53 protein-coding genes and 2 pseudogenes are annotated in these 45,344 nt (G+C 35.1%); 50 read left to right on the top strand and 5 right to left on the bottom strand.

Annotated elements, in window-relative coordinates:
• Positions 1 to 95 precede the first annotated feature (95 nt).
• Entirely contained in the window at positions 96 to 1,727 is a 1,632-nt protein-coding gene (locus WFZ85_RS13680) for a hypothetical protein (protein WP_342696848.1), read from the bottom strand.
• Between the two features lie 336 nt (positions 1,728 to 2,063).
• Between WFZ85_RS13680 and WFZ85_RS13675 the strand changes: the two genes are divergently transcribed.
• The 8 genes from WFZ85_RS13675 to WFZ85_RS13640 all read left to right on the top strand — a co-directional run bounded on the left by WFZ85_RS13675 (position 2,064) and on the right by WFZ85_RS13640 (position 7,850).
• Positions 2,064 to 2,756, top strand: coding sequence for a tetratricopeptide repeat protein (locus WFZ85_RS13675; RefSeq protein WP_342696847.1), 693 nt, complete (start codon positions 2,064 to 2,066; stop codon positions 2,754 to 2,756).
• Between the two features lie 91 nt (positions 2,757 to 2,847).
• Positions 2,848 to 4,203, top strand: coding sequence for a UDP-N-acetylmuramate--L-alanine ligase (locus tag WFZ85_RS13670; protein WP_342696846.1), 1,356 nt, complete (start codon positions 2,848 to 2,850; stop codon positions 4,201 to 4,203).
• A 77-nt stretch (positions 4,204 to 4,280) separates the two neighbouring features.
• A complete protein-coding gene (gene radC, locus WFZ85_RS13665) occupies positions 4,281 to 4,970 on the top strand; it encodes a RadC family protein (protein WP_342696845.1) in 690 nt (229 codons plus the stop codon).
• A gap of 56 nt (positions 4,971 to 5,026) precedes the next feature.
• On the top strand, positions 5,027 to 5,530 hold the full coding sequence (parS, locus tag WFZ85_RS13660) for a type II RES/Xre toxin-antitoxin system antitoxin (RefSeq protein ID WP_342696844.1): 504 nt from the start codon (positions 5,027 to 5,029) through the stop codon (positions 5,528 to 5,530).
• Entirely contained in the window at positions 5,530 to 5,994 is a 465-nt protein-coding gene (locus WFZ85_RS13655) for an RES family NAD+ phosphorylase (protein WP_342696843.1), read from the top strand. The genes parS and WFZ85_RS13655 overlap by 1 nt, the downstream gene beginning before the upstream one ends.
• Before the next feature lies 1 nt (position 5,995).
• Entirely contained in the window at positions 5,996 to 6,688 is a 693-nt protein-coding gene (locus tag WFZ85_RS13650) for a YjjG family noncanonical pyrimidine nucleotidase (RefSeq protein ID WP_342696842.1), read from the top strand.
• On the top strand, positions 6,685 to 7,428 hold the full coding sequence (locus WFZ85_RS13645) for a hypothetical protein (protein ID WP_342696841.1): 744 nt from the start codon (positions 6,685 to 6,687) through the stop codon (positions 7,426 to 7,428). Before WFZ85_RS13650 ends, WFZ85_RS13645 begins: the two co-directional genes overlap by 4 nt.
• Before the next feature lie 53 nt (positions 7,429 to 7,481).
• The gene (locus WFZ85_RS13640; protein WP_342696840.1) at positions 7,482 to 7,850 is read left to right on the top strand and encodes a four helix bundle protein; all 369 of its coding nucleotides are present in this window, start codon (positions 7,482 to 7,484) and stop codon (positions 7,848 to 7,850) included.
• A gap of 189 nt (positions 7,851 to 8,039) precedes the next feature.
• Here the strand turns inward: WFZ85_RS13640 and WFZ85_RS13635 are convergent, their stop codons facing one another.
• Positions 8,040 to 9,317: a replication-associated recombination protein A gene (locus WFZ85_RS13635; RefSeq protein WP_342696849.1), complete on the bottom strand. Its 1,278-nt coding sequence runs from the start codon at positions 9,315 to 9,317 to the stop codon at positions 8,040 to 8,042.
• Positions 9,318 to 10,016: 699 nt separating this feature from the next.
• On the opposite strand from WFZ85_RS13635, the gene WFZ85_RS13630 reads away from it, so the two are divergent.
• Positions 10,017 to 10,793 (top strand): rhomboid family intramembrane serine protease, encoded by a 777-nt coding sequence (locus WFZ85_RS13630; protein ID WP_342696839.1) that lies wholly within the window; start codon positions 10,017 to 10,019, stop codon positions 10,791 to 10,793.
• 123 nt (positions 10,794 to 10,916) lie between these two features.
• Here WFZ85_RS13630 and rlmB read toward each other — a convergent pair whose 3' ends face one another.
• On the bottom strand, positions 10,917 to 11,651 hold the full coding sequence (rlmB, locus tag WFZ85_RS13625; RefSeq protein ID WP_342696838.1) for a 23S rRNA (guanosine(2251)-2'-O)-methyltransferase RlmB: 735 nt from the start codon (positions 11,649 to 11,651) through the stop codon (positions 10,917 to 10,919).
• 29 nt (positions 11,652 to 11,680) lie between these two features.
• The gene (locus tag WFZ85_RS13620; RefSeq protein ID WP_342696837.1) at positions 11,681 to 13,348 is read right to left on the bottom strand and encodes a BamA/TamA family outer membrane protein; all 1,668 of its coding nucleotides are present in this window, start codon (positions 13,346 to 13,348) and stop codon (positions 11,681 to 11,683) included.
• 268 nt (positions 13,349 to 13,616) lie between these two features.
• Between WFZ85_RS13620 and rpsL the strand changes: the two genes are divergently transcribed.
• The 35 genes and pseudogenes from rpsL to WFZ85_RS13445 all read left to right on the top strand — a co-directional run bounded on the left by rpsL (position 13,617) and on the right by WFZ85_RS13445 (position 34,072).
• Entirely contained in the window at positions 13,617 to 14,000 is a 384-nt protein-coding gene (gene rpsL / locus WFZ85_RS13615) for a 30S ribosomal protein S12 (protein ID WP_293874503.1), read from the top strand.
• 23 nt (positions 14,001 to 14,023) lie between these two features.
• A complete protein-coding gene (rpsG, locus tag WFZ85_RS13610) occupies positions 14,024 to 14,500 on the top strand; it encodes a 30S ribosomal protein S7 (RefSeq protein ID WP_342696836.1) in 477 nt (158 codons plus the stop codon).
• Positions 14,501 to 14,510: 10 nt separating this feature from the next.
• Positions 14,511 to 16,667: an elongation factor G gene (fusA, locus tag WFZ85_RS13605; RefSeq protein WP_342696835.1), complete on the top strand. Its 2,157-nt coding sequence runs from the start codon at positions 14,511 to 14,513 to the stop codon at positions 16,665 to 16,667.
• An 11-nt stretch (positions 16,668 to 16,678) separates the two neighbouring features.
• Complete coding sequence (gene rpsJ / locus WFZ85_RS13600; protein WP_026710316.1) at positions 16,679 to 16,984, top strand: 30S ribosomal protein S10; 306 nt, start codon at positions 16,679 to 16,681, stop codon at positions 16,982 to 16,984.
• 109 nt (positions 16,985 to 17,093) lie between these two features.
• On the top strand, positions 17,094 to 17,711 hold the full coding sequence (gene rplC, locus WFZ85_RS13595) for a 50S ribosomal protein L3 (RefSeq protein ID WP_342696834.1): 618 nt from the start codon (positions 17,094 to 17,096) through the stop codon (positions 17,709 to 17,711).
• Positions 17,711 to 18,340, top strand: a complete 630-nt coding sequence (gene rplD / locus WFZ85_RS13590; protein ID WP_342696833.1) for a 50S ribosomal protein L4 — start codon at positions 17,711 to 17,713, stop codon at positions 18,338 to 18,340. Before rplC ends, rplD begins: the two co-directional genes overlap by 1 nt.
• 6 nt (positions 18,341 to 18,346) lie before the next feature.
• A complete protein-coding gene (gene rplW, locus WFZ85_RS13585; protein WP_342696832.1) occupies positions 18,347 to 18,637 on the top strand; it encodes a 50S ribosomal protein L23 in 291 nt (96 codons plus the stop codon).
• A 6-nt stretch (positions 18,638 to 18,643) separates the two neighbouring features.
• Positions 18,644 to 19,468: a 50S ribosomal protein L2 gene (rplB, locus tag WFZ85_RS13580; protein ID WP_342696831.1), complete on the top strand. Its 825-nt coding sequence runs from the start codon at positions 18,644 to 18,646 to the stop codon at positions 19,466 to 19,468.
• 10 nt (positions 19,469 to 19,478) lie between these two features.
• Positions 19,479 to 19,757, top strand: coding sequence for a 30S ribosomal protein S19 (rpsS, locus tag WFZ85_RS13575; RefSeq protein WP_007136562.1), 279 nt, complete (start codon positions 19,479 to 19,481; stop codon positions 19,755 to 19,757).
• Between the two features lie 6 nt (positions 19,758 to 19,763).
• On the top strand, positions 19,764 to 20,174 hold the full coding sequence (gene rplV / locus WFZ85_RS13570) for a 50S ribosomal protein L22 (RefSeq protein ID WP_342696830.1): 411 nt from the start codon (positions 19,764 to 19,766) through the stop codon (positions 20,172 to 20,174).
• A gap of 8 nt (positions 20,175 to 20,182) precedes the next feature.
• Positions 20,183 to 20,944, top strand: coding sequence for a 30S ribosomal protein S3 (gene rpsC / locus WFZ85_RS13565; protein WP_116725063.1), 762 nt, complete (start codon positions 20,183 to 20,185; stop codon positions 20,942 to 20,944).
• Between the two features lie 19 nt (positions 20,945 to 20,963).
• On the top strand, positions 20,964 to 21,389 hold the full coding sequence (gene rplP / locus WFZ85_RS13560; protein ID WP_342696829.1) for a 50S ribosomal protein L16: 426 nt from the start codon (positions 20,964 to 20,966) through the stop codon (positions 21,387 to 21,389).
• A 13-nt stretch (positions 21,390 to 21,402) separates the two neighbouring features.
• Entirely contained in the window at positions 21,403 to 21,594 is a 192-nt protein-coding gene (gene rpmC, locus WFZ85_RS13555) for a 50S ribosomal protein L29 (RefSeq protein ID WP_342696828.1), read from the top strand.
• A gap of 16 nt (positions 21,595 to 21,610) precedes the next feature.
• On the top strand, positions 21,611 to 21,871 hold the full coding sequence (gene rpsQ, locus WFZ85_RS13550) for a 30S ribosomal protein S17 (RefSeq protein ID WP_121312857.1): 261 nt from the start codon (positions 21,611 to 21,613) through the stop codon (positions 21,869 to 21,871).
• 2 nt (positions 21,872 to 21,873) lie between these two features.
• The gene (gene rplN, locus WFZ85_RS13545; protein WP_007803649.1) at positions 21,874 to 22,242 is read left to right on the top strand and encodes a 50S ribosomal protein L14; all 369 of its coding nucleotides are present in this window, start codon (positions 21,874 to 21,876) and stop codon (positions 22,240 to 22,242) included.
• A 12-nt stretch (positions 22,243 to 22,254) separates the two neighbouring features.
• Positions 22,255 to 22,569: a 50S ribosomal protein L24 gene (gene rplX, locus WFZ85_RS13540; RefSeq protein ID WP_342696827.1), complete on the top strand. Its 315-nt coding sequence runs from the start codon at positions 22,255 to 22,257 to the stop codon at positions 22,567 to 22,569.
• Between the two features lie 2 nt (positions 22,570 to 22,571).
• On the top strand, positions 22,572 to 23,123 hold the full coding sequence (rplE, locus tag WFZ85_RS13535) for a 50S ribosomal protein L5 (protein ID WP_342696826.1): 552 nt from the start codon (positions 22,572 to 22,574) through the stop codon (positions 23,121 to 23,123).
• Between the two features lie 3 nt (positions 23,124 to 23,126).
• The gene (gene rpsN, locus WFZ85_RS13530) at positions 23,127 to 23,396 is read left to right on the top strand and encodes a 30S ribosomal protein S14 (RefSeq protein WP_342696825.1); all 270 of its coding nucleotides are present in this window, start codon (positions 23,127 to 23,129) and stop codon (positions 23,394 to 23,396) included.
• Positions 23,397 to 23,502: 106 nt separating this feature from the next.
• Positions 23,503 to 23,901, top strand: coding sequence for a 30S ribosomal protein S8 (gene rpsH, locus WFZ85_RS13525; protein WP_342696824.1), 399 nt, complete (start codon positions 23,503 to 23,505; stop codon positions 23,899 to 23,901).
• Positions 23,902 to 23,917: 16 nt separating this feature from the next.
• Positions 23,918 to 24,460: a 50S ribosomal protein L6 gene (rplF, locus tag WFZ85_RS13520; protein WP_342696823.1), complete on the top strand. Its 543-nt coding sequence runs from the start codon at positions 23,918 to 23,920 to the stop codon at positions 24,458 to 24,460.
• An 11-nt stretch (positions 24,461 to 24,471) separates the two neighbouring features.
• Positions 24,472 to 24,825, top strand: coding sequence for a 50S ribosomal protein L18 (gene rplR / locus WFZ85_RS13515; RefSeq protein ID WP_342696822.1), 354 nt, complete (start codon positions 24,472 to 24,474; stop codon positions 24,823 to 24,825).
• A gap of 6 nt (positions 24,826 to 24,831) precedes the next feature.
• Positions 24,832 to 25,356: a 30S ribosomal protein S5 gene (gene rpsE / locus WFZ85_RS13510; protein ID WP_342696821.1), complete on the top strand. Its 525-nt coding sequence runs from the start codon at positions 24,832 to 24,834 to the stop codon at positions 25,354 to 25,356.
• Positions 25,357 to 25,368: 12 nt separating this feature from the next.
• Positions 25,369 to 25,551 carry a 50S ribosomal protein L30 gene (gene rpmD / locus WFZ85_RS13505; protein ID WP_121312865.1) on the top strand — a complete coding sequence of 61 codons (183 nt, stop codon included), beginning with the start codon at positions 25,369 to 25,371 and terminating at the stop codon, positions 25,549 to 25,551.
• An 11-nt stretch (positions 25,552 to 25,562) separates the two neighbouring features.
• Positions 25,563 to 26,015: a 50S ribosomal protein L15 gene (gene rplO, locus WFZ85_RS13500; protein ID WP_342696820.1), complete on the top strand. Its 453-nt coding sequence runs from the start codon at positions 25,563 to 25,565 to the stop codon at positions 26,013 to 26,015.
• A 10-nt stretch (positions 26,016 to 26,025) separates the two neighbouring features.
• Positions 26,026 to 27,369 carry a preprotein translocase subunit SecY gene (gene secY / locus WFZ85_RS13495; protein ID WP_342696819.1) on the top strand — a complete coding sequence of 448 codons (1,344 nt, stop codon included), beginning with the start codon at positions 26,026 to 26,028 and terminating at the stop codon, positions 27,367 to 27,369.
• Positions 27,370 to 27,374: 5 nt separating this feature from the next.
• Positions 27,375 to 27,590: a translation initiation factor IF-1 gene (gene infA / locus WFZ85_RS13490; protein ID WP_007136545.1), complete on the top strand. Its 216-nt coding sequence runs from the start codon at positions 27,375 to 27,377 to the stop codon at positions 27,588 to 27,590.
• A gap of 11 nt (positions 27,591 to 27,601) precedes the next feature.
• Positions 27,602 to 27,718, top strand: a complete 117-nt coding sequence (ykgO, locus tag WFZ85_RS13485) for a type B 50S ribosomal protein L36 (RefSeq protein ID WP_081932050.1) — start codon at positions 27,602 to 27,604, stop codon at positions 27,716 to 27,718.
• Positions 27,719 to 27,720: 2 nt separating this feature from the next.
• Positions 27,721 to 28,095, top strand: a complete 375-nt coding sequence (rpsM, locus tag WFZ85_RS13480; protein WP_133533890.1) for a 30S ribosomal protein S13 — start codon at positions 27,721 to 27,723, stop codon at positions 28,093 to 28,095.
• An 8-nt stretch (positions 28,096 to 28,103) separates the two neighbouring features.
• A complete protein-coding gene (gene rpsK, locus WFZ85_RS13475; protein ID WP_342696818.1) occupies positions 28,104 to 28,487 on the top strand; it encodes a 30S ribosomal protein S11 in 384 nt (127 codons plus the stop codon).
• A gap of 82 nt (positions 28,488 to 28,569) precedes the next feature.
• Complete coding sequence (gene rpsD, locus WFZ85_RS13470) at positions 28,570 to 29,175, top strand: 30S ribosomal protein S4 (RefSeq protein ID WP_121312870.1); 606 nt, start codon at positions 28,570 to 28,572, stop codon at positions 29,173 to 29,175.
• 21 nt (positions 29,176 to 29,196) lie between these two features.
• A complete protein-coding gene (locus WFZ85_RS13465; protein ID WP_342696817.1) occupies positions 29,197 to 30,189 on the top strand; it encodes a DNA-directed RNA polymerase subunit alpha in 993 nt (330 codons plus the stop codon).
• 41 nt (positions 30,190 to 30,230) lie between these two features.
• Positions 30,231 to 30,671 (top strand): annotated as a pseudogene (gene rplQ / locus WFZ85_RS13460) (50S ribosomal protein L17); the annotation flags it as partial.
• A 311-nt stretch (positions 30,672 to 30,982) separates the two neighbouring features.
• A complete protein-coding gene (carA, locus tag WFZ85_RS13455) occupies positions 30,983 to 32,104 on the top strand; it encodes a glutamine-hydrolyzing carbamoyl-phosphate synthase small subunit (RefSeq protein ID WP_342696816.1) in 1,122 nt (373 codons plus the stop codon).
• Positions 32,105 to 32,341: 237 nt separating this feature from the next.
• Positions 32,342 to 33,634: a phosphopyruvate hydratase gene (eno, locus tag WFZ85_RS13450; protein ID WP_342696815.1), complete on the top strand. Its 1,293-nt coding sequence runs from the start codon at positions 32,342 to 32,344 to the stop codon at positions 33,632 to 33,634.
• A 282-nt stretch (positions 33,635 to 33,916) separates the two neighbouring features.
• Positions 33,917 to 34,072: a hypothetical protein gene (locus WFZ85_RS13445; RefSeq protein ID WP_342696814.1), complete on the top strand. Its 156-nt coding sequence runs from the start codon at positions 33,917 to 33,919 to the stop codon at positions 34,070 to 34,072.
• A gap of 62 nt (positions 34,073 to 34,134) precedes the next feature.
• Here the strand turns inward: WFZ85_RS13445 and WFZ85_RS13440 are convergent, their stop codons facing one another.
• Entirely contained in the window at positions 34,135 to 34,857 is a 723-nt protein-coding gene (locus WFZ85_RS13440; RefSeq protein ID WP_342696813.1) for a hypothetical protein, read from the bottom strand.
• Between the two features lie 644 nt (positions 34,858 to 35,501).
• Here WFZ85_RS13440 and WFZ85_RS13435 point away from each other — a divergent pair.
• From WFZ85_RS13435 to WFZ85_RS13410, 6 genes and pseudogenes are all read left to right on the top strand, one after another.
• On the top strand, positions 35,502 to 37,229 hold the full coding sequence (locus WFZ85_RS13435; RefSeq protein ID WP_342696812.1) for a T9SS type A sorting domain-containing protein: 1,728 nt from the start codon (positions 35,502 to 35,504) through the stop codon (positions 37,227 to 37,229).
• 34 nt (positions 37,230 to 37,263) lie between these two features.
• Positions 37,264 to 41,946 carry a DUF6443 domain-containing protein gene (locus tag WFZ85_RS13430; RefSeq protein WP_342696811.1) on the top strand — a complete coding sequence of 1,561 codons (4,683 nt, stop codon included), beginning with the start codon at positions 37,264 to 37,266 and terminating at the stop codon, positions 41,944 to 41,946.
• 111 nt (positions 41,947 to 42,057) lie between these two features.
• Positions 42,058 to 43,674 carry an RHS repeat domain-containing protein gene (locus WFZ85_RS13425; RefSeq protein ID WP_342696810.1) on the top strand — a complete coding sequence of 539 codons (1,617 nt, stop codon included), beginning with the start codon at positions 42,058 to 42,060 and terminating at the stop codon, positions 43,672 to 43,674.
• Positions 43,675 to 43,681: 7 nt separating this feature from the next.
• Positions 43,682 to 44,092 (top strand): hypothetical protein, encoded by a 411-nt coding sequence (locus WFZ85_RS13420; RefSeq protein WP_342696809.1) that lies wholly within the window; start codon positions 43,682 to 43,684, stop codon positions 44,090 to 44,092.
• Positions 44,093 to 44,462: 370 nt separating this feature from the next.
• Positions 44,463 to 44,690, top strand: coding sequence for a hypothetical protein (locus WFZ85_RS13415; protein ID WP_342696808.1), 228 nt, complete (start codon positions 44,463 to 44,465; stop codon positions 44,688 to 44,690).
• A 147-nt stretch (positions 44,691 to 44,837) separates the two neighbouring features.
• Positions 44,838 to 45,131, top strand: a pseudogene (locus tag WFZ85_RS13410) (transposase); the annotation flags it as partial.
• Between the last annotated feature and the right edge of the window lie 213 nt (positions 45,132 to 45,344).

Here is a 45,344-nt window from a genome sequence, read left to right as displayed (position 1 = left end):
AGTTTTACAACTTTGAATTATAACTAAAAAACTAACCTCCTTAAAATAGCTTCTAAAGAGGTTACTTTTTATAAATATTTTAAAATTTTAGTTTTTTATTGAGGTTGTGCAACAGTTACTGCTGTTAACGGAATGGAATAACTAAATGTTCCCGATGTTGTTGGAGTGCCATTAATTACAATTGTATCAGATGCCCATGTCGCTGTAACTCCAGCTGGTAAATTTGTTGGTGTTCCAATTCCTGTTGCACCTGTTGTTGTATGTGTTATGGCAACTGGCAAAGCAGTATTAATACACAAGGTTGGTGTACTTGATGCAGTTCCAACTGTACTGTTTGGCAAAACATTTACCGTTCGAACAATTTGTATTGATGGTCCATTACAACCATTGGCGGTTACTTGAATATTTACAGTTCCTGAAAAACCACTAGACCAAGTCATAACACCTGAAGAAGTAATACTTCCTGCTGCGGGGTTGCTTAAGCTCCAGTTTAATCCAGTATTGTTTGTAGCTGTTGTAGCATAGGTTGTAGTAGTTGTTCCATTGGTTAATTGACAAGTAGGTTCTGTTCCTGCTGCAATTGTTATGGCTGTTGGTATGCCAACATTTGGGTTTATGGTTAAACTTATTGCTTGCGTATTTCTGCATCCACCAGAGGTAATTATAGTGAGTGTTCCATTATAAGTACCTATGGATAAGGAAGTTGGAATAGCAATATTCGACATACTTCCAACACCCGAAGCAAAAGTTTGTGAAGTTGTTGTTTGATCTGCTAAACCTGCTGCGTTCGCAGTTGAGTCCCAATTAATACTATAAGATGTTGGGCTGTTTGTGGTAGCAGTGTAAGGCAAAGTTGTGGTTTGAGCTGAGGTACTAAAACAAACTGATGCAGCGATTCCTGTGGTAGTAATGGTTGGGGTTGCAGTACAGGGTCGTAATGCAATTAATATTGCGCCGTTTGGGTCATTTTCATTTCCAGAAAGCTCACCTAATCCTGTTCCTGTGCTACCAGCATTTGTTTTGATGCCCCAAGCAGCACCGACACCCATATCAGCTGCAGCATCAAAAGGGAAATCAAATAATTCTGTTAATGCTCCTGGCGAGGTTGTTGTCCAATTGCTTATGCTTCGATTGTCTCCAATCATCCCAAACATTATCACTGCCGCATTATCCGTTACTGTAGTAATTGCAGTTGCACTAAAATCGTCTGTATTAATATTATTTATTGTTCCTGGCAACACATCAAAAGGTCCGCCTGCAACTCCTCCAGTTACGGCAACTCCTGAAAAAGCAATGATACCACCTTCTATATCATCAGCATCAGCATCACCTACAAAAGTGAAATTAACAGCAGCAACATCAGTGACTGTAGCTACTTTATATAATATTGTGCCCCACCAGCTATCATTGCCTATATTACCAAATTCTTCACCAGCAACCAATGTCCAGCCTGTTAACGTGGCATTATTTAAAACAGCATTGTCGTTATCACTTTGCACAATGTTTGCTAACATGATATCACCTTCAGTAAGTCCGGTTGGTTTATTAATTGTAACATTTGTGGTTGTTGATGTTGCAGTCGTTGCTACGCCACGTTGAATTATTTGAGAAGAAGTATTGAAAATGCCTGAAAAAAACATCAATACCATCATCAAAATCAAAAAGTATTGAGATGGGTTTTGAAGTGAATTTTTTCTTGTATCTTGAGTATCGTAATATTTTTTCATCCTATTTCGTTTTTAAAAATATATGCAGTATTTATCTTAAAAAGAGTAATTAAAAAGTATCTTATTTTTTACAATATTTTAATTTTTATAGCTTATATACAATGAAAGTTATTAAAATTTACTGTACTAGGTTGGGCAATCAAACATACATTTATAGTGTAAAATTCATATATATTGGAACTGCAAACAAAAAAAATGGACTATCTTCATTTAAATCTGATGAACTACACTTTTAAGGTTTGGAGAGCTGTTATGTAAAAACTTTGTATCGCCTAGTCAAATTTTTTACCCTATATTTGTGCATTTCAACGATTTAAAATTTGTAATCAGACTTAAATGAAAAATTTTCTCTACAGTTTTTTTTTATTTCCCATGATGATTTATTCGCAACCCAACTTTGAAAAAGCCGAAAAATTATATTCTCAAAAAAAATATAACTTGGCAAAACCTCTTTTTGAAAACGTTGTAAAAGAAAATCCAAACCATCTTAAAGCTTTGGAATATCTTGGCGATATTGAAGGGCAGTTAAAAGCTTGGGAAAATGCCATGATTTACTATGGCAAACTTAAGAAACTGCAACCATCGGAAGCTAATTTTCACTACAAGTATGGCGGATGTCTTGGAATGAAGGCTAAGGAAGTAAATAAGTTTAAAGCATTGGGAATGATTAGTGATATAAAATTATCTTTCGAAAAAGCATTGGAACTCAATCCAAAACATATTGAAGCTCGATGGGCACTCATTCAATTATATATTGAACTGCCAGGAATTGTTGGTGGCAGCGAACGAAAAGCACAAATCTATGCCAATGAGTTACTCAAATTTTCAGCGGTAGATGGTTATCTAGCCAAAGGACATATTGCTGAGTATTTTGATCGATATAGAGAAGCCGAAAAAAATTATCAGAAAGCTATTCAAGTGGGTGGTTCAAAACACACTTACGAAAAGTTAGCAAATCTTTATAAGAATAAATTAAATCAACCTGAAAAGGCAAAAGATGTCATGGATACTTTTTCTAGGAAAGGATGATATATTTTTTTCAAACTTAGTTTATTGTTTTCTTGTTTTCTTTTTTATGTATTTTTGGAAAGAGTAATTTCATTATAGACAACCACACAAAATGCGTACACATTTCATAGCCATTGGCGGCGCAGCCATGCACAACTTAGCATTAGCATTACATAATAAAGGATATCAGGTTACCGGAAGCGATGACGCTATCTTCGAACCATCCAAATCACGATTGGAGAAAAAAGGGTTATTGCCTATTGAAATGGGTTGGTTTCCAGAAAAAATAACTGCTGACATTGAAGCAATTATACTTGGAATGCATGCCAAAGCTGATAATCCTGAATTAATCAAAGCCAAGGAATTAGGTTTAAAAATATATTCCTATCCTGAGTTTCTTTATGAGCAATCCAAAAATAAAACTCGCGTAGTCATTGGCGGTTCACATGGAAAAACTACCATTACTTCCATGATTTTACATGTGATGCATTATCATAACATCAAAGTTGATTATATGGTTGGCGCACAATTAGAAGGTTTTGATACCATGGTTCATCTTACCGAAGACAATGATTTTATTGTTCTCGAAGGCGATGAATATTTGTCATCTCCAATAGATAGACGACCAAAATTCCATTTGTATCAGCCTAATATTGCATTACTTTCTGGAATTGCATGGGATCACATCAATGTTTTTCCAACCTTTGAAAACTATGTAGAACAATTTGAAATATTTGTTAACCAAATTACTAAAGGTGGAATTCTCGTTTATAACGAAGAAGATACAACGGTTAAAAAAGTTGCCGAAGAAACTACTAATACCATTAGAAAAATACCCTATCAAACGCCAAGTTATTCTGTTGTAGATGGAACAACTTTATTAGACACACCCGAAGGACCAATGCCCATTGAAGTTTTTGGTGCACATAATTTAAATAATTTGGCTGGAGCCAAATGGATTTGCCAAAATATGGGCGTTGACGAAGCCGATTTTTACGAAGCCATTGCCAGTTTTAAAGGCGCTTCTAAACGGTTGGAAAAGATAGCCGAAGGTAAAGGAAAAGTCGCTTATAAAGATTTTGCCCATTCACCAAGTAAAGTTTCAGCAACAACCAAAGCTGTAAAAAATCAATATCCAAATAGAAAATTAGTAGCTTGTTTAGAACTTCACACTTACAGTAGTTTGAATGCCGAATTCCTTAAAGAATACGAAGGCGCACTCAATGCTGCAGATGTTGCCGTAGTTTTTTATTCTCCTGATGCGGTAAAGATTAAACAATTGGAGGAAGTAACCTATGATCAAATAGCACAATCGTTCAAGCGAGATGATTTGATTATTTATACCAATCCACAGGAATTTAAAGATTTTTTATTCGCTTATGATTTGAATAATTCTGCTTTGCTTTTAATGAGTTCAGGAAATTATGGCGGATTGAATTTTGATGAAGTGAAACAATTAGTCAATTAGTGAATTTGAAAATGTGTCAATTATTTTCGTTGAACGATTAACCTGAAAACTGCGACTGAAAACTGAAAACTAAAAGCATGGAACAAAATTTCTCTATAAAAAACTGGGCAGAAGACGATAAGCCTCGCGAAAAATTAATGCTGAAAGGAAAGTCTGCGTTGAGTGATGCCGAGTTGGTGGCCATTCTCATAGGTTCAGGAAGTAGAAACGAAAGTGCGGTGTCGCTAAGCAAACGAATTCTAGCAAGTGTTGATAACAATTTAAACGCTTTGGGTAAATTGTCATTAAAACAATTGATGGAATTCAAAGGAATCGGTGAGGCAAAAGCCATTTCAATAGCGGCTGCATTGGAATTAGGACGACGACGAAGAGCCGAAGAAACGTTGGAACTAAAAAAAATCACATCGAGCAAAGCAGTTTTTGAAATCATGCAACCCATTATTGGCGAACTACCACATGAAGAATTCTGGGTGTTGTATCTCAATAATTCTAACAAAGTAATTTATAAATCACAACTTTCCAAAGGCGGAATTACAGGAACAGTGGTTGATGTTCGATTGCTATTCAAAACAGCTTTAGAAAATAATGCGACTTCTATAATATTAACACACAATCATCCTTCGGGGAAATTGCAGGCTAGCGATGCCGATAAAGAAATTACCAAAAAACTAAAACTCGCTGGAGAACAACTAGATATAAAAGTTTTAGACCATATTATCATTACCGAAAACGGTTATTATAGCTTTCAAGACGAAGGTATTTTTTAAATAAATTTGGATTGCGATGACAAATGTCATATTTTAGCAGACAAATGTCAAAAGTTATGTCTAAAATAGTTTCCAATTCTGATGTTCACCTTGATAAAGTTGTGCGTTTATATGTTTCAAAGGTGGAGAAAGATTATAAAATAGCACCAATTGATAAGAATATCACCTATAAAAAATTTCTTTCCAACAGAATGTTAATTGTGCATTCCATTAGAAAAGGACTTCCTTATGAATTATACGATTTGATTAAAGAAAGAACACCTTTTAAAGAGGAGGAATGGGCTAAATTTCTCGGTGTTTCCACACGTACACTTCATAGAAATAAGTTAAAGAAAGATTTCTTTTTTGATGCAATTCCTTCAGAGAAAATTTTAGAATTGGCAGAAGTTACCGCTTTAGGGAGGGAAATTTTTGATGATGAAGAGCAGTTTTATTTATGGTTAAACACACCAAGTTTTGCATTGGGAAATTTAAAACCATTAGATCTATTGACAGATTCCTATGGTAAAGAAATGGTCATGACAGAATTGCATAAAATAGACCAAGCCATTTTTCTCTAATGGAAGTTTATAGGTTAATAAACAAAAAGCATCCAATAGAATTATCTGGAATTGGTGCTGCAAGATTTGGAGCAAGATGGAATTCAAAAGGAATCGAAATAGTGTACACTGCGCAAAGTAGAGCTTTAGCAATGGCGGAAGTTGCAGTACATTTAACATTGGCTACTCTACCAAGTAGTTTTCTAATGGTAACCATTCAAATTCCTGATGATATTGACGTAATTGATTGTAATCAAAAAAAATTAGAAATCGGTTGGAATGATTTTCCAGAAAATAATACAACACAGAGTATAGGTGATCAATTTATTCAAAAAAAAGAGTATTGTGTTATGAAAGTTCCTTCGGCAGTAGTTAAAGGAGATTTCAATTATTTGTTAAATCCATATCATCCCGATTTTAAAAGAATAAAGATTACGCATCATGAAAATTTCCCTTTTGATAAAAGAATTCTAAATAAAAAATAAGTTGGATCCAAATACTATTACAGACATTTTTTTTGACCTCGATCACACGCTTTGGGATTTTGACAAAAATTCTCATTTGGCATTTGACAAAATATTTAAACAAAGTCACCCAACCATTGACATCAATCAATTCATTTCGGTTTACGCACCCATTAATCAAGCTTGTTGGAAGTTATATCAAGTAGATAAAATTACTCACGAAGAGTTGCGGTATCGACGCTTGAAGCAATCATTTGATGCACTGAATTACCCAATTTCTGATGATGAAATTGACAGAATAGCAATAGATTATATTACTTTTTTACCCGATAATAATCAACTATTTGATGGCGCAATCGAAGTATTAGATTATTTGTATTCCAAGTATTCCTTACATATTATTACTAATGGTTTTGCCGAAGTTCAAAAGCGCAAAATGGAGTGTTCAGGATTAGATAGCTATTTTAAAACCGTTACTAATTCTGAAATGGCAGGTGTCAAAAAGCCGCACAAAAACATTTTTGAATTTGCGCTATCTTTAGCTAATGTCAAAAAAGAAAACGCCATCATGATTGGCGATTGCATAGATGCCGATGTAAGAGGTGCAATGCAGTTTGGTATGAAAGCAATTTTATTTGATGAAAAAGGAATTCACGATATTGATGAGGAAATTTTGGTTATTAAACATTTAATAGAATTAAAAAAAATAATATGAAAGCAAACAGCTATGTTTTGTTATTGATTGTGTTGGTAACTACAGCTTCGTTCTCTCAAAGTATCAATGATTACAAATATGTGATTGTACCCGCTAAGTTTGATTTTTTGAAAGAAAAAGACCAATTTAGATTGAGTACCAATACTAAATTGATGCTTCAAAAATATGGCTTTACATCCTATTTGAGTACAGATGATATTCCGGTGGAAATTAGGAATAATTCATGTTCATATGCAACAGCTTTTATCGAGGAAAACAACAATATGTTTGTAACTAAAATAAAAATTGTACTTAAAGATTGTCAACAAAGAATTCTGTTCGAAACTGAATTTGGAACAAGTCGTATAAAAAAACTAGCTCCAGCGTATACCGAAGCTTTGAGAATGGCTTCAAAATCTTTTGATTCCTTACACTATAAATACAACGGTTCAAGTAATACTACTGTGGTTGCCGACATTCCTGTTAGTAAACAAGCACCAAAAAATGCTACATCAACAACCGCTACTTTAATCAGTGATACAGAAACGTTCTATTTTGCGCAACCTACTGCTACTGGTTTCCAAGTAATCGATAATGAACCGAAGGTGATTATGAAACTGTACAACACCTCGCAAAAAAATGTTTTCCAAGCTGTGAAAGGCACTATAAATGGAACCGTACTTGCTAAAGATGGGCAATGGTTTTTTGAATATTATGAAAACGATACATTAGTTTCAGAAAGAATTAATCTGAAGTTTTAGTTTTCAGTCGCAGTCGCAGTATGCAGTCTAAGTATTCAATTAAATTACCTAGTATGGATTTTAGAGAATTAATAGCTTACAAAAAGGCATTTAAACTTGCCATGGAAATTTATCACATATCAAAAACATTTCCACCAGAAGAAAAATATTCGTTGACAGATCAAATTAGGCGTTCATCAAGAAGTGTTTGTGCCAATATTGCAGAGTCATACAGAAAAAGAAGATATATAAATCATTTTATAAGTAAGTTGACAGATAGTGATGCTGAAAATTCAGAGACACATGTTTGGTTGGATTTTGCTTTTAATTGCAATTATATCAATATCGAAACTTATGATACCCTGACTTCACAAAACATTGAAATAGGCAAACTAATCAATTATATGATTAATAACCCAAATAAATTTGGTGTAAGTTCATAAATTCATACTGATACTATCATTTTAACTGTGCACTGTGACTGAAAACTGCGACTGAAAACTGTGAATGAAAACTGCGACTGAAAACTGTGACTGAAAACTGCGACTGAAAACTGTGACTGAAAACTGTGACTGAAAACTGTGACTGAAAACTGTGACTGAAAACTGCGACCGAAAACTACAAACTGACCACTAATAGCCATACTTATCCTTCCATCTGTTTTTCAAAAAAGTTCGCATTTCGTTTTCGCGAGCATTATTTCCTGGTTTGTAAAATGCGGTATTTTTTAATTCGTCAGGTAAATACTCTTGCTCCGAAAAATTATTAGCGTAGTTATGCGAATATTGATACTCTTCGCCATAACCTAGTTCTTTCATCAACTTCGTTGGCGCATTGCGCAAATGAATAGGCACTGATAAATCGCCTGTTTGTTTTACTACTTGTTGTGCTTCACCAATTGCCATGTAACTCGCATTACTTTTGGGTGATGTGGCCAAATAAATCGCACATTGGCTCAAAAGAATTCTACTTTCAGGATAACCAATGGTAGCAACCGCCTGAAAAGTAGTATTAGCCATGATAAAAGCCGTTGGATTGGCGTTGCCAATATCTTCACTTGATAAAATCAACATACGTCGGGCAATGAATTTCACATCTTCGCCACCTTCAATCATCCGTGCCAGCCAATAAACAGCGCCATTTGGATCACTACCACGTATCGATTTTATAAAAGCAGATACAATATCATAATGTTGTTCGCCTGTTTTATCATAAAGTACCGTGTTTTGTTGTACCAATGCTAAAACTTTTTCATTGGTAATTATAATTTGACCGTCAGCACTCGCGTTCACAACGAGTTCAAAAATATTTAATAATTTGCGTCCATCGCCACCCGAAAGTCGCAGCAACGCTTCGGTTTCTTTTAGTTTAATTTTTTTACTGGAAATAATTGCATCTTCTTTCATCGCTCGTTGCAACAAAGCCAACAAATCTTCCTTCGAAAACGGATTGAGAATATACACCTGACAACGTGACAACAAAGCGGGAATAACCTCAAAACTTGGATTTTCGGTCGTGGCACCAATCAGTGTAACCCAACCTTTTTCTACCGCCGCCAAAAGCGAGTCTTGCTGCGATTTGCTAAACCGATGAATCTCATCAATAAATAAAATTGGGTTTTTTGCCGTGAATAAACCACCACTCAATTTAGCTTTTTCAATCACATCCCTAATGTCCTTGACACCACTATTAATGGCGCTCAGTTCATAAAAAGGACGATTACTTTGCTTAGCAATAATTTGGGCCAAAGTAGTTTTTCCCGTGCCCGGCGAACCCCAAAAAATCATAGACGGAATTACACCACGCCCAATTTGTTGTGTCAACGAGCCATTTTTGCCTACTAAATGCAGCTGGCTAATATAATCCTCTAATCGCGTCGGTCTGATGCGTTCAGCTAGTGGTGCTTCCATCGCGTAAAAATACATTTTTTTATTTTTTATAGTAGCGAATCTTCTGGGATTTATCACCCTATCATTTTCCCGCTATCCGCTTCAATCTCTTCGAGGATTTTCGCTATTATCGGGGCTAATAGACCATCTCTCGGCACTTTTATCAACGCGCTACTTTTCCTCGAAACAACCATTCGCTACCTATTAAAACTTTCGCAAACCTCCGCAACCTCCAAACACAACTGCAAGAGCCTTTCGTACGACTCCGCAACCTCCAAACAGATCTGCAAGAGCCTTTCGTACGACTCCGCAACCTCCAAACAGATCTGCAAGAGCCTTTCGTACGACTCCGCAACCTCCAAACACAACTGCAAGAGCCTTTCGTACGACTCCGCAACCTCCCTGCAAATTGCAAGAGCCTTTCGTACGACTCCGCAACCTCCAAACAGAACTGCAAGAGCCTTTCGTACGACTCCGCAACCTCTAAACACAACTGCAAGAGCCTTTCGTACGACTCCGCAACCTCCCTGCAAATTGCAAGAGCCTTTCGTACGACTCCGCAACCTCCAAACAGAACTGCAAGAGCCTTTCGTACGACTCCGCAACCTCCAAACAGAACCGCAAGAGCCTTTTGTAAAAAAGAAATAGTTAACTGCCAAAATAGCACTACTTTTATTTTGGCTAAATTTTTGACAACAAGGTAGCATCACACACAAAATTATGAACGATTACCACCATTTTAAGTTTACACCGTCGGTTTGGATTGTGCCATTGTTGCTGCTAATTGTGATTTGGGCTGTTTTCTTTTTTGAAAAAATAGTCAAAATTGATTTGACCTCTCATGGTATTTTGCCCAGAAATTTATCGGGTTTACAAGGTGTTTTATTTAGTCCTTTTTTACATGGTGATTTGAATCATATTGCTAACAATTCTTTTCCACTTTTTATACTCAGTATGGCGCTCATTTATTTTTATCGTGACATTTCGCTCAAGGTTTTGTGTTATGGCGTTTTAGTTTCAGGAATAATGACATGGGTAATTGGAAGAGATTCTTTTCATATTGGCGCTAGTAGTTTGATATATGTTTTGGTTTCTTTTATTTTTTTTAAAGGAATGATGACACAATATTACCGTTTGATGGCTTTATCTTTTACAGTGGTGATGATTTATGGCGGAATGATTTGGTATGTTTTTCCCGACGTAGATAAGCAAATTTCGTGGGAAGGACACTTGTCCGGATTGTTAACAGGCTTTGCTTTCGCGGGCTATTTTAAAACTCCCGATTATATTTCTTCTACACAATATCCATGGGAAAAACCCGATTTTAATCCAGCCGAAGATGCTTTTATGAAACGATTTGATGAGAATGGAAACTTTGTAAATCCACCGAAAGTTGTTGCTATCGAAAATGTTTTGGAAGAACCAGTTCCACCACAGGTGAATTATGTCTATGTTTATAAGGAAACGCCAAGCGATGGTAGAGAAGAAAAGGAATAGTCTTTTAGCCCCGATAGCAGCGAAAATCCTCGAAGAGATTGTAGCGGATAGCGGGAAAATGGTTAATAAATAAATCACAAAGGTGTTGCTCACAAGTAATGCGCTACTGTGAACTTGCAACTTTTAACTCCGTTGACGAACGGTTTCATAAAGAAATGCGCCACAAGCTACAGAAACATTCAGCGAACCGATGGTGCCAAATAGGGGTAATTTTGCCTTTTCATCCACGATTTTCAATACCGAAGGATTGATTCCTCGGTCTTCGCTGCCCATGATGATGGCAACTGGTTCATTGAGTGAAATATCATAGATGTTTTGGTCTGTTTTTTCGGTGGCAGCTATGGTTTTTATACCGCTTCCTTGCAGATAGAAAATGGCATCTTTGATGTGGTCAACTTTACAAATTGGCACGTTAAAAACGGCACCTGCTGAGGTTTTTACGGTATCGCCATTCACTGGTGCGGCACCTGTTTTTTGAACTATAATTCCGTCAACGCCGGTACACTCAGCAGTTCTGATGATGGCGCCAAAATTTCGAGCATCGCTCAATTGGTCGAGAATTAAGAATAACGGTATTTTGCCACTTTCTATAATGTTGTCGACCATCGTTTCGAGTTTTACAAACGATATGGGAGCAATGGTTGCCACTGCGCCTTGATGATTATTTGGGGTTAATCTATTTAGTTTTTCAACCGGAACGTAGGAGAAATTGATGCTGTTTTTTTTCATCACTTTCATTAATTCCTGCATTAATTCGCTTTGTGTATCGCTTTGAATAAAAACTTTGTCAATTTCTTTTTTAGCATTTATAGCTTCAATTATTGCTCTTATTCCGAATATTTGGTTTTCTTTTTCCATGGCGCAAAGGTATAGCTTTTGTGGTGAGATTAAAAATTAGCTTTGAAACTAATATGGATAATGGAGTTGGTTAATGTTATGGTTTGATTGCCTGTGCTGCCGTTGGCATAAACAATATTGAAAAGTCCGTTTTTAGTTAATAAACCAAACCCAAAACCTAATCCGAGGAGATTTTCTTGAGTGTTTGCGGTTTTGTCTTGTGCAAATCCATAGTCAATTATAGAGTGAACATAAATACTAGGTGCCAATACATACCTATATTCGGTTAAAATTGATCCAAAAACATTTCCTTGTAAACTGTTTTCGTTAAAGCCACGAATAGAATTGATACCACCAAATCGGTATAATTCGCTTACTATATAGTTATCACTTTGTAAATAATAGTTTTGCGACCTTATATTAATTATGTTTTTTTCATTTAAATAAAAATTATGCTTCAGAAACAAACTAGTAAACAGTTGACTGTCTGAAATAAGTTTAGAGTCTCTCGTTCCAGTTCCAACTTTGAAAAGGAATGATGTTTTTTCGGGAAAGAGAAAATCATCATTTTTGAAGTCCAAAAACTCAAATGTGCTAGTGATGAATGAGTTGTTAAAGTCGCTTAAAGTTGCAGTATTGCTATTTTGTATATCGCTAGATTCAGTAGCTTGATAACCTAGATAAAATCGGGTATTATAATTAAAAAAATAACCTAAATCAATGGCAGTTCTTGTGTTTTGAAATGTGCTGTCTTGTTGAAAAATATTAAGTTCGGCCTTCAACCCTACTGGACTTTTAAATATATAAGGAAGTTCTAAGCCAAAATTAAAAGTTCTTTGGTCTTGTCCATCGCTTCTCCAATACAAAGTAAATTTTTCGCCAGAATTCAAAATGTTATTCAGAACCAAATCCAAATACCCGCTAAAAACTATATTTCTATTTTCATCGTTATTAAAACCTATGTAACCATCGAAAGTATTCGACTTTACCTTATCAAGGTAAATGTATACTTTTGTTGAGTCTTTAGTAAATAAAATTTCGGGATATTTACCTTGTTTGACAAACCTAAATTTATTAATATCGGTAAATAGATTATCTAAGTTTTTCTGATTAAAAGTTCTATTTCTGTATAAACGTATTAGATTTTTTTTGTGTCCTAGTGGGAATTTCTCATAACCATTTATTACAATATCGTTGAGCTGTCTCTTTATTTCTTTTATAATTAGAAGATTTGCAGTTAGGTGATTATCTTTTCTTTCAAGCTTGTCGAGTTTAACTTTTGCCATAGAAAAGCCAGCGCTTTCTAATTTTTTTAAAATTGTGTTTAAGAAATTGTCCGAGTCTTCATAAGGAAGATATAAAGTATCGTTTTTTAGGGTGTAAATGTTTGTTAGACTCTCTTGATTTTTTTTTTCTACATATATATGTATAAAATCCACTTTTTTTCCTATTATATATTTAAAACTAAAAGTAGTGTCATTTTGTTGGAATTTCTCAGTAATTTGAGCTTCTATATATCCTTTCTTGTTTAGCTTTTCAAGCAACATATTGTTTTCTTCAACAATCGATTTTGTATTTATATGCTTTTTGGTATAGCTTATGCTGTCGATGATTTTTGTTTCCTTTTCATTTGATCCAATTATTTTTAGATAGAACGCTTGTGAAAAAGCATTGCAGTTACAAACAAGTAGGAATAGATAGAGAAGAAACTTTTTCAAGGGAAATTAAAATTTGCATAAAAATAACGCAAAAAAAATGTTTTTAGTATTATTCTACGAACTAAAACAAACAGTTTCCAACAACTATTTGCGTTGTTTTATTTTCAAAAAGTAGGCGTTAATTGCAGTCCTGTATTTCTTTAATAAACAAATATTTAGTTCTTAAAAAAATAATTACTAATGATTTGTTTCATTAAAAAATATTACTACATTTGCAACCCCTTAAAAAGCGGGAATTAACAAAATAAAGAAAAATTAGTATTTAATTATGCCAACAATTCAACAATTAGTAAGAACAGGAAGAACTCAAGTCACTAAGAAGAGTAAATCGGTTGCTTTAGATTCTTGTCCTCAAAGAAGAGGTGTTTGTACGCGTGTTTACACTACTACTCCAAAAAAACCAAACTCTGCCATGCGTAAAGTTGCGCGTGTACGTTTGACTAATGGAAACGAAGTGAATGCATACATCCCTGGAGAAGGACACAATCTACAAGAGCACTCGATAGTATTAGTGAGAGGCGGAAGGGTGAAAGATTTACCAGGAGTTAGATACCACATTGTGCGTGGCGCGCTTGATACCTCAGGTGTAGCAGGAAGAACACAAAGAAGATCTAAATACGGTGCTAAACGCCCAAAAGAAGCTAAAAAGTAATTTTAAACTTTTAAAGAAAAGACATGAGAAAAAGAGCGGCAAAGAAAAGACCACTTTTACCAGATCCTAAATTTAACGATCAGTTAGTAACACGTTTCGTGAACAACTTGATGTGGGATGGTAAGAAATCAACAGCTTTCAAAGTATTCTATGATGCCATGGAAATCGTAGAAGCAAAAAAGAATAATGACGAGAAACCATCATTAGAAGTATGGAAAGATGCTTTAACAAACGTTATGCCTCACGTAGAAGTGCGTAGTCGTAGAGTTGGTGGAGCTACATTTCAAATTCCAATGCAAATTAGACCAGACAGAAAAATTTCTATGGCTATGAAGTGGATGATACTTTATGCAAGAAGAAGAAATGAAAAATCAATGGCTGGTAAATTAGCTTCTGAAATCTTAGCTGCGGCTAAAGAAGAAGGAGCAGCAGTTAAGAAAAGAATGGATACTCACAAAATGGCAGAAGCTAACAAAGCATTCTCTCACTTTAGATTTTAATTCATAAGAAATGGCTAGAGATTTAAAATTTACAAGAAATATCGGAATTGCGGCTCATATTGATGCTGGTAAAACAACAACAACTGAGCGTATATTATTTTACACAGGAAAGTCACATAAAATTGGTGAAGTACACGATGGTGCTGCAACAATGGACTGGATGGCACAAGAGCAAGAAAGAGGTATTACTATTACTTCTGCAGCTACAACTTGTGAATGGAGCTTTCCAACAGAACAAGGTAAACCGTTACCTACTTCTCAAGATTATCACTTTAATATTATTGATACCCCAGGACACGTTGACTTTACTGTAGAGGTAAATCGTTCTTTACGTGTATTGGATGGATTAGTATTCTTATTTAGTGCTGTTGATGGTGTTGAGCCACAATCGGAAACTAACTGGAGACTTGCTGATCAGTATAGAGTTCCACGTATGGGATTCGTGAACAAAATGGACCGTCAAGGTTCTAACTTCTTAGCTGTTTGTCAACAAGTGAGAGACATGTTAAAGTCAAATGCTGTTGCAATTACTTTGCCAATTGGTGAAGAAAATGACTTCAAAGGAGTAGTAGATTTAGTGAAAAACCAAGCTATCGTTTGGCATGATGCAACGCAAGGGGCAACTTTTGATATTGTTGATATTCCTGCTGATATGGTTGCTGAAGTTAAAGAATACAGAGATATCCTTATTGAAGCAGTGGCTGATTATGATGAAAATCTTCTTGATAAATATATGGAAGATCCAGATTCTATCACAGAAGACGAAATCAACACAGCATTAAGAGCAGCAACAATTGATATGGCTATCATTCCTATGATTGCAGGTTCTTCCTTTAAAAACAAAGGAGTTCAATTTATGTTAGATGCGGTATGTAAATATTTACCATCTCCTTTAGATAAAGAAGGTATTGAAGGAATTCACCCTGATGATGCTGAATTATTAGAAGAAGACCAAAAGAAAATATTACGTCGTCCTGATGTAAAAGAGCCGTTCGCAGCTTTGGCATTTAAAATTGCTACTGACCCATATGTTGGTCGTTTGGCTTTCTTCCGTGCTTATTCAGGTCGTTTAGATGCTGGTTCATACATCTTGAACACTCGTTCTGGAAACAAAGAAAGAATTTCTCGTATCTACCAAATGCATGCAAACAAACAAAACCCAATCGATTATATCGAAGCAGGTGATATTGGGGCGGCAGTTGGATTTAAAGATATTAAGACTGGAGATACAATGTGTGATGAAAAGCACCCAATTATTCTTGAGTCGATGAAATTCCCTGCGCCAGTAATTGGTATCGCTATCGAGCCAAAAACAAAAGCAGATGTTGATAAAATGGGTATGGCTTTAGCTAAATTAGCGGAAGAAGATCCAACGTTTACTGTAAGAACAGATGAGGCTTCAGGTCAAACGATTATTTCAGGAATGGGTGAGTTACACTTAGACATCCTTGTAGATCGTATGAAACGTGAATTCAAAGTTGAGGTTAATCAAGGTGAACCACAAGTTGAATACAAAGAAGCTTTCACAAAATCGGCTCAACACAGAGAAACTTACAAAAAACAATCTGGTGGTCGTGGTAAATTCGGTGATATCGTATTTAGATTGGAACCAGCTGACGAAGTTGATGGGAAAGTGCCTGTTGGGTTACAATTCGTTAACGAAGTAAAAGGTGGTAACGTTCCTAAAGAATATATTCCATCTGTAGAAAAAGGTTTCAGAGAAGCTATGAAAACTGGTCCATTAGCTGGATACCAGGTTGATAGTTTAAAAGTTACTTTATTAGACGGATCTTTCCATCCTGTAGATTCTGATGCACTTTCTTTTGAGTTAGCTGCTAGAATGGGATATAGAGAAGTTGCAAAAGCAGCCGGAGCAGTTATCCTTGAACCTATCATGAAAATGGAAGTTATTACACCAGAAGAAAACATGGGAGATATTGTTGGTGATATTAACCGTCGTAGAGGTCAGGTTAATGACATGGGTGACAGAAATGGAGCAAAAACTATTAAAGCAAATGTACCACTTTCTGAAATGTTTGGATATGTTACTACTTTGAGAACATTGTCTTCAGGTAGAGCAACTTCAACAATGGAATTTTCACATTACGAACAAACTCCTTCTAATATTTCAGAAGAAGTGATCAAAAAAGCAAAAGGTAACGCTTAATTCTTATCAAGATGAGTCAAAAAATTAGAATAAAATTAAAGTCTTACGATCATATGTTGGTTGATAAATCAGCAGAGAAAATCGTAAAAACTGTGAAAAGCACAGGTGCTGTTGTAACAGGTCCTATTCCGTTACCTACACACAAAAAAATATTTACTGTATTACGTTCTCCACACGTTAATAAAAAAGCGAGAGAACAGTTTGAAGTAAGTTCTTATAAAAGATTATTAGATATTTACTCTTCATCTTCAAAAACTATTGATGCTCTTATGAAATTAGAGTTGCCAAGCGGTGTTGAAGTAGAAATTAAAGTATAAGTACTCTTTAAAAGTTAAAGTTTTAAGTATTAGAGTGTTGAAAAATAGTCTAATACTTAATTCTTTATAATTGAATAACAAAAATTTATTAATTAATAATTAGTTTACTATGTCTGGGTTAATTGGAAGAAAAATCGGCATGACTAGCATTTTCGATGAAAACGGGAAAAACATTCCTTGTACAGTAATCGAAGCTGGACCTTGTGTCGTTACCCAAGTCAGAACCAAAGAGGTTGACGGGTATGAAGCTCTTCAACTTGGTTTCGATGACAAAACAGAAAAACACGCTACTAAAGCTGATTTAGGTCACTTTAAAAAAGCGGGAACTTCTGCAAAAAAGAAAGTCGTTGAATTCCAAGGGTTTGAAGAAAATTACAAATTAGGTGATAACATCACCGTGGAAGTATTCAGCGAAGGAGAATTTGTTGATGTACAAGGTGTATCAAAAGGTAAAGGTTTTCAAGGTGTTGTAAAACGTCACGGTTTTGGTGGGGTTGGACAAGCAACACATGGTCAACACAACCGTTTGAGAGCGCCAGGTTCTGTAGGAGCATCCTCTTATCCATCTCGTGTATTTAAAGGTATGCGAATGGCAGGAAGAATGGGTGGAGAAAATGTGAAAGTACAAAATCTTAGAGTTTTGAAAGTAGTTTCTGAAAAGAATTTACTTCTTGTTAAAGGAGCTGTTCCTGGATGCAAAAACTCTTATGTAATCATTCAGAAGTAATGGAAGCAAAAGTTTTAGATATCAACGGAAAAGATACTGGAAGAAAAGTTCAACTTTCTGATTCAGTATTCGGCATTGAGCCAAATAATCATGCAGTATATCTTGATGTTAAACAATATTTAGCAAATCAAAGACAAGGAACCCACAAAGCAAAAGAAAGAGCTGAAGTAGCGGGAAGTACTCGTAAGATTAAAAAACAAAAAGGTACAGGTACTGCTCGTGCAGGATCTAAGAAAAGTCCATTGTTCAAAGGCGGAGGAACTGTTTTTGGTCCGAGACCAAGAAGCTATTCTTTCAAATTGAACAAAAACTTAAAAAGATTAGCAAGAAAATCTGCTTTCTCAATTAAAGCAAAAGAGTCAAATTTAGTAGTGGTAGAAGATTTCAATTTTGAAGCCCCAAACACTAAAAATTTCATCAATGTTTTGAAAGCTTTAGGATTAGAAAACAAAAAATCTTTATTTGTGTTGGGTGAATCAAATAAAAATGTATATTTGTCGTCACGCAATTTGAAAGCCTCTAGCGTTGTAACAAGCTCAGAATTAAGTACTTATGCAATTTTAAATGCAAATAATTTAGTTTTATCTGAGGGTTCTTTAGAGGGAATTGTTGAAAATTTAAGCAAATAACAGATCATGAGTATCATAATTAAACCTATCATAACAGAAAAAATCACCAAAGAAGGTGAGATTTTCAATCGTTTTGGTTTTGTTGTTGACAAAAAAGCAAACAAAGTTCAAATTAAAAAAGCTGTAGAAGCTGCTTATGGAATTTCTGTTGTTGATGTAAACACAATGAACTATAGAGCTGATAGAACTACAAAATATACAAAAAGTGGTTTAATCAATGGAAAAACTAATAGCTATAAAAAAGCTATCGTTCAAGTAAAAGAAGGAGAAACAATAGATTTTTATAATAATATCTAATAGAAAATGTCAGTTAGAAAATTAAAACCTATTACCCCTGGTCAGCGTTTTAGAGTTGTGAATGGTTTTGACGCCATCACTACTGATAAGCCGGAGCGTTCATTAATCGCACCGATAAAAAACTCAGGTGGTAGAAATAGTCAAGGAAAAATGACCATGCGTTATACAGGCGGTGGTCACAAACAAAGGTATCGTATCATTGATTTTAAAAGAACGAAAGTTGGAATTCCGGCTACTGTTAAATCGATAGAATATGATCCAAACAGAACTGCTTTTATCGCATTATTGTGGTATGCTGATGGAGAGAAAACATATATTATTGCTCAAAACGGTTTACAAGTAGGACAAACAGTTTTATCAGGTGAGTCTGCTTCGCCTGAAATTGGAAATACTTTACCATTAAGTAAAATTCCATTGGGAACAGTTATTTCTTGTATTGAATTGCGTCCAGGTCAGGGAGCTACAATAGCTCGTTCCGCTGGAACATTTGCTCAATTAATGGCAAGAGATGGAAAATATGCTACGATTAAAATGCCTTCAGGTGAAACAAGGTTAATCTTGTTGACTTGTTCTGCAACTATCGGAGCAGTATCAAACTCTGACCACCAATTAATTGTATCTGGTAAAGCAGGTAGAACTAGATGGTTGGGTAGAAGACCAAGAACAAGACCGGTAGCAATGAACCCTGTCGATCACCCAATGGGTGGTGGTGAAGGACGTTCATCTGGAGGTCATCCACGTTCTAGAAAAGGTCTTCCTGCTAAAGGTTATAGAACTCGTTCTAAAGTTAACCCGAGTAATAAGTATATTGTTGAACGCAGAAAGAAATAATTAGATAGACATGGCACGTTCATTAAAAAAAGGACCTTTTGTACACTACAAATTAGATAAAAAAGTTCAAGAAAATATTGCTGGAGGAAACAAAGGAGTTGTTAAGACATGGTCTAGAGCTTCAATGATTACACCAGATTTCGTAGGACAAACTATCGCAGTACACAATGGTCGTCAATTTGTTCCAGTTTATGTAACTGAGAACATGGTAGGACACAAATTAGGAGAGTTTTCACCAACAAGATCTTTTAGAGGTCACGCTGGAGCAAAAAATAAAGGTAAAAAATAAGAAGCAATGGGAGTTCGTAAAAGAGAAACAGCAGACGCAAGAAAAGAGGCTAATAAGTCTATAGCTTTTGCTAAATTAAATAACTGCCCTACTTCACCTAGAAAAATGCGCTTAGTAGCAGACTTGGTAAGAGGTCAGAAAGTGGAAAGAGCGTTGAATATTTTAAGATTCAGCACTAAAGAAGCTTCAAGAAAATTAGAGAAATTAGTATTATCTGCAATCAATAATTGGGAGCAGAAAAATGTAGATGGAAATGTTTCTGAAGCAGGCTTATTTATAAAAGAAATCCGTGTTGACGGTGGAATGATGTTAAAAAGACTTCGTCCAGCACCACAAGGAAGAGCACACAGAATTAGAAAGCGTTCAAACCACGTGACAATCGTGTTAGGAGCTAATGATAACACACAAGCAAATTAATAATTAAGATGGGACAAAAGACAAATCCAATAGGAAACAGACTTGGTATCATCAGAGGATGGGATTCAAACTGGTATGGTGGAAATGATTACGGTGACAAAATCGCTGAGGATTATAAAATCAGAAAGTATATTCATGCTCGTTTATCAAAAGCTAGTGTATCAAAAGTAATCATCGAGAGAACTTTGAAACTTGTAACCGTTACTATCACTACTGCAAGACCAGGTATTATTATCGGGAAAGGCGGGCAAGAGGTAGACAAGTTGAAAGAAGAACTTAAGAAAGTTACTGACAAAGAGGTTCAAATTAACATTTTTGAAATCAAAAGACCTGAACTTGATGCTTATTTAGTTGCAACAAGTATCTGTCGTCAAATCGAAAGCAGAATTTCTTACAGACGTGCAATCAAAATGGCTATTGCTGCTTCTATGCGTATGAACGCTGAAGGTATAAAAGTTTTGATTTCTGGTCGTTTGAATGGTGCAGAGATGGCACGTTCAGAAGGTTTCAAAGAAGGAAGAATTCCTCTATCAACTTTCAGAGCCGATATTGATTATGCTTTGGCTGAAGCGCATACTACTTATGGTAGAATGGGTATCAAAGTATGGATCATGAAAGGTGAGGTATATGGAAAAAGAGATCTTTCTCCACTTGTAGGTATGGATAAAAAACAATCTGGTACTGGTGGTGGAAAAGGTGGAGACGCTCCAAGAGGAGACAGAAAACCTTTTAATAAAGGTGGTAAACCAGATGCTCGTAAAAGAAAGTAAATTTTTAAATTAAAGAAAAATGTTACAGCCTAAAAGAACAAAGTATCGTAAGGTACAAAAGGGTAGAATGAAAGGAAATGCTCAAAGAGGGCATGAACTTTCAAGCGGAATGTTCGGGATTAAATCAGTTCATGAAGATGGAATGTTTCTTACTTCTCGTCAAATTGAAGCTGCGCGTATTGCTGCCACTCGATATATGAAAAGAGAAGGCCAATTATGGATTAATATATTTCCAGATAAACCTATCACTAAGAAACCTCTTGAAGTACGTATGGGTAAAGGAAAAGGTGCGGTCGAGTACTGGGCTGCAATTGTTAAACCTGGAAGAATAATGTTTGAAGTTGGTGGAGTTCCTCTATCAGTTGCTAAAGAAGCTTTGCGTCTTGCAGCACAAAAACTTCCGGTAAAAACTAAGTTTGTAGTTGCTAGAGATTTCGAAGCATAATCTAAAATTAATTATGAAACAATCAGAAATTATAAATCTATCCGCAGCTGAGTTACAAGTTACACTTAAGCAATTAAGAAAAACGTATTCAGATTTAAGAAATGCTCACGCTATTTCTCCAATTGCGAATCCACTTCAAATTAGAAGTGCTAGAAGAGCCGTTGCTAGAGTAGCAACAGAGCTAACAAAAAGAGAGTTACAATAATTGTATGCTAGCTAAAATGGAAGATAAAAGAAATTTAAGAAAAGAAAGAATTGGTGTGGTTACGTCTAATAAAATGGATAAGTCTATTGTTGTAGCACAAGTAACTAGAGTAAAACACCCATTATATGGTAAGTTCGTGTTAAAAACTAAAAAGTTTCATGCACACGACGAAACAAACGATTGCAACATTGGCGATACAGTAAAGATCATGGAAACAAGACCTTTATCAAAAACTAAATGTTGGAGACTAGTTGAAATCATTGAAAGAGCTAAATAATTATGGTACAACAAGAATCAAGACTTAAAGTCGCAGATAACACAGGAGCAAAAGAAGTTTTGACTATCCGTGTATTAGGAGGAACGAAACGTCGTTATGCCTCTGTTGGAGATAAAATTGTAGTTTCAATTAAAGATGCAACACCTAACGGTAACGTTAAGAAGGGTGCGGTTTCAACTGCAGTTGTTGTACGTACCAAAAAAGAAGTGAGAAGAGCTGATGGTTCTTACATCCGTTTCGATGATAATGCATGTGTTCTTTTGAACGCTGCAGGAGAAATGAGAGGAACTCGTGTTTTTGGTCCGGTAGCAAGAGAACTTCGTGAAAAACAATTCATGAAAATTGTATCACTAGCACCAGAAGTGCTTTAATTCGTTAGTAAGATGGTAAAGCTAAAAATAAAGTCAGGAGACACAGTTAAAGTTATTGCTGGTGACCATAAAGGTTCTGAAGGTAAAGTTTTGCGTGTTGACCGTGAAAAAAACAAAGCTATCGTTGAAGGTGTCAACATGGTTTCGAAACATACAAAACCAAGTGCTAAAAACCCTCAAGGTGGCATTGTTAAGAAAGAAGCTCCTATTCATATTTCAAATCTTGCATTGATTGATCCTAAATCAAAATCTGCAACAAAAGTTGGAGTAAAGATAGATGGAGATAAGAAAGTGAGATTTTCAAAAAAATCTAATCAAGTAGTATAGTTATGGCATATATTCCTAGACTTAAACAAGAATATAAGGACAGAGTTATTGCTGCCCTTAAAGAAGAATTTGGTTACAAAAATGTGATGCAGGTTCCTAAATTGGAAAAAATCGTTTTGAGCCGTGGTGTTGGTGCTGCAGTTTCTGATAAAAAACTAGTGGACTACGCTGTTGATGAGCTAACAAAAATTACGGGTCAGAAAGCAGTTTCCACTATTTCTAAGAAGGATGTTGCCTCTTTTAAATTGAGAAAAGGCATGCCAATTGGCGCTAAAGTTACTCTGAGAGGTGAAAGAATGTATGAGTTTTTAGATAGACTTATTACATCGTCTTTGCCACGTGTCAGGGACTTCAATGGTATCAAGGCTACAGGTTTTGATGGTAGAGGTAACTACAACCTTGGCGTAACTGAGCAGATTATTTTCCCGGAGATTGATATTGATAAAGTGAATAAAATCGCAGGGATGGATATCACTTTTGTGACTACTGCTGGAACAGATAAAGAAGCGAAGTCATTATTGGCTGAATTAGGTTTACCTTTTAAAAAGAATTAAGTTATGGCTAAAGAATCAATGAAGGCCCGTGAGGTTAAAAGAGAGAAAACAGTTGCTAAATATGCTAGTAAAAGAAAAGCTTTATTAGAGTCGAAGGATTATGAAGGATTGCAAAAGCTTCCTAAAAATGCTTCCCCAGTTCGTATGCACAACCGTTGTAAGCTTACTGGAAGACCTAGAGGTTACATGCGTCAATTTGGTATTTCACGTGTAACGTTTCGCGAAATGGCAAATCAAGGATTAATTCCTGGCGTGAAAAAAGCTTCTTGGTAGTTTCAATATAAATTACTACTTTTGCAAACCGAAAAAAATAATTTTAATTGGTTAAAGGTTCGAATTGTGAGTACGTTTTGAAAACCATAACCGCAAATTTATACAAATGTATACAGATCCAATTGCAGATTATCTAACCAGAGTTAGAAATGCAGTGATGGCAAACCACAAAGTGGTTGAGATTCCTGCTTCTAATTTGAAAAAAGAAATCACAAAAATTTTATTCGATCAAGGATATATCTTAAGTTACAAGTTTGAAAATAGTACAGTTCAAGGTACTATCAAAATTGCTTTAAAGTATGATAAAGATACCAAGGAGTCAGTAATAAAAGATATTCAAAGAATTAGTAAACCAGGTTTACGTAAGTACGCTGGTTCTTCAAAAATACCGAGAATCCTAAACGGACTCGGAATTGCCATTGTTTCCACATCAAAAGGTTTGATGACTGGAAAACAAGCAAAGCATTTAAATGTTGGTGGAGAAGTAATATGTTACGTATACTAATTAATACAGTAAAACAATGTCAAGAATAGGTAAAAATCCAATTTCAATTCCTGCTGGTGTAACTGTAGAAGTTAGTGAAACAGTTATAACAGTAAAAGGAAAATTAGGTCAACTGACGCAAGATTACGCAGACGTAAAAGTGAATGTTGAAGAAGGTCAACTAATAGTAGAAAGGCCATCTGATAGTAAAGATCATAGAGCAAAACACGGGTTATATAGATCATTAATCAACAATATGATTATTGGTGTATCTGAAGGTTTTACTAAAGAATTAGAGTTAGTTGGAGTAGGTTATAGAGCTTCTAACCAAGGACAAAAATTGGACTTAGCTCTCGGTTTTTCTCATAATATTGTTTTGGAAGTTGCTCCAGAAGTAAAATTGGAAACAATCTCTGAGAAAGGAAAAAACCCAATTGTAAAATTAACATCTTTCGACAAGCAGCTTTTAGGGCAAATCTCTGCAAAAATTAGAGGTTTCCGTAAGCCTGAGCCTTACAAAGGTAAAGGAGTGAAGTTTGTTGGTGAAGTATTAAGAAGAAAAGCTGGTAAATCAGCGTAATATATAGCATTATGTCATTAACAAAAACTGAAAGAAGACAAAGAATTAGATTCAGAATTAGAAAGATTGTTAGCGGTACAGCAACCAATCCTAGGCTTTCTGTATTTAGAAGTAATAAGGAAATCTATGCACAGCTTATCGACGATGTGAATGGTGTTACTTTATTAGCCGCTTCTTCGAAAGATAAAGGAGCTGATATTAAAGGGACAAACATCGAAATCGCAACTGCGGTTGGTAAACTTGTTGCTGAGAAAGCATTGAAGGCTGGCTTTGAAACTGTAACTTTCGATAGAGGAGGTTATTTATATCACGGTCGTATTAAATCACTAGCGGAAGGCGCAAGAGCGGCTGGACTTAAATTCTAAGAAATTATGTATAACGGATACAAAAACGTAGAGTTAGTAAAACCTAGCGGTCTTGAGTTAAAAGATCGTTTGGTAAGTGTTAATCGTGTAACTAAAGTAACAAAAGGAGGTAGAGCATTTGGTTTTTCTGCTATTGTTGTTGTTGGTGATGAAAATGGTGTGGTTGGACACGGTTTAGGAAAATCGAAAGACGTTTCTGAGGCTATTGCAAAGGCAGTGGAAGATGCTAAGAAAAATTTGGTTAGAATTCCTTTAAGTGGACAATCTGTTCCACACGAACAAAAAGGTAAATTTGGTGGTGCAGCAGTATATTTGATGCCTGCATCGCATGGTACTGGAGTAATTGCTGGTGGTGCAGTTCGCGCTGTGCTTGAGTCTGTTGGTATTCACGATGTATTGTCAAAATCTCAAGGTTCGTCTAACCCTCATAATGTAGTGAAAGCAACTTTTGATGCATTGTTGCAGATGAGAAGTGCTGTCACTGTTGCAAAGCAAAGAGGCATTTCTTTAGAAAAAGTATTTAAAGGTTAATTCAAGGAAATTATGGCTAAATTATTAGTAAAACAAGTTAGAAGTAAAATCAACTGTCCTCTTACACAAAAAAGAGGTTTAGAAGCTTTAGGTCTACGTAAAATGGGACAAGTTGTTGAGCATGACTCAAATCCAGCTATCCTTGGAATGATAAATAAAGTTAAACACTTAGTTTCCGTTGAGGAAGTTAAATAACAATTATAGTTATGAATTTAAGTAACTTACAACCTGCTGAAGGTTCAACACACAACCAAAATAAAAGACTTGGTAGAGGTGAAGGTTCTGGTAAAGGTGGAACGGCGGCTAGAGGTCATAAAGGAGCGAAATCTAGGTCTGGTTATTCGAAGAAAATTGGTTTTGAAGGTGGGCAAATGCCTCTTCAAAGACGTGTACCTAAGTTTGGTTTTAAAAACATCAATCGTAAAGAATATCATGGTATAAATCTTAATTCGCTTCAGTTGCTAGTGGAAAACGGTGTTGTTTCTGATACTGTTGATTTCGCAGTTCTCGTCGAAAACCGATTAGCAACAAAAAATGAGCTTGTTAAAATTCTTGGTGGAGGTGAATTAAAATCAAAATTAAAAGTAACTGCACATAAATTTACTGCAACCGCTAAAGCTGCTATCGAAGCTGCTGGAGGCGAAGTAGTATTATTATAATCGATATATAATGAAGAATTTTTTAGAATCGTTAAAAAATGTCTGGAAGATTGAAGAGCTAAAAAACAGAATCTTGGTTACTCTTGGTTTGTTGCTAGTATATCGGTTTGGAGCTCATGTTACATTGCCTGGTATTGACGCCACTCAATTAGAAAGTTTAGCTGGTCAAACAGAGAAAGGGATTGGTTCAATCCTAGATATGTTTACTGGTGGTGCTTTCTCGAAAGCTTCTGTTCTTGCGCTGGGAATAATGCCTTACATTTCGGCGTCAATTGTTGTTCAGTTGATGGGTATCGCAATTCCTTATTTACAAAAGTTGCAGAAGGATGGTGAAAGCGGCAGAAAAAAATTAAACCAAATTACAAGATGGCTCACCATTGCTATTACTCTTGTTCAAGGTCCGGGTTACATTTATAACTTGTACTCTACATTACCAAGTAATGCCTTTTTATTAGGTTTTGACTCTTTCCAATTCTTATTTTCATCTGTGTTGATTTTAACTACAGGTACTGTTTTTGCGATGTGGTTAGGAGAAAAAATTACAGATAAGGGTATAGGTAACGGAATTTCACTTCTTATTATGGTTGGTATACTAGCAAGATTACCACAGGCATTAATTCAGGAATTCACTTCCAAAGTTACAAATAACAATGGTGGTCCAATGGTGCTCGTGTTTGAAATAATCGTTTGGTTACTTGTTATTATTGCTTGTGTTTTACTTGTAATGGCTGTTAGAAAAATACCTGTGCAATATGCTCGTCGTACAACCACTGGTGATTTTGAACAAGATATGATGGGTGGCAACAGACAATGGATACCATTGAAACTTAATTCGGCTGGTGTTATGCCAATTATTTTTGCGCAGGCGATAATGTTTATTCCAGCTGCTTTAGCAGGTCTATCAAATTCTGAGACTTCGCAATCTATTGCGGGCACCTTCAGTGATATGTTTGGTTTTTGGTACAATGTTGTGTTTGCTGCATTAATTTTGATTTTTACATTCTTCTATACAGCAATTACAGTTCCAACTAATAAAATGGCTGATGATTTAAAAAGAAGCGGAGGTTTTATTCCAGGTGTTAAGCCGGGAATTGATACCGCCGATTTTTTAGATAAAATCATGTCTCTGATAACATTCCCTGGCTCATTATTTCTTGCTTTAATCGCTGTGTTCCCAGCAATTGTTGTTAGTCTTGATGTTCAACAATCATGGGCGATGTTTTATGGTGGTACTTCCTTAATTATTATGGTTGGTGTTGCCATTGATACTATTCAACAAATAAATTCTTATTTGCTGAATAAACACTATGATGGATTGATGAAAACGGGTAAAAATAGAAAAGCAGTAGCTTAATTTTTATGGCAAAACAATCAGCAATAGAACAAGACGGATCAATAATCGAAGCACTATCAAATGCTATGTTTCGTGTTGAGTTAGAAAACGGACATATTGTAATTGCTCATATTTCTGGTAAAATGCGTATGCATTACATCAAATTGTTACCTGGTGACAAAGTGAAATTAGAAATGAGTCCTTACGACTTGTCAAAAGCAAGAATTACTTATAGATATTAAAGATATTCAAAATGAAAGTAAGAACATCAGTTAAAAAAAGAAGTGCCGAGTGCAAGATTGTACGAAGAAAAGGCAGATTATACGTAATCAATAAAAAGAATCCTAGATTTAAACAAAGACAAGGATAGTTATGGCAAGAATAGCAGGGGTAGATATCCCAAAAAACAAAAGAGGAGTTATCGCTTTAACCTACATTTTCGGAATAGGTAAAAGTAGAGCTATTGAGATTTTAGAAAAAGCTCAAGTTAGTCAAGATAAAAAAGTTCAAGATTGGAATGATGACGAGATCGGAGGAATTCGTGATGCGGTTTCTTATTTCAAAATTGAGGGAGAGCTTCGTTCAGAAGTATCATTACACATTAAGCGTTTAATGGATATTGGTTGTTATAGAGGTATCCGTCATAGATCAGGTCTTCCATTACGAGGACAAAGAACTAAGAACAACTCTAGAACAAGAAAAGGGAAAAGAAAAACTGTTGCTAACAAGAAAAAAGCAACTAAATAATAAGTAATATGGCTAAAGCGACTACAAAAAAACGTAAAGTTATCGTTGAATCAACGGGCGAAGCGCATATTAATGCAACTTTTAACAACATCATTATTTCGTTAACAAACAAAAAAGGTGAAGTTATTTCTTGGTCATCTGCAGGTAAAATGGGTTTCAGAGGTTCTAAAAAGAATACTCCATATGCAGCTCAAATGGCAGCAGAGGACTGTGGTAAAGTAGCATTAGAAGCTGGACTTAAGAAAGTAAAGGTGTATGTTAAAGGTCCAGGTAACGGAAGAGAATCTGCTATCAGGTCTATACATAATGCAGGAATTGAAGTAACGGAAATTGTTGATGTTACTCCAATGCCACACAATGGATGTCGTCCTCCAAAAAGACGAAGAGTTTAATTTATAGTATAATCAAGGTAGAAGTAAGATTATCGAAGGATTCTGACCTGAATTCATAATCTCTATCTTAAAACAATTTAAAATGGCAAGATATACTGGTCCTAGTACAAGAATTGCTCGTAAATTTGGCGAAGCAATTTTCGGAGAAGATAAATCCTTCGAAAAAAGAAATTACCCTCCAGGCCAACATGGTATGGCAAAAAAGAGAGGTAAAAAATCTGAATATGCTGTCCAATTAATGGAGAAGCAGAAAGCTAAATATTCTTATGGAATTTTAGAGAAACAATTTAGAAATCTTTTTGAAAAAGCAGCTGCTTCTAAAGGTGTAACGGGTGAAATCCTTTTACAATTATGTGAAGCAAGATTAGATAATGTGGTTTTCAGAATGGGAATTGCTCCATCGAGAAGAGCAGCTAGACAAATCGTTTCTCACAGACACATCACTGTGAATGGAGAATTGGTTAATATTCCATCTTACCACTTGAAACCAGGTGATAAAGTTGCTGTTCGTGAAAAATCTAAATCTGTTGAAGCTATCGAGCGTTCATTGGCAAATTCATCTCATGTTTATGAGTGGATTACTTGGAACAATGATACAAAAGAAGGAACTTTTGTTTCTGTTCCTCAAAGACTTCAAATTCCAGAAAATATTAAGGAGCAGTTAATCGTTGAATTATACAACAAATAATAATTGACATCAGTCTAAATTATGGCAATATTTAATTTTCAGAAGCCCGATAAAGTTATCATGATCGATTCAACCGATTTTGAAGGGAAATTTGAGTTCAGACCTTTAGAACCAGGATATGGATTGACAGTAGGTAATGCACTAAGGAGAGTTCTACTTTCTGCGTTAGAAGGTTATGCGATAACATCAGTTCGAATTGACGGTGTTGAACATGAGTTTTCCACTATACCTGGAGTTGTTGAAGACGTAACAGAGATTATTTTAAATCTTAAACAAGTGCGCTTTAAGCGTCAAATTGAAGATGTAGATAATGAAACTGTTTCTATTTCGCTTTCAGGTAAAAATCAGATTACAGCAGGCGATTTTCAAAAATTTATTTCAGGTTTTCAGGTTTTAAATCCTGATCTTGTTATCTGTAATTTGGATAATAAAGTTGGTCTGAATTTGGAATTGTCTATTGAGAAAGGTCGTGGATATGTTCCTGCGGAGGAAAACAAAAAGCAGAATGCTGCAATCGGAACTATTTTCACTGACTCAATCTTTACACCTGTAAAGAATGTGAAATACTCAATTGAAAACTTCCGTGTGGAGCAAAAGACAGATTACGAGAAACTTGTTTTTGAAATCAAAACAGATGGTTCGATTAATCCAAAGGATGCTTTAACAGAAGCTGCAAAAGTTCTAATTCACCACTTTATGTTGTTTTCAGATGAGAGAATAACTTTGGAAGCAGATGAAATAGCTCAAACTGAGTCTTATGATGAGGAGTCGTTGCATATGAGACAGTTGCTTAAAACTAAACTTGTTGATATGGATTTATCAGTAAGAGCTTTAAATTGTTTAAAAGCAGCAGAAGTTGATACCTTAGGAGATCTTGTATCCTTCAATAAAAATGACTTAATGAAGTTCCGTAATTTCGGTAAAAAATCGCTAACGGAGTTAGACGAATTAGTTGCCAACAAGAATTTAACATTTGGGATGGATTTAGGTAAATATAAATTAGATAAAGAATAATTAAGTCTTGTTCTTGAAACAAGATTAAATTTATAATAGCAATGAGACACGGAAAAAAAGTAAATCATTTAAGCAGACAGACTGGACATAGAAAATCTATGTTGGCTAATATGGCTTGTTCTTTAATTGAGCACAAACGTATTATTACTACTGTTGCTAAAGCTAAAGCGCTTAAACAATTTGTTGAGCCATTAGTGACAAAATCAAAAGAAGATACAACTCACAATCGTCGTGTGGTATTCGCTTATTTAAGAAATAAATATGGAGTAACTGAACTATTTAGAGAAGTTGCTTCTAAAGTTGGTGACCGTCCTGGAGGTTATACTCGTATAATTAAAATGGGTAATCGTCTTGGTGACAACGCTGATATGGCTATGATTGAGCTAGTTGATTTCAACGAGCTATATAATGGTGGTAAGAAAGAAGAGAAAAAAGGTAGAACGCGCCGTGCTAAGAAGTCATCTTCACCAGCTGCTTCTCCTGTTGTCGCTGGTGCTGTTGTAGAACAACCAGCTTTAGTAGCTGATGTTGTTGAAGCTTCAGTAGAAGAAGTTATTGAAACTCCAGTTGTTGATGTCGTTGAAGCACCAGTTGCAGAAGTTGAAGATGCTAGTACTAGCGAGCAAGAAGAACAAGCTTCTGCGCCAGAAGAGCCATCAGCAGATGAAGAGTCTAAAGAAGAGCAAGCATAATGATTGTTTCTATTTAAATATAAAGGATAAACGTTTTGTTTATCCTTTTTTTTTGTCCACAACTTTTTAAAACTTAAATTTGCTAAACACAACACATTACTATGAAATACACCACACGACCTCAAGCTGTTTTACTACTTAATGACGGAACCATTTTTTACGGAAAATCAATTGGTATTTCTGGAAAAACATTTGGAGAAGTTTGTTTCAATACTGGAATGACGGGTTATCAAGAAATTTTTACTGACCCATCTTATTTTGGTCAGATTATGGTGGCCACCAATCCTCATATTGGAAATTACGGCGTAAATGCGGAAGAAGTAGAAGCCGATAAAATTATGATTTCTGGCTTAGTTTGTAAAAATTTTAGCTTCAACCATTCGAGGCCAAATTCCGAAAGTAATCTTTATGATTACTTTGAAAGACAAAATTTGATTTGTATATCAGATGTTGATACACGTGCTTTGGTAAGTTATATTAGAGATAATGGTGCACAAAATGCTGTGATTTGCACTGATGGAACTTCAATAGATGAATTGAAAGCATTGTTGATTAAGGTTCCTGATATGAAAGGTTTGGAATTAGCATCCACTGTTTCGGTAACTGAACCTTATTTTTTTGGTGATGAAAATGCAACTTTTAAAATCGCTGCATTAGATCTTGGTATCAAAAGAAATATTTTGAGGAACCTAGCTAAAAGAGATTGTTATATAAAAGTTTTTCCTTACAATGCCTCTTTTGAGGAATTACAATCGTTTAAACCTGATGGTTATTTTTTATCAAATGGTCCTGGTGATCCAGAACCTTTGACAGGTGTAATTGATGTAGCAAATCAAATTATCAACTCTGATAAACCTGTTTTTGGAATTTGCCTCGGTCATCAAATTTTAGCTTTGGCTAATGGAGTTTCTACTTATAAAATGTTTAACGGTCATCGAGGAATTAATCATCCGGTGATGAATGTTTTAACGGGTAAAGGTGAAATTACTTCTCAGAATCATGGTTTTGCTGTGAATAGAGAGGAACTTGAAAACCATGCTGATTTAGAAATTACACATTATCATATTAATGATAACACAGTGGCAGGAATGCGAATGAAATCTAAAAATGTTTTTTCGGTACAATATCATCCTGAAGCTAGTCCTGGTCCTCACGATTCTTCTTACCTTTTTGATGATTTTGTTATCGCTATTAAAAAAGCCAAAAGTTTACAAGAGGTTTAAGGTTTTTATTTTAGCCCCGATTGAAGCTAGCTACCATGTAGCGCGAAAAGCGGGAATATGGATAGTAAATATAGAAGAACGATTTGCTCATAAATGTACATGCTTTGTCTAATATAGGGTAATACTAAAACGTTTGAGTTAATAACTATTAGTTAAAGTCTCCACGTGATTTATAAAGTTGAAATATATTTGTGATGGTTCTAAAAAAAAATAATAGTAAAATTTAATATTTAAAATATGAGTATAATTATTAAAGTTCATGCAAGACAAATTTTGGACTCTAGAGGAAATCCAACCATTGAAGTAGATGTTGTAACAGAAAACGGTGTTTTAGGAAGAGCAGCCGTTCCATCGGGAGCATCAACTGGTGAGCACGAAGCTGTTGAGCTACGCGATGGTGGTAAAGCATTTATGGGTAAAGGTGTATTGAAAGCAGTTGAAAATGTAAATACTAAAATTGCATCAGAGCTAATGGGAGTTTCGGTTTTTGAACAAAACCATATCGATAGTTTAATGATTGAATTGGATGCTACTCCAAATAAATCAGCGCTTGGTGCTAATGCGATTTTGGGTGTTTCTTTGGCAGTTGCTAAAGCAGCGGCTAATGAATTGGGCTTGCCTTTGTATCGCTATATTGGTGGTGTTTCTGCTAATACATTGCCTGTTCCGATGATGAATATTATTAATGGTGGTTCGCACTCTGACGCTCCGATAGCTTTTCAGGAGTTTATGATTATGCCGGTAAAAGCTACTTCATTTACTCATGCTATGCAAATGGGAACAGAGATTTTTCATAACCTGAAGAAAGTTTTACACAACAGGGGTTTATCTACAGCTGTTGGTGATGAAGGAGGTTTTGCTCCCAATCTTGCTGGTGGAACAGAAGATGCTTTGGATACAATCAAATTGGCTGTTGAAAATGCAGGGTATAAATTTGGAGATGAAATAATGATAGCTTTGGATTGTGCTGCTAGTGAGTTTTATGTTGATGGAAAGTATGATTATTCAAAATTTGAAGGTGCAACTGGAAAGATTAGAACTTCAAAAGAGCAAGCAGAATACTTGGTTTCTTTGGCAACAAATTATCCGATTATTTCTATTGAGGATGGAATGTATGAGGACGATTGGGAAGGATGGAAATATTTGACAGAATTAATTGGAAGTAAAACTCAACTAGTAGGTGATGACTTGTTTGTAACCAATGTGGATCGTCTGTCTCGTGGAATAAAAGAAGGCATTGGCAATTCTATTTTAGTAAAAGTGAACCAAATTGGTACTTTAACCGAAACCATAGCTGCGGTAAACATGGCACACAATGCAGGTTATACTTCAGTGATGTCACACCGTTCTGGAGAGACAGAAGATAATACTATTGCCGATTTAGCGGTTGCTTTGAACTGTGGTCAGATTAAAACAGGTTCTGCTTCACGCTCTGATAGAATGGCTAAATACAATCAGTTGTTGCGTATTGAAGAGGAACTAGGAAATGTTGCTTATTTTCCGGGCTTGAGAGCCTTTAAGCAGAAATAAGTATAGCTATTACTGATAATAAAATACCCAATAGGTTTGTACTTATTGGGTTTTTTTATGGATATATTTATTTTATACTAAGATTTCAATAATCTGATAGCATGGTTTCTTTTCCCATATGGTTCGACACTGAGACTGTATGCTGGAACACTTAGTCTGCATGCTCCAACACTTAGTCCGCATGCTCCAACACTCGGCTGGTATGCTCGAACACTCGGCTGGTATGCTCGAACACTCGGCTTGTATGCTTCAACACTCAGCTAGTATGCTTCAACACTCGGTTTGTATGCTTTAACACTTGGCTGGTATGCTTCAACACTCAGTCAGTATGCTCCAACACTCAGTCAGTATGCTCCAACACTCAGTCAGTATGCTCCAACACTCGGCTGGTATGCTTCAACACTCGGCTTGTATGCTTCAACACTACTGTTTTATTAAATTGAAAAAAAAAAAGAGTTTCGGAACTGAAACTCTTATTTATTGATGATTTTTTTGTTGTATTAATCTCTTGGTTTGGAGAATTCGATACCGCTTATTAGTCTGTACTCAGGAGAGGAAGCTCCGAAGACTGATTTCACATAGTTTTTTACTTCTAAAGCAAGGTCTACTAATCCTGTTTCGGGAGTATAGAGTTCTTTGTTTCTACTGATTAGTGCATTGCTGTATGGGTTTGCCGCATTTTTTACTTGTGTGTTTATGGTTGATAGCTCACTCAGGTAGTTTTGCATGTATTCTATTTTTAAATCGGCTTCGTTTGGATTATAGCTTTCTTCGGTTTGTACTAGGACTATTAGTTCATCGAAGTTGTCTACTAGTTTGTCAAAACTTTGTTGTGATACAGAGATTTGGTTTTCTTCTGAGTTATTTTTATTAGTTCCTGGCGCTCTTTTTCCGGACATTTTTCTTGCGATGGCTCTAGCATCTTTTACTACTGATGGAGGTGCTTTTTGTGCGATTAATGAATTAATTACTCTTGTAGTATATGGTTTTAAGGGTTTGAAAAGTAGTTGTCTTTTTCCTGTGATTGAATCAAAGGGTTCTTTAGTGATTTTTACTGTTTTGAGTTGTTGTTTTGCTTTTTCGTGTTTTACTATAAGATTTCCGATAGTTAAAGCGCTGTTTGATGGATTGTAATTACTTCCATACCCTGTGCAGGAGATAATAATTGTTTCGAAGTTTGCAACGTTTTTTGCGTGTCCTCTTTCTGATGTGGATGTGCTCATAATGTTAAGAATTAAATGTTATTTGTGAACTATTTCACAACTACTATTTTATCAAATATTTTGCCAAAAGATTGCGGTAAATTTTAAATTTTTGTTAAAAAAAGAATTATACATTTATAATTATTGAATAAAGAAATGGTTTTGCGCTATTTTATTGAGCAGTATCACAATAATGGCTATTGTTTTTTATTGGTATTGTTTATTAAATGTTTCAATGCTTGGTCATTACAAATTTTAAAGCAACAATTGTATTCTTGACGCTTTTTTATGTTAAATGTTAAAAGTTTACTAAAATTTAACATTCATTCTTGTATTTTGTATTCGTTTTTATTTTAGATTAGGAACAGAATTAAACGAGTTCTTTTTTTTAATGACCCTTCTTTTATTTTTTGACCTTTTTTAGCGTTCCTGACTTTATCATAAAATTTGATCTTCCTGCTCTCTAATTAATACATAAATAGCTGTTTAATAGCATTCTAAAAAAATGCTACAGCCATTATCATGTCATAAAACACCAGACCTGTTTTTTATTAAAAGTAAAATAGGGGGAAAACCGCAACTCGAATTGCGGGAATCCCCCTGTTTTGATATCCTTCAATTCTATACCATTGTATTTTTTATTGATTAATTATTTTCTACCGCTTATGAAAGGCACTTTCTTTTTTCCCAAACCCCTCTTAACTATTTTTTTACTTAGTTATTCGTTCAGCAACATTTATTCCCAAGACATCCTGTGGGAGAAAAGCTATGGAGGCAAACACGCCGATTATTTATTTGATGTGATACCAACCCCCGATTATGGTTTTATCCTTTCGGGCAGCTCTTTGTCTAAAAAGACAGGAAATAAAACCGAGGATAATAGGGGCGATTTAGATTATTGGGTATGGAAAATGGACGAGCAGGGTGAGCTAGATTGGCAAAAAAGTATCGGTGGTTCCGGACAAGATATTTTGCGTTGTGTATTACTTACTAATGAAGGAGGGTTTTTATTGGCAGGCAGTTCTTCGCCCAATACTTTAACCACACCAGCTGAAATGCCTGCTGATGGAAAATATTTGGATGGCGATAAGAAAGATAGGGGTAGAGGCGAAGCCGATTTTTGGATTATCAAATTAAATGCTAAAGGTGGCGAAGAATGGCAGAAAACTATCGGAGGTTATGGTCAAGACGAGTTAAATGGTATTGTTCTATGTAATGATGGCGGTTTTGTGTTAGCGGGTTCTTCGGGGTCGGATAAATCAGAAGATAAAAAATCAGACAACTATGGTGGCTTAGATTACTGGGTCGTTAAAATAGACAGCAAAGGAGAGCTGGTATGGCAAAATAGTTTTGGAGGGATTTATAATGACGAACTACGAAGCATAGTTTGCACAAAAGACGGTGGGTTTCTTTTGGGCGGCAGTTCTAACTCTCCAATTGGCGGAAATAAAGTAGACAGAGAATTAGGAGAATCGGATTATTGGCTTGTAAAAATTGACGACAAAGGCGTTGAAGAGTGGCAAAAAGTAATAGGTGGCGCTGGTGACGACGAACTTTATTTTGTACACCAAACCAATACTGGAAATTATATTCTTGGTGGTAGCTCTAATTCAGAAAACGGACAGGGCAAAAATAAAAGTAACGAGAGCGGTACTGATTTTTGGTTGGTTGCAATTGACGAAGCACAGAAAGAGTTATGGCAACAAACGTATAACATAGGTAAAGTGGACATCCTAACATCATTAGTAGAAAATGATGACCATACCATTTTATTAGGTGGCTTTGCGCAGGGAGAAGCTGTAAAAAAGAAGCAAGGAAATGGCGAAATACAAAAAGTGTCTGCCAGACAAAAGAAAGAAGAAGCACAAGACTTAAAAATGAAAAAAGGGACCGACGATTATGTCGCCATTAAAATTAATGAAAAAGGCGAAGAAGTTTGGAGAAAAACTGTGGGAAGTGATGGCGAAGACATTTTGAGAAAGGTAATTGAAACACGAGACGGTGGTTATTTAATGGCAGGAACAAGTAAAAACATACAGAACGCAAGTGGCGGGAATAAAGCTACGGGTGATAAAAGTAGCGGTAAAGGCAGTAACGATTTTTGGGTGGTTAAACTAAAAGATAAAGACAAACCAAAAGAACCCAAAAAACCAGTCGAGGCGATACCTAATCCTGCTGTGGATTTCACCAACGTTATAGTGGGATACGATTTTAATAAAGGAACAGCAACACTGGTTGATATTGCGGGACACATTTTGCAATCATTTCCAATAACCGAAAGAACAGTACCGATAGACCTATCTGGATTACCCGAAGGAGTATACATCGTTAATATTAGGACTGATGTTCAGAATAGCGGAGTGAAGGTGATTAAACAAGGTAGTAGAAATTAGTAAGCAATAAAAAAACAATTCAGAATTTATAGTTATGAGAAAATATAGTTTAGTTTTTATAGTTTTTATGTATGTCTTTTTAGGATATGGTCAAGATTTAAATTTAAACGCTTCCTATCCGCAGGTCTCTAAACCGGAAGCTAGTGTTTCCTCTTTAATGAAATTTGAAGAGATACCTGTTTCAAATTATACCGGCGTACCAGAAATTTCTGTTCCAATTTATAGTTTGCCTACAAGAAGTAAAGATATTTCGTTAAACGTTGCTCTTGGTTATCATCCATCTAGTGTTGCAATGGATGATGTTGCAGGGCAATGCGGGACTGGATGGAGTTTGTTTTCTGGAGGTCTTATTACAAGGGATGTGATAGGAAAACCCGATGAGTTTTCTAATGGGTATGCGCAGACTAATGAGAATGATATCTATCAATTTAGTTTTATGGGTAAGATAGGAAGATTTTACCTTAATAAAAATGCACAAGGAGTACTAAATGTGCGTATTTTGGAAAATATTGATGAAAAATTAGTTATAGTTGTAAATTACAATTTATCTACCTATTCAATTAATTCATTTACAGTATATGACAATAAAGGTTACAAATATTTATTTCAAGATTTTGATACACAAACGTATTACAACCAAAATTCGCCTGTAAATAGTTATAAAAGCACTTTTCACCTAACAAAAGTTACTGATAATAACAACAGAGATCTTGTTAATTATACATATGATACGTATACACAGGTAGTAAACAGCTCCTATACTAACTTATTTAAAAAATGTAAGGATGTCATGTCAATTGGCTATGGTAAAGTAAACTTTATTTATTCAAGCGGCTCCAATATGACTTACAGCACAAACATAAAGATTACAAGATTAGATTTAGTGGATTTGACTGGTCTTGTATTAAAGAAGCATAAATTTATATACAATTCAAATAATTTATTTAAAATTGAAAACTGCAATTTCAGCGAAACTATAAAAGAAACATATGAATTTGTGTATAAGGGTTATTCAAACCCACCAGATGGCTTTTTTGTGATTGATGATTGGGGTTATCGAAAATTTATTCCCAATTGCCTTTACAGTTATCCAATTGAAAGTGTAAATAATAACGTTACTACAAAGTATTGTGACTTGGGTGTTCTTTCGGAAATATATTTGCCTACAGGAGGTACTATCAGCTACAAATATGAGTCAAACACTTATTCCTTGTATTCAAGAGATTTAAATGGACAATGGCAACTGGACGATCAACCCGACAATTATGTAAGTGATGATATGCCAGAAAATTATCTGGTAAGCACTGTTGTAGATTATGAATTTTTAGGAAATGGTACAAATTCTTATAGCTTCACTGTACCGGGTACAGGAACAACCCCAATTGCGTATTATTTTAATGTTACTCCAACGCCATATACAATCGAAAATATAGATCCGGAGGGCACACTCTTTTATCCGTCTTTTTTGCTTTCAGGAAATGGAATAACTAGTTTGTTTATTTTTGATACATCAAATTTCGAAAATTTATGTCAAGGTCAAGCGGTATATCTTTTGCCTGGGCAAACCTATACAATTACAATAGGTGCAAACAAAAACAGTAATAAAAAAGGAAAGTTCCATGTGTCAAAAAGGGATATTAAACCAGTTATTAATAAAAATTTACATGGAGCTGGTATAAGAATTAATACAATTAGTTATTTTGATAAGAAAGTATCTGACTATTACAGCAATATACCATACTATAATTCTCTTTCTGTTTTTCCAGCCAAGCAAAAATCATATTCGTATAATTTTTTTCAAACTAGCAGAAGTAGCGGTGCCGTTGTTTATCCGGGTTATGACAGCGCAACAAACTCAAGAATAAAGAGAGAGCCAGTGGGTTATAAAAATGTGACTGTTACTGAAACAGGAAAAGGCAGAGAAGAGTTCACATATACTTCACCTATGGATTTAACTCCACCACCAATAAGTGGTGCGTTGAATACCATATATTATGACTACAGAAGAGGTTTATTAACTAATTTAAAAACATTTGGTGAACCTAGCATTTTGTTTGCAGATATTGACATGACTTATGAATTTGTAGAAACACCAAATTCGACTGTTATCTTTGACAATCCTGCTTTGAACGAGCGACTTGGTTGGGCTAAGTTAACTGGTAGAGTTAGTAAAAATTTCTTTGCTAATAGTGTGCTGCCACAAATAGTTACCGAGAGTTTTACTTATAATGATGCCATTAGAAAAATTTCTTCAAAAACTACAACTAATAGTTTAGGTGAGACATTAAAAACGCAATTCACTTATCATACAGGTAATTCTACATTTTCTCAAAATAGGATAGCCGAGATTGATAAAGTGGAAAGCTATCGTGGTACTGAATTGCTTTTTAGTAAAAAAGTGCTTTATAGCAATGTGTGGAATGGTAATGTGTCATTTTTACCTAACATTGTACAAGGTGCTAAATCCACACAAACATTAGTGAACTCGTATCGAATTTCTAATTATGACGAGTTTAGTAACCCTATAGAAACAATGCAGGAGAATGGTATTTTTGTGTCTTATATTTGGGGTTATAATAAAACAAAATTGGTTGCTAAAATAGAAAATGCAACTAATGCGCAGGTTGCTTCAGCACTTGGATTGGGAAATATAACACTTGCAACTGAAAATAATTTAGTGGCAATAAATGCACTACGAACTAACGCTTTATTTGTAAATGCAATGATTACTACTTATACTTACATACCGCTAGTAGGTGTAAGTACTGTTACTGATCCTAAAGGAGATAGATTAACTTATGAATACGATAATTTCTATAGATTGAAAGCTGTTAGAGATAAAAACAACAAAATATTGACTGAGACACTTTATTATCAGGCAGTTAATGCACAAGATATTAATGCAGTTACTAACTTAATTTATAAGACGGAAAGTACTACTTTTTTGACCTCGCCCACTATTGCAAATGCTTTGCAGACGAAAACGTTTATAGACGGATTGGGAAGACCCGTACAACAAATTGATCATCAGCAATCAAATATTACAACAGATATTGTTACTCATATAGAATATGACGATCAAGGGAGAATTGCCAAAAGCTATTTACCATATGCTAATAGTACTGCTAGTTTAAATTATAATCCTAACGCTAAAACTGAATTATTAAACTATACTGGCTATGTAGGACAAAACCCTTATGTGCAAAAGCTTTTTGAAAAATCGCCTTTTGATAGAGTTATTGAACAGGCGGCACCAGGAAGTGACTGGAGTATTGACAGTGCTGTTAAACACACTATACGGTTTGACTATCAGACCAATCAAGCTAATGATAATGTAAGAAGATTTACAGCCACTTCAAATATTGTTAGTAATAGTATCACACTGGCTAATACAGCTACGGGTATTTTTTATCCGCCTAATGAGTTGATTAAAACAGTAGTGAAGAATGAGAATTGGAAAATAGGTGATGGTAATAACAATATTACTGAAACATTTAAAGATAAAGAAGGACGGGTGGTGATGAGTAGAGTTTTTAGCAACTCGATTGTTAATGGTGTCTCCACAGGTACGTGGCACGAAACCTATACTGTTTATGATCAATATGGTAATGTTACTTTTGTTATACCACCGAAAGCTGATGGTGCGATAACGCCGACGGTGATAGAAGATTTATGTTATCAATATAAATATGATTTTAGAAACCGATTGATAGAAAAGAAAATACCTGGAAAACAATGGGAGTATATAGTATACGATAAGTTAAATCGTGTTGTGGCGAGTGGTCCTGCACTATCACCTTTTACTGATAATTCGGGAGTTTTTGGTTGGTTATTAGTGAAATACGATGCATTAAACAGATCTATACTAACTGCTTGGACGAGTACTACGGCAGCTACAGCAGCAGGTAGAAGTACTTTGCAAGGTGCTTATAATAATGCTACTGTATTGAGCGAAACAAAAAGTACGAGCACTAGTTCCGTTAGCAGTGTTGCCTATAATTATACTAATGTTGCTTTCCCAACGGGTGGTTACCACGTATTGACAGTTAATTATTATGATAATTATAGTACTAACTTGACGTTTTTGCCAGCGATAGGTTATACAAGCAGTGTTACCCCACAGCCGGTTTTTTATAATAATACTGCTGCTACTATGCCCCGCGGATTACCAACAATAAGCTGGGTGCGGGTTCCAGAAACTACAACACTGTACAAGGCCGAAAAAAGCTATGTTTTGTATGACGAAAAAGCACGCGTAGTGCGGTTATTTTCTAATAATTATTTAGATGGATTTTCGCAAGTGGACAGCCAATTGCAGCCCATAACTGGCAGGGTAAATTTTACGTTGACTACACACAAGCGATTGCCAGCTAGCCCAACGATAACTATTAGAGATAATTATACTTATACACCTCAAGACCGATTGCTTACTCACACCCACGAAATAGTGGGAAGTTCTAACGGAGCACAGTTATTAAAGAAAAACGACTATAATAATCTTGGGCAGCTAATAACAAAGCGTGTAGGTGGCAGTAGTTTGACAGGAGCTACGAGCTGGCAAAAGATTGATTATGCTTATAACATCAGAGGATGGCTACTAAGTATTAATAACAGTGCTAATAATAATTTAGATTTAAATGTTGCCGAGAATGACTTGTTTGCTTTTAAGATTAACTACAACACCATTCAAACTACTAGTATTGCTAATGGACAATGAACGTACATAGGCAAGGAACTGTATAATGGGAATATTAGTGAAACCTACTGGCGTACAAAAAGTGATAACGTTTTAAGAAAATATAGCTATGAGTATGATTCTTTAAACCGGATGAATAATGCAGTATATCAAAAACCCGATGCAGCAATGCCAATTCCTAATTATTATAATGAGACAGTAACTTATGACAAAAATGGAAATATTAGTACCATGGTGCGCAATGGCGACAATGATGTAGCTGCACCATCTATAGTTATTGATAATTTAACTTATACTTATGAGCCAAACACTAATAAATTATTGAGCGTAACTGACGCTACACCTGCTGCGACGAGCGGTTTTAGAGACCAAGTTACGGATAACCTGAGTAACAATAGCAATGGCAATATCAATGACTATGGTTATGATTTAAACGGTAATATGACCAGTGATGATAACAAAGAAATAACAAGTATAAAATACAACCATTTGAACCTGCCTGTAGAAATAAATTTTACTGGTACAAGCAGAAAAATTAATTATCTTTACAATGCTGCTGGTGGAAAACTGCGCAAAGTGGTTACTAATGGTGGTGTAGTTACTACGACAGACTATTTAAATGGTTTTCAGTATAATGCTGCGGTATTAGTGTTTTTTCCTCACGCTGAGGGATACGTTAGTAACACTGTGGTAAATGGAAACAACCAGTATCGATATGTTTTTAACTATACTGATCATCTGGGCAATGTTAGGTTAAGTTATTCGTGGAACACGACAACAAGTTCTTTGCAAATATTGGAAGAAAGTAATTATTACCCGTTTGGGTTGAAGCATTCTATGTATAATGTCACAAATAATCAGCCGAATTATAAATATAAATACAACGGTCAAGAGAATCAAGATGAACTGGGATTAAATGTTACTGCGATGGATTTTAGGCAGTATGACAATGCTATTGGGCGGTTTACTTGTATAGATTTGTTGGCTGAAAGCAGCATTAACATGACGCCTTATCATTTTGGGAATAACAATCCTGTTTATTGGGGTGATCCTAGTGGGTTGAAAGCACGACCTTTAAATAGTGGAAGTGCATGGCTAGATGCAATATGGGAGAATTCATCAAGCTCCGGCTGGACGACATGGCTTAATACTGGCGATGGTTTTCAACTGTACGAGTATATAGATTCTGGGGGTTCTACAGGAGGTTCTAGTGGGATGATTGGTTCCTTTGTTTCTTATGATGGGTTCTTTTTTCCTGGAAATGGTATACTTTTGCAGGAAGTGGTGATTATTAATAATTATCAGGCGCCGAGCAGTACTACTAGTGGTGGTGGGATTGATTTTTTTAAAACAACAGATAGTTTACTAGCAGTTGGCGGATTATTTGCAGGTGCCTTAGAATCAAGAGCAACATGGAACGCAGGTATAGTTTATAATTATGGGACAAGAGCTATTAGCGCTGGTGATTTAACGTCTCAGAATGCTGCTAGAATGGCAAGGATTTCAAGAATTGCTCGTGCTGCAGGAAATACATTAGGGTTGGCAAGTGTTGCATTAAACATTGCTGAAGACATTAGCAAAGATAACTTTGGAGCAGGAACAATAGTTAAAACTGCAATTGGAGCAGCTTCCCTTGTATTTCCAGGTTTTGGATTAGTTTATGGTTTTGTAGATGTAATGTTTTTAGCGACTACTGGTACTTCATTAACAAATCATATTGGTGATGCAGTTGATAATCAATTTAAATAATTTAAGAATGAAATATTTATCAATTTGGAAAACTTTTTTTGAATACTTTTTTTATAGGATAGCAAAGTTGAATATTAAATTCACAAAACCTGATAGAGCAATTGCAAGTGTTAGTGGAGTTCAATTTTTAATTGTATTAAATATAATTATTTTTTTTTATTCTCTTTTAGTTCCTCACACGAAAAGGAGTTTAAATTATATTGAAATAATCTTTATTTTAGCGTTATTGTTTATTATTAATTACTTAAACATCCCCATTTATGAAGGTAGATATGAAGAATTTGATAAACGATGGGGAAACGAAACTAGAAAAAGAAAAATAATTGGTTTTATAATTGTCTTTTTAACTATTATTTTTTCTTTTGGATTATTTTTTATTAATAGTTGGATATTCGATAGGTTTAATAAGTATTTATGACAATTACAATGAAGAATAATTATGAAAAAATTGTATTGTAAAATTATGGTTAGCTCGATTTACACAGCCCAAAACCCTGTCTCGTCCTAAAATAAGTTTACATATTAATACTTAATCCTAAAATAGATTTACAACTCATGTATAATCGAGTACCATAGAAGAACGTTTCCAATTCCAATCGCCACACCTTCCTAACGCTCAAAAAAAATTTAGCTTGCGCTGCTCAAGGCACAATAATAGCTGTTGAAGTTGGTTTCAATGCTGTTGTTCCTGGATTAGGTATTATAGTTGGGATAGGTTTAAACATATTTGAGTCTTCAGATTATATGCAAAGTTTTTACAATTCATTAGATAAATAAAATATAAGAAAATGAAATTTTTAGTTTATAAATTATACAGATTTGCCAAAGCGCAAGAAGAAACAGTAGACGCTGAATTCGGATTTATGGGACTTGTAAGTGTATTTGAGATGTTTCATTTAGCTATAATAATAAGTTTTATTAGAGATTTTTTTGGCTTTAAAATAGAATTCTCAAATTTTTTTATTAGTTATTCAGGCTGGATAATTACCATTGTAGGGCTAGCATTAAACTATTAACCCGATAGCGCGGATTTATAATCCGTGCCCACAACAATTTGAAAAACCCCGATAGCGCGGATTTGCAATCCGTGCCCACAACAATATGAAAAACTACAAATGTCATTTTTGTAGTTTTTTTATTATTTTTGAGAAAAGTAACAACAAATGTCAACAAAATACAAAGCTACAACTACAGAAGAAGCTTTTTTTATAACTATAACAACAGTTGGTTGGGTTGACATATTTACACGATTAAATCAAAAATACATTATTATAAACGCATTACAGCATTGTCAAAAAAATAAAGGACTAGAAATTTATGCTTACTGTTTGATGAGTAGTCATATTCATATATTTTGCAAGGCAACAAATGGTTTTATCCTATCAGATGTACTAAGAGATTTTAAAAAATTTACTTCAAAAAAAATTATTCAAACCATTATTGATGAACCCGATAGCGCGGATTTATAATCCGTGCCCACAACAATATGAAAAACTACAAATGTCATTTTTGTAGTTTTTTTATTATTTTTGAGAAAAGTAAAAACAAATGTCAACAAAATACAAAGCTACAACTACAGAAGAAGCTTTTTTTATAACTATAACAACAGTTGGTTGGGTTGACATATTTACACGATTAAATCAAAAATACATTATTATAAACGCATTACA

Origin of the sequence: Flavobacterium aureirubrum (genome assembly GCF_038739835.1) — a bacterium.
Lineage (GTDB): Bacteria > Bacteroidota > Bacteroidia > Flavobacteriales > Flavobacteriaceae > Flavobacterium > Flavobacterium aureirubrum.
This window is presented reverse-complemented; position numbering and strand designations above follow the sequence as displayed.

Excerpts from the sequence above, each read along its gene's own strand:
- WFZ85_RS13680 (WP_342696848.1), bottom strand. The coding sequence starts at position 1,727 with ATGAAAAAATATTACGATACTCAAGATACAAGAAAAAATTCACTTCAA.
- WFZ85_RS13675 (WP_342696847.1), top strand. The coding sequence starts at position 2,064 with ATGAAAAATTTTCTCTACAGTTTTTTTTTATTTCCCATGATGATTTAT.
- WFZ85_RS13670 (WP_342696846.1), top strand. The coding sequence starts at position 2,848 with ATGCGTACACATTTCATAGCCATTGGCGGCGCAGCCATGCACAACTTA.
- radC (WP_342696845.1), top strand. The coding sequence starts at position 4,281 with ATGGAACAAAATTTCTCTATAAAAAACTGGGCAGAAGACGATAAGCCT.
- parS (WP_342696844.1), top strand. The coding sequence starts at position 5,027 with ATGTCTAAAATAGTTTCCAATTCTGATGTTCACCTTGATAAAGTTGTG.
- WFZ85_RS13655 (WP_342696843.1), top strand. The coding sequence starts at position 5,530 with ATGGAAGTTTATAGGTTAATAAACAAAAAGCATCCAATAGAATTATCT.
- WFZ85_RS13645 (WP_342696841.1), top strand. The coding sequence starts at position 6,685 with ATGAAAGCAAACAGCTATGTTTTGTTATTGATTGTGTTGGTAACTACA.
- WFZ85_RS13640 (WP_342696840.1), top strand. The coding sequence starts at position 7,482 with ATGGATTTTAGAGAATTAATAGCTTACAAAAAGGCATTTAAACTTGCC.
- WFZ85_RS13635 (WP_342696849.1), bottom strand. The coding sequence starts at position 9,317 with ATGGAAGCACCACTAGCTGAACGCATCAGACCGACGCGATTAGAGGAT.
- WFZ85_RS13630 (WP_342696839.1), top strand. The coding sequence starts at position 10,017 with ATGAACGATTACCACCATTTTAAGTTTACACCGTCGGTTTGGATTGTG.
- rlmB (WP_342696838.1), bottom strand. The coding sequence starts at position 11,651 with ATGGAAAAAGAAAACCAAATATTCGGAATAAGAGCAATAATTGAAGCT.
- rpsL (WP_293874503.1), top strand. The coding sequence starts at position 13,617 with ATGCCAACAATTCAACAATTAGTAAGAACAGGAAGAACTCAAGTCACT.
- rpsG (WP_342696836.1), top strand. The coding sequence starts at position 14,024 with ATGAGAAAAAGAGCGGCAAAGAAAAGACCACTTTTACCAGATCCTAAA.
- fusA (WP_342696835.1), top strand. The coding sequence starts at position 14,511 with ATGGCTAGAGATTTAAAATTTACAAGAAATATCGGAATTGCGGCTCAT.
- rpsJ (WP_026710316.1), top strand. The coding sequence starts at position 16,679 with ATGAGTCAAAAAATTAGAATAAAATTAAAGTCTTACGATCATATGTTG.
- rplC (WP_342696834.1), top strand. The coding sequence starts at position 17,094 with ATGTCTGGGTTAATTGGAAGAAAAATCGGCATGACTAGCATTTTCGAT.
- rplD (WP_342696833.1), top strand. The coding sequence starts at position 17,711 with ATGGAAGCAAAAGTTTTAGATATCAACGGAAAAGATACTGGAAGAAAA.
- rplW (WP_342696832.1), top strand. The coding sequence starts at position 18,347 with ATGAGTATCATAATTAAACCTATCATAACAGAAAAAATCACCAAAGAA.
- rplB (WP_342696831.1), top strand. The coding sequence starts at position 18,644 with ATGTCAGTTAGAAAATTAAAACCTATTACCCCTGGTCAGCGTTTTAGA.
- rpsS (WP_007136562.1), top strand. The coding sequence starts at position 19,479 with ATGGCACGTTCATTAAAAAAAGGACCTTTTGTACACTACAAATTAGAT.
- rplV (WP_342696830.1), top strand. The coding sequence starts at position 19,764 with ATGGGAGTTCGTAAAAGAGAAACAGCAGACGCAAGAAAAGAGGCTAAT.
- rpsC (WP_116725063.1), top strand. The coding sequence starts at position 20,183 with ATGGGACAAAAGACAAATCCAATAGGAAACAGACTTGGTATCATCAGA.
- rplP (WP_342696829.1), top strand. The coding sequence starts at position 20,964 with ATGTTACAGCCTAAAAGAACAAAGTATCGTAAGGTACAAAAGGGTAGA.
- rpmC (WP_342696828.1), top strand. The coding sequence starts at position 21,403 with ATGAAACAATCAGAAATTATAAATCTATCCGCAGCTGAGTTACAAGTT.
- rpsQ (WP_121312857.1), top strand. The coding sequence starts at position 21,611 with ATGGAAGATAAAAGAAATTTAAGAAAAGAAAGAATTGGTGTGGTTACG.
- rplN (WP_007803649.1), top strand. The coding sequence starts at position 21,874 with ATGGTACAACAAGAATCAAGACTTAAAGTCGCAGATAACACAGGAGCA.
- rplX (WP_342696827.1), top strand. The coding sequence starts at position 22,255 with ATGGTAAAGCTAAAAATAAAGTCAGGAGACACAGTTAAAGTTATTGCT.
- rplE (WP_342696826.1), top strand. The coding sequence starts at position 22,572 with ATGGCATATATTCCTAGACTTAAACAAGAATATAAGGACAGAGTTATT.
- rpsN (WP_342696825.1), top strand. The coding sequence starts at position 23,127 with ATGGCTAAAGAATCAATGAAGGCCCGTGAGGTTAAAAGAGAGAAAACA.
- rpsH (WP_342696824.1), top strand. The coding sequence starts at position 23,503 with ATGTATACAGATCCAATTGCAGATTATCTAACCAGAGTTAGAAATGCA.
- rplF (WP_342696823.1), top strand. The coding sequence starts at position 23,918 with ATGTCAAGAATAGGTAAAAATCCAATTTCAATTCCTGCTGGTGTAACT.
- rplR (WP_342696822.1), top strand. The coding sequence starts at position 24,472 with ATGTCATTAACAAAAACTGAAAGAAGACAAAGAATTAGATTCAGAATT.
- rpsE (WP_342696821.1), top strand. The coding sequence starts at position 24,832 with ATGTATAACGGATACAAAAACGTAGAGTTAGTAAAACCTAGCGGTCTT.
- rpmD (WP_121312865.1), top strand. The coding sequence starts at position 25,369 with ATGGCTAAATTATTAGTAAAACAAGTTAGAAGTAAAATCAACTGTCCT.
- rplO (WP_342696820.1), top strand. The coding sequence starts at position 25,563 with ATGAATTTAAGTAACTTACAACCTGCTGAAGGTTCAACACACAACCAA.
- secY (WP_342696819.1), top strand. The coding sequence starts at position 26,026 with ATGAAGAATTTTTTAGAATCGTTAAAAAATGTCTGGAAGATTGAAGAG.
- infA (WP_007136545.1), top strand. The coding sequence starts at position 27,375 with ATGGCAAAACAATCAGCAATAGAACAAGACGGATCAATAATCGAAGCA.
- ykgO (WP_081932050.1), top strand. The coding sequence starts at position 27,602 with ATGAAAGTAAGAACATCAGTTAAAAAAAGAAGTGCCGAGTGCAAGATT.
- rpsM (WP_133533890.1), top strand. The coding sequence starts at position 27,721 with ATGGCAAGAATAGCAGGGGTAGATATCCCAAAAAACAAAAGAGGAGTT.
- rpsK (WP_342696818.1), top strand. The coding sequence starts at position 28,104 with ATGGCTAAAGCGACTACAAAAAAACGTAAAGTTATCGTTGAATCAACG.
- rpsD (WP_121312870.1), top strand. The coding sequence starts at position 28,570 with ATGGCAAGATATACTGGTCCTAGTACAAGAATTGCTCGTAAATTTGGC.
- WFZ85_RS13465 (WP_342696817.1), top strand. The coding sequence starts at position 29,197 with ATGGCAATATTTAATTTTCAGAAGCCCGATAAAGTTATCATGATCGAT.
- carA (WP_342696816.1), top strand. The coding sequence starts at position 30,983 with ATGAAATACACCACACGACCTCAAGCTGTTTTACTACTTAATGACGGA.
- eno (WP_342696815.1), top strand. The coding sequence starts at position 32,342 with ATGAGTATAATTATTAAAGTTCATGCAAGACAAATTTTGGACTCTAGA.
- WFZ85_RS13440 (WP_342696813.1), bottom strand. The coding sequence starts at position 34,857 with ATGAGCACATCCACATCAGAAAGAGGACACGCAAAAAACGTTGCAAAC.
- WFZ85_RS13435 (WP_342696812.1), top strand. The coding sequence starts at position 35,502 with ATGAAAGGCACTTTCTTTTTTCCCAAACCCCTCTTAACTATTTTTTTA.
- WFZ85_RS13430 (WP_342696811.1), top strand. The coding sequence starts at position 37,264 with ATGAGAAAATATAGTTTAGTTTTTATAGTTTTTATGTATGTCTTTTTA.
- WFZ85_RS13425 (WP_342696810.1), top strand. The coding sequence starts at position 42,058 with ATGAATAATGCAGTATATCAAAAACCCGATGCAGCAATGCCAATTCCT.
- WFZ85_RS13420 (WP_342696809.1), top strand. The coding sequence starts at position 43,682 with ATGAAATATTTATCAATTTGGAAAACTTTTTTTGAATACTTTTTTTAT.
- WFZ85_RS13415 (WP_342696808.1), top strand. The coding sequence starts at position 44,463 with ATGAAATTTTTAGTTTATAAATTATACAGATTTGCCAAAGCGCAAGAA.